The following is a 57671-nucleotide window of genomic DNA, read 5'->3' on the forward strand; positions in this document are numbered from 1 at the left end:
TGTCCACCGCCCTGGGCTCCCCGATGTCGATGCTGCCGTCCCTGCCGATGCTGCTGGGCCACCTGCTCGCGGCCGTCGCCACCGGCTGGCTGCTGCGGCGCGGGGACCTGGCGCTGCTGCGGCTCGTCGAACTGTCGGCCTACTCGGCGCATTCGGTCGCCGAAGGGGCGCTCGTACGGTCCCTGCGCGGGGCGCTCGCGCTGGTGCGCGCCCTGCGTGCCGGCCTGCCGGGCGCGCCCGAAGCCGGTGCGCGCCCGCCGCGCACCGCCCTGCTCGCGTCACCGGCACCCCGTACCACCGCGCTCCAGCACTCGGTGATCCGGCGCGGCCCGCCCGGGCCCGCCACGTTCTCCCTCGCCGCCTGACGCGACACGCCCCACACCACTCCACCGCTGTGGAGAAGGGCCGCGGTCGCGCGGCACGCGCGTGTGCCCACGTCCCCGAATGATCGGTCCCACCGGCGCACGCGTACCCCTTCTCATCACCCAGTACCGAAGTGGAGTGCTGTTCATGAAGGCCTCTCGACTCGCCGCCGCCGGCGCCGTCGCCGCCACCGCCGTCGTCGTCCTGTCCTCTCCCGCGTTCGCGCACGTCACCGTGCAGCCCGAGGGCACCGCCGCCAAGGGCGGTTACGCGGTGATCGACTTCAAGGTCCCCAACGAGCGCGACGACGCCTCGACCACCAAGCTGGAGGTCGCCTTCCCGGCCGACCACCCGCTCGCCTCCGTCATGCCGGAGCCGATGCCCGGCTGGAAGATCGAAGTCACCAAGTCCAAGCTGGCCAAGCCCGTCGAGTCGCACGGCGAGCAACTCACCGAGGCCGTCACCAAGGTCACCTGGACCGCCGACGGCAAGGGCATCGAGCCCGGATACTTCGAGAAGTTCCCGGTCTCCGTCGGCGCGCTGCCCGAGGACACCGACACCCTCGTCTTCAAGGCCCTCCAGACGTACTCCAACAAGGAGGTCGTGCGCTGGATCGAGGAGCAGAAGCAGGGCGACGAGGAGCCGGAGAACCCGGCCCCGGTCCTCGAACTGGCCGCCGCCTCCGAGGACGGCCACCACGGCTCGTCGGCGACCGAGGAGGCCGCCGACTCCGCCTCCGCCGAGAACGCCTCCGCCTCGACCGCCGCCCCCGCCGACTCCAGTGACACCACCGCCCGCGTCCTGGGCGTGGTCGGCATCGTCGTCGGTGTCGTCGGGGTGGCCTACGGCGTGCTCGCCGGCCGTCGGCGCAGTGACGCCTGAGCTCCTTTCCGCTCCATGTGACGTGCACCGGAGCACCTCCGGTGCACGTCGGAACACTGACATCTGGGACATTTCTCTATGCGCAAGAAGACGCTCGCCGCGGCCGCCCTCCTCGCCGCCGCCACCCTGACCCTCTCCGCCTGCGGAAGCAGCGCCGACGACAGCGGCTCACCGGTCTCCGTGGTCTCCGAGGAGCCCGGCTCCGACAAGCCCGCCACCGTCCTCGACCAGCCGTTCGAGAAGCCGGACCTGGTCCTCACCGACGCGCAGGGCAAGAAGTACGACCTCCGCGCGGCGACCAAGGGCAAGCCGACGCTGCTCTACTTCGGCTACACCCACTGCCCCGACATCTGCCCGACGACGATGAGCAACATCGCCGTCGCCAAGAAGCAGCTGCCCAAGGCCGAACAGGACGAACTCCAGGTCGTCTTCGTCACCACCGACCCGGCCCGCGACACCCCGGCCGAACTCGGCAAGTGGCTCAAGGGCATCGACCCGACGTTCGTCGGCCTCACCGGCAGCTTCGCCACCATCCAGTCCAGCGCCCGCACCCTCGGCATCTCCATCGAGCCGACGAGCAAGGACAAGAACGGCAAGCTCGTCTCCATGCACGGCACCCAGGTCGTCGCCTTCTCCCCCAAGACCGACGCCGGGTACCTGCTCTACGGCGAGGACGCCACGGTCGACGACTACATCAAGGACCTGCCCAAGATCGTCAAGGGACAGACCCCGTGAGGCGTACGGCCCTGACCGCTCTCTGCGCCACGGCACTGACCGGGGCCCTGGTCCTCACCGGCTGCTCGGACTCCGACGACGGGGGCATCTCCGTCTCCGGCGCCTACATGCCCCAGCCGGTGTCCGACATGGCCGCGGGCTTCCTGACCATCGTCAACGACAGCGGTACGGCGGACCAGCTGACCTCGGTGACCAGCGACGACGGCGAGATCACCATGCACGAGACGAACAGCGGCGCGATGGCGGAGGTCTCCCGCTTCTCCGTCCCCGCCCACGGTCAACTCGTGTTCAAAAGCGGCGCCAACCACCTGATGTTCGACAAGCTGAAGCACAAGCCGAAGCAGGGTCAGACGGTCACCGTCGAACTCCACTTCGCCGAGTCCGACCCCGTCGTCGTGAAGATGCCCGTGAAGTCGGCGACGTACGTCCCGAAGACCGGACACTGAGGGAGGGACCTCCGTGACCCAGACCATCGCCCCCCGCGTCCGGACCCTGGTGCTGCTGCTCCTGGCCGCCACCGGACTGCTCCTCGCCACGGCCGGCCCGGCCTCCGCGCACGCCGCACTGACCGGCAGCGATCCCCAGCAGGGGGTGGTGGTCGACAAGGCGCCCGCCCAGGTCTCGCTGACCTTCTCCGAACAGGTCAGCATGTCCGCCGACTCGGTGCGCGTGCTCGACCCCAAGGGCAAGCCCGTGCAGAACGGCGCACCGACCAACCTGAGCGGCACGACGTACGCCCTGCGCCTGCACAGCGGCCTGCCCGACGGCACCTACACCGTCACCTACCACGTCGTCTCCGCGGACAGCCATCCCGTCGCCGGCGCCTACACCTTCTCCATCGGCGCGCCGTCCAATACCAGCGTCGCCGTCTCCGACGAGACGGTCGGCGGCGGGGTCGTCGGCTGGCTCTACGGATTCGGGCGGTACATGTCGTACGCCGGTTTCGTGGTGCTGGTCGGCGGGGCCGCCTTCGTGCTGGCCTGCTGGCAGCGCGGGGCCGGCGTGCGGGCCGTGCAACGGCTCGTGGTCTCCGGATGGGTCACGCTCACCTCGGCGACCCTTCTGCTGCTGCTCCTGCGCGGCTCCTACACCGGCAGCGGGAAGGTCGGCGACATCTTCGACCTCGACCTGCTCGGACAGGTGCTCCAGACCAAGACGGGCGCCGCGCTGGTGTCCCGGCTGCTGCTGCTCGCCGCGGCGGCCCTGTTCATCGCGGTGCTGTTCGGGGCGTACGAGAAGCGGGACGACGAGGAGAAGCGGGACCTGACCTTCGGGCTCGCGGTCGGCGGGGCCGTCGTGTCCGCCGGGCTCGCCGCGAGCTGGGCGATGTCCGAGCACGCCTCCGTCGGCCTCCAGGCGGGCATAGCCATGCCGGTCGACGTCGTCCATCTGCTCGCCGTCGCCGCCTGGCTCGGCGGGCTGACCGCCCTGCTCGTCGCCCTGTACAAGGCGCCCGCCGAGACACCCGTCGACTCGGCCGCCGTACGCCGTTTCTCGACCGTCGCCTTCGGCAGCGTCGTGGCGCTGGTGCTGACCGGCACCTACCAGTCGTGGCGGCAGCTCGGCTCCTGGTCGGCCTTCACCGACACGTGGTACGGGCAGCTCCTGCTCATCAAGATCGGGCTGGTGGCGCTGCTGGTGGGCATCGCGTACATCTCTCGGCGGTGGACGGCTCGGCTGGCGGAGACGGTGGTGCAGGGGAGCCCGAGGGCTCGGGAGAAGGAGCGGGTCGCCGCGGGCGGAGCGAAGAAGGGGGCTGTTTCCGCCGGTGGCGGCGGGGGTGCGGGGGGTGCCGGGAGTGCTGGAGGCGCTGGCGGTTCCGGGAGTGCTGGAGGCGCTGGGAGTTCCGGGGGTGACGCCAAGAAGGGTGGCGGCGCGAAGGCGGGCGGTACGAAGGGTGGCGGCACGTCCAAGCGGGACGCGCAGCTCGCCCGGCAGCGGGCCGCGGTGGACGTGGCGCGCCAGAAGCGGGAGCGGGACGCCGATCCGAACCGGTTCGGGCTGCGCCGGTCGGTGCTCGCCGAGGCCGGTGTCGCCGTCGTCCTGCTGGCCGTGACCACCGTGCTGACGCAGACCGAGCCCGGCCGTACGGAGGAGGAGGCCAAGGCGGCCACCTCGTCCTCCTCTTCCTCGTCGTCGGACGCGGCCGGGGCCGTGACCCTGACCATGCCGTTCGACACGGGCGGCGAGGACGGCAAGGGCGTGGTGACCGTCGACCTCGACCCCGCGCGCGTGGGCGCCAACGAGATGCACGTCTACGTCCAGCGGCCCAACGGGCGCGCCTTCGACATCCCCGAGGTGAAGATCGCCTTCACCCTGGAGTCCCAGAAGATCGGGCCGCTGCCTGTCGTGCCCGACCACATCACCACCGGTCACTGGTCGGCGAACGGAGTGCAGATCCCCGTGGCGGGCGACTGGGAAGTCGCGGCGACCGTGCGGACCTCCGACATCGACCAGACGACCGTCTCCAAGAACGCGCAGATCGGCTGAACCGAACCATGGCTGACCAGTCCACTCCCGACGCCCCCGCCGCCGCGGGGGGTGTTTCCGAGGGCACTTCCCAAGGCGTGCCCGAGGCTGTTTCCACGGGCGTTCGTGAGGATGCTTCCGGGGGCGCCTCCTCCGAGGCGACCGTATCCGTGTCCGCCGCGCCCGTGTCCGCCGCGTCCGCGGGAGGCGTCTCGCGCCGCAAGCTGCTCGGCACCGCCGGGGCCACCGGGCTCGTCCTGGGCGCGGCCGGCGGGGTCGTGGGCCACGCCGCCCGGCCCGCCGAGGCCACCCCGCTCGCGTCGGTGGGCACGGACGAGGTGATGTTTCACGGGAAACATCAGCCCGGAATCACCCAGGGCCTCCAGGCCCGCGGCCACCTCGTCGCCTTCGACCTCGCGGCGGGCGCGGGCCGCAAGGAGGCCGGGGCCCTGCTGCGCCGCTGGTCGGAGACGGCCCGGCGGCTGATGGCGGGCGAGGCGATGACCCAGGACGACACGGATGTCGCCCGGGACGCGGGGCCCTCGTCGCTGACGGTCACCTTCGGCTTCGGCCACAGCTTCTTCGCCCGCACCGGGCTGGAGAAGCAGCGCCCGGTCGCCCTCGACCCGCTGCCCGACTTCTCCTCCGACCACCTCGACAAGGCCCGCAGCAACGGCGATCTGTGGGTGCAGATCGGCGCCAACGACGCCCTGGTCGCCTTCCACGCCCTGCGCGCGATCCAGAAGGACGCGGGCGGCGCGGCGCGCGTCCGCTGGCAGATGAACGGCTTCAACCGCTCGCCGGGCGCCACCGCTCATCCGATGACGGCACGGAATCTGATGGGCCAGATCGACGGCACGCGCAATCCGAAGCCGACGGAGTCCGACTTCGACCGGCGGATCTTCGTACCGTCGTCGGGTGACCCGTCGTGGATGGCCAACGGCTCCTACGCCGTCGTACGACGGATCCGGATGCTGTTGGACGACTGGGAGAAGCTCTCGGTCGCCACCCAGGAGAACGTCATCGGGCGCCGGAAGTCCAATGGGGCGGCGCTGACCGGGGGCACCGAGACCACCGCGATGGACCTGGAGAAGACGGACGCCAAGGGGAATCTGGTGGTCCCGCTCAACGCCCACGCGCGGATCACCCGGCCCGACCAGAACGGCGGGGCGGCGATGCTGCGGCGCCCCTTCTCGTACCACGACGGCTTCGACACGGACGGTGTGCCCGACGCGGGCCTGCTCTTCGTCTGCTGGCAGGCCGATCCGCTGCGCGGCTTCGTCCCAGTCCAGCGCAAGCTCGACCGGGGGGACGCGCTGTCGCAGTTCATCCGGCACGAGGCGAGCGGCTTGTTCGCGGTGCCGGGCGGGGCGGCGGAGGGGGAGTACGTGGGGCAGCGGCTGCTGGAGGGGTGAGGGGGCCGGCGGGACCGGGGCCCTGCCGGCAGTGGCGGTGGCGGTGGCCGTACGGGTACGGGTACGGGTACGGGTACGGGTACGGGTGCGCGTGCGGGTGCCTGTGCCGGGCGTCACGCGAACGCTCGGGGCGGGCCGTGGTCACGCCGGTTCACTCAGCGGAGGGGCCGTCCTGGGACAGCTGCGCCCGGTTCGGCAAGGGCCATTAGGGTGAGGTCATGCCAGCGAGCTATGCGTATCTCGGCCCTGAGGGCACCTTCACCGAAGTCGCCCTGCGCACCCTTCCCGAGGCGGCCACGCGTGAGCTGATCCCGTACGTGTCCGTGCAGTCCGCGCTGGACGCGGTGCGGGTCGGCGAGGCCGAGGCCGCCTTCGTGCCGATCGAGAACTCCGTCGAGGGCGGCATCACCACCACCCTGGACGAACTGGTCGCGGGCGCACCGCTGATGATCTACCGCGAGGTGCTGCTGTCGATCACCTTCGCGCTGCTCGTGAGGCCGGGCACGAAGATCTCGGACATCAAGACGGTCTCCGCGCACCCGGCCGCCCAGCCGCAGGTGCGCAACTGGCTGAAGAACAACCTCCCCGACACCCACTGGGAGTCGGCCGCCTCGAACGCGGACGCCGCCCGGCTGGTCCAGGAGGGCCAGTACGACGCCGCCTTCGCGGGCGAGTTCGCGGCCGCCCGCTACGGCCTGGAGGCCCTGGAGACCGGGATCCATGACGCCGAGAACGCGCAGACGCGGTTCGTGCTGGTCGGCCGCCCGGCCCGGCCCGCCGCGCCGTCCGGCGCCGACAAGACGTCCGTGGTGCTGTGGCAGCGCGACGACCACCCCGGTGGGCTGCGCGACCTGCTCGGCGAGTTCGCCACCCGGGGCATCAACCTGATGCTGCTGCAGTCCCGGCCGACCGGCGCGGGCATCGGCAACTACTGCTTCTGCATCGACGCCGAGGGCCACATCTCCGACCGCCGGGTCTCCGAGGCCCTGATGGGGCTCAAGCGGATCTGCCTGGAAGTGCGGTTCCTCGGGTCGTACCCGCGTGCGGACGTGGGCGTCGAGGACGTGAGCACGCCGCGGCCGGGGACGTCCGACGAGGAGTTCGTCTCGGCGGCGGACTGGGTGGCCCGGTGCCAGGACGGCCGGTTCTGAACAGGTTCTGAGCCGGTTCTGAGCCAGTTCCGAGCCCGATCCTACCTGCAGATTTTAGTTATCCACAGGAGTTATCCACAGGCGAGCTTCTCGACCTGGGGACAAGTCGACAGCGAAGCGCCACTCTGTCGACAAATCGGCCTACAGGCCGCCCGGGCGTTCACCGCCACGCACATCACCCTTCGTCCACTCTTTTCCCTTGGGCAATCCTTTGGGGCGACCTCTTTCCACTCGAAAGTGGGGGTAAGCGAGGTTTGCACCGGGAATCAAGGCTGTCACCGACTCGTTTCGGAGTGATCAATTCCGAAGTCCACAGATCTTCCACACAGCCTGTGGATAACTTTTCCCGGGGTGTGGATTCCTGTGGACAGTCGGACCTCAAGTCCCCTTCCACACAAGGGAATCGAGTCAACCAGACGCCCCGCACGTGCCCCGTTCCAGGGAGCGAGACGCGCTTTATTGACACGCTGGAACACTTAGGGCAATTGCCTCATAACAGAACGTAAGGCACGTTCCGCAATAGTGAGTCGAGACGCGTGACCGCGCACCGGTAGCCTTGGCCCCGTGATTGACCTTCGCCTGCTCCGTGAGGACCCCGACCGTGTGCGCGCGTCCCAGCGCGCCCGTGGAGAGGACGTCGCGCTCGTCGACTCCCTCCTGTCCGCCGACGAGCGGCGCAGGTCGTCCGGCGTCCGCTTCGACGAGCTGCGCGCCGAGCAGAAGCAGCTCGGCAAGCTGATCCCCAAGGCCTCCGGGGACGAGAAGGCCGAGCTGCTGAAGAAGGCGGGGCAGCTCGCCGCCGACGTCAAGGCCGCCGACGCCGAGCGCGACGCGGCCGACGCCGAGACCAAGGAGCTCCTGCTCCAGCTGAGCAACCTCGTCCACCCCGACGTGCCCGTCGGCGGCGAGGAGGACTTCACCACGCTGGAGACGCACGGCACGATCCGCGACTTCGGCGCCGAGGGCTTCGAGCCCAAGGACCACCTGGAGCTCGGCACGATCCTCGGCGCGATCGACGTCGAGCGCGGTGCCAAGGTCTCGGGCTCGCGCTTCTACTTCCTGACGGGCGTGGGCGCGCTCCTGGAGCTGGCGCTCGTCAACGCGGCGATCGCGCAGGCCACCGCGGCCGGCTTCACGCCGATGCTGACGCCCGCGCTGGTCCGCCCGCAGTCCATGGCCGGCACCGGCTTCCTCGGCCAGGCGGCCCAGGACGTCTACCACCTCGACAAGGACGACCTCTACCTGGTCGGCACCTCCGAGGTCCCGCTCGCCGCGTACCACATGGACGAGATCATCGACGCCGACCGGCTGCCGCTGCGCTACGCCGGTTTCTCGCCCTGCTTCCGCCGCGAGGCCGGCTCGCACGGCAAGGACACCCGGGGCATCTTCCGCGTGCACCAGTTCGACAAGGTCGAGATGTTCTCCTACGTCGACCCGGCCGACTCGCAGGCCGAGCACCAGCGCCTGCTGGAGTGGGAGAAGCAGTGGCTGACCTCCCTGGAGCTGCCGTTCCGGGTCATCGACGTCGCCTCGGGCGACCTGGGCTCCTCGGCCGCGCGCAAGTTCGACTGCGAGGCGTGGATCCCGACCCAGGGCAAGTACCGCGAGCTGACCTCGACCTCGGACTGCACCGAGTTCCAGTCCCGCCGGCTGTCGATCCGCGTCCGTGACGGCAAGCAGGTCAAGCCGCTGGCGACGCTCAACGGCACGCTGTGCGCCGTACCGCGCACGATCGTGGCGATCCTGGAGAACCACCAGCAGGCCGACGGCTCCGTCCGGGTCCCCGAGGTGCTGCGCCCCTACCTGGGCGGCCGGGAGATCCTGGAGCCCGTCGCCAAGTGAGTACGCCTCTCCGGGGAAGTACGGCCTTCCCCTACCAGCTCGTCGCGACCGACCTCGACGGAACGCTTCTGCGGTCCGACCAGTCGGTCTCGGAACGCACCCGCGAGGCACTCGCCGCGGCCACCGCGGCGGGTGCCGCGCACATCGTGGTCACGGGCCGCTCGGCCCCGTGGACCCGCCCGGTCCTGGAGGACCTGGGCTACCAGGGCCTCGCGGTCTGCGGCCAGGGCGCGCAGGTGTACCACGTCGGCGAGGACCGCCTGCTGACGTCGGTGACCCTGGACCGGCAGCTGGCCGGAGTGGCGCTGGCCAAGATCGAGGCGGAGGTCGGGCCGCTGTTCCTCGCGGCGAGCCGCGACGGGCTGGACGGCGAGGTGCTGGTCGGGGCCGGGTACTCGGTCGTCGGCGCGCTCCCCTCCACCCCCCTCACGGACGTGGCCGATCTCTGGGCCGCCCCGCTGAACAAGATCTACATCCAGCATCCGACCCTCACGGACGACGAGCTCGCCGAGGTGGCCGGCCGGACCGCGGGCGGCTTCGTCTCCGTCACCATGGCCGGCGAGGGCATCGTCGAGCTCCTCCCCCTCGGCCTCTCCAAGGCCACGGGTCTCTCCCTCGCCGCTCGCCGTCTCGGCCTCAAGGCCGCCGACACCATCGCCTTCGGCGATATGCCCAACGACCTCCCGATGTTCGCCTGGTCCTCCTACGGCGTCGCCATGGGCAACGCCCACACCGACCTCAAGGCCGTCGCCGACGAGGTGACCGGGGCCAACGACGAGGACGGGATCGCCGTGGTCCTGGAACGGATGCTGGGCTGAGAGCGGGCTTGATCTGCTGACGGCCGCGGCGGTCGGCACCGCCGCGCAGTGACCGGCGTCCGAACGCCGCCCACACATCGGCGTGCCCGCCGAGCCAGGTGAAGCCGCCGCAGATCGCCTCAATCCGCTCTCGACGTACCCGGCCGGGAAGCCCGGCCAAGTCCCAGTGACGCCAAGTCCCAGTGACAACGTCTCGCGGAGGATGCACGGATCGAACGTGCGCGGGCCTTTCGACCCGACCACGGCTGCTCCTGATCAAACACAGTGCAAACCGGTGCCTTACCACTCGGCCAATCCTCCGGGTGGGCGGCCCACGCGAGTGCGATTCGCGTGCTCGAAGCGGCCGCCCCGGGCAGCTCCCCGTGCGGTGGGCTCCATGGAGGGGTAACTACTCCGGAGCCCGCCGCGGGCTGCCCTGAAGGGAGCTGGACGTACTGCCGTGCATGGGCATCGCCCCGCTCCTCTCCCAGAACCTGGCGCCGGTTCGATCCGGCGTCGTGGACACAACCATCGTGCCTGTACGCCGACTTGGACGCCACCGAATTAATCGGCCGTAGTACCCGCCTCAGCGGTCGCGGTACCCGCCTCAGCGCCGCCGCCACCTGCGACGACGCCCCTTGCTGAAGAACCACCCGGCGGGCGGCTCGTCGGAGCGCCAGGGCTGCGGCTCGGGTTCCTGGCCGCGCCAGCGGGCGGCGAGCATACGGGCCCGGGCGGACGGCTCGGAGGTGTCGGCGGAGCGTATGAAGTCCTCGTCCAGGACGAGGTCGTCCCACCCGTCCTCGGAGCGGCCACGACCGTCGTGCTGTGCTGTCTCGTCCGTCATCCCCGTCCTCCTGGCCGTACCTTCCCGTGCGTCCCCGTTTGTCCAGTGTGCCCGGACGGAGGTGAAGCCCCCGTCAATAAGCGCGGGATCCGCTCCTGACCTGTCGGCCCCTACTCCTCACCCGCCAGGGTCAGCGACCGCAGCTTCTGCCCCGCGTACCAGGTGGCCAGCACGGTCACCACGACGAGCAGGACGGTGGCCGTCGTCAGCCCGACGTCCGAGGTCACCAGGTCCCCGCCCGCGACCTTGTGGGCCACGGCCAGCGACCACTGCTGGACGCTGAGGGTGCGGGCCCCGGCCACCAGGGAGCCGAACAGGGCCTCCCAGACGAGCGCGTAGACCAGCCCGAACACCACCGCGTGCCGCGACACCGTGCCCAGCAGCAGGAAGAGCGCCGCGTACGCGATGGAGGCGACCAGCGCGGCCACCGTGTAGGCGACGGCGATCTGCTGGCCGTTGCCGTTGAGGATGAGGCCCGCGATCAGGGTCGGCACCGCGGAGAACACCATCGTCACGCCGATCGCGACGATCAGCTTGGTGAAGATGATCGTGGGCCGCTTGATCGGCTTGGACAGCAGGTACACCACCGAGCCGTCGTCGATCTCCGGGCCGATCGCGCCCGTGCCGGCGATGACACCGATGATCGGCACCATGGTGGCGAGCGCGAGCCCGCCCAGCAGGTCGGCCGTCGTCTGGTCGTCGGCGCCGACCAGGGCGCGGACGATGACCGCGATCACGATCAGCAGGACGGGCAGCGCGCCCAGGATGAGGGCCCGGCGGCGACCGAGCAGGGCCCGGTAGGTGAGTCGGGCGACTGTGGGGTCGTACATCGTGTGGCCTCCTACGCCGCGACCAGATAAGAGAACACGGATTCAAGGGACTCGTCGGACGGCGAGACCGTGAGCAGCCGGATGCCGTGGTCGCGGGCGACCTTCGGCAACAGGGCGGTGAAGCGGCCGAAGTCGACGGCCTGGATGCGCAACGCGCCCTCGGCGAGGTCCACTTCGATGCCGGCCGTCGACGGGTCGGCGATCAGCGCGGCCGCGAGGGCGCGGTCGTCGCTGGAGCGCACCAGGTAGCGGTGCGGGCGGTCGGTCATCAGGCGGCGGATCCGGCGGAAGTCGCCGCTGGCCGCGTGCCGTCCGGCGACGACCACCTCGATGTGGCGGGCGAGTTGCTCGACCTCTTCGAGGATGTGGGACGAGAACAGCACCGTGCGGCCCTCGTCGCCCATGCGCCGCAGCAGGTCCATGAGCTGCATGCGCTGGCGCGGGTCCATGCCGTTGAAGGGCTCGTCGAGCAGGAGCAGCGACGGCTCGTGGACGAGCGCGCTGGCCATCTTTACGCGCTGGCGCATGCCCTTGGAGTACGTCTGGATCTTGCGGTCCTGGGCGTACTCCATCTCGACCGTGGCCAGCGCCTTCTGGGCGGCCTTGGCACCCAGGCCGTGCAACTCGGCGTTGGCGACGACGAATTCGCGGCCGGTGAGGAAGTCGTACATCGCCTCGCGCTCGGGGACGATGCCGATGTGCTTGTAGATCTCCTCGTTGCGCCACACCGGCTGTCCGTCGAGCGTGACGGTGCCGGTGGAGGGGGCGAGGAAGCCGCCCATCATGTTGATGAGGGTGGACTTTCCGGCGCCGTTGGGGCCGAGGAGGCCGGTGACGCCGGGGCCGATCGTCATGGTGATGTCGTTGACGGCGACCACGTTGCCGAACCAGCGCGAGACGTGGTCGATGGTGAGCGTGGTCACAGTCCGACCTTTCGGTAGCGGCGCATCAGCAGGCCGTAGCAGGCGGCGATCAGGCCGAGGGTGACGAGGACGTAGACCACGCCCTCCCCGTTCGTCGGTCCGACCCCGCCCGGGAACGCCGAGGTGGCGCCGAGGAACGCGGACTGGAGTCCGTCGATGAGCGTGATGGGCGAGAAGAGGCCCATCCAGGCGATGGAGTCGCCGGCGTCCTGCGCGTCGGCGATGGCCTGGAGAGTGGAGACGGCGCCGTAGGTGATGGTCAGGACGGCGATCACGGCCGCGATGCCGAAGCCGCGGCGCGGGGTGACCGAGGCGATGACCAGGCCGAGGCCGGCGAAGAGCAGCGAGAGCAGGGCCACGGACACCAGTCCTTGCGCGAATCCCTTGGTCTGGTCGGCGAAGTCCAGCTTGGCCAGCAGGGCGCCCGCGTAGAGCACGACCAGCGGGGCCGCGGTGAGGATGAACAGCGCCGAGGCCAGGGCCGCGAACTTCGCGCGGACGTAGTCGGCGGTCTCGATCGGCCGCGAGAAGTACAGCGGAACGGTCTTGAAGCGCAGGTCGCGCGAGACGGACTGGGGTGCCTGCGAGGCGACGTAGAGGCTGATGACGGCCTGCATGATGACCGCGTAGCGCGTGTAGTCGACGGGCAGGTCCTTGGCCTTGGTGGCGACCGCGACGGCGACCATGATGGCCGCGGGCACGCACATCACCACGAACAGCAGCATCGGCAGCACCTTGGACTTCACCGAGCGGCCGAGGCCGTAGGCGCCGCGCAGGGACTGCGAGTACAGCGAACGCGTGGCGTACGAGCGGCCCAGCCGGGGGCCGTCGTAGGCGCGGTAGCCGATGTTGTGGATGCGGGTCTGGTCACCCGGGGATGTCGCTGCGGGGTGCTCAACCGCCATGGCCGACCGCCTCCTTCCGCTGTGTGTCCTGCTGGGCGTCGCCGTCCGTGAAGACCTCGGAGATGTGGTGCCGGCGCTGTTCCATGCGCACCAGGCCGATGCCGAGGTCGGCGACCACGTCCCGTACCAGGTCGTAGGTCTCCTCGCCCTGCGCCGTCAGCAGCAGCACATGGCCGGCGCCCGGCAGGCCCGCGCCGCCCTCCAGGAGCTCCACCCCGCGCGCGTGGAGCGCGTCGCGCACCGCGCGGGTGCCGTCGGGGTGCGCGTCGGTGTCGGTGACCTCGATCGCGATGGTCGTCGTGGTCTGGGTGAAGTCGGTGGTGGAGCTGGAGCGCAGGAGCTTGCCTCCGTCGACGACGACCACGTGGTCGCAGGTGCGCTCCAACTCGCCCAGCAGGTGCGAGGTGACCAGGACCGAGATGCCGAAGTCGGTGTAGATACGGCGGATGAGGCCGAGCATCTCGTCGCGGCCGACCGGGTCGAGGCCGTTGGTCGGCTCGTCCAGGAAGACCAGCTGGGGGTCGTGGACGAGGGCCTGCGCGAGCTTGACGCGCTGCTTCATGCCGGTGGAGTAGCCGCCGATGGGCCGGTAGCGCTCCTCGTACAGCCCGACATGGCGCAGGGTGTCCGCGGTGCGTTCGCGGGCGGCGGTGGGCGGCAGGCCGGACATCCGGGCCATGTGCACGACGAACTCGGTGGCCGAGACGTCGGGCGGCAGGCAGTCGTGTTCCGGCATGTAGCCGACGCGCTCGCGGATGTCTCCGCCCTTGGTGGCGACATCGAGGCCGAGCACCTCGGCGCGGCCCTCGGTGGCGGGGGACAGACCCAGAAGGATCTTGATCAGTGTGGACTTGCCGGCTCCATTGGCTCCGACGAGTCCGGTCACACCGGGCCCGACGTCCACGGAGAGCCGGTCAAGCGCGGTCACCCGGGGGAACCGCTTGCTCAGGCTTTCGGTCGCGATCACAGTCACGTCGTCGACGGTAGTGACCTGGGCCACGCCGGTCGTCACCCCACAGAGCCGTCTTGGTATCAGACTCCAGATGTACGGGGCCCTAGGGGATGCCCTGCCTGAGAGTTACGCCCGCCCCGGTTTTCCACAGGCCGGGTTTTCCACAGCCCGAACCCCCCTATTGACGTCGCCTCTAACTACTGTCACATTCGCCAGTGTCAAGTTACGGGCACGTACCGCAGTCGATGGGGACGGGGCGGCATGGCGACGGCAGTGAACAGCGAACTCTCCGTGGAACTGAGCGGGTTCAGGCGGGTCCAACAGCTCGCGTACGCCTGCGCGGAGGCCGTCGCGGCACGGCTGGAGCCGGGCGTCACCGAGCGCGAGGCGGCGCGGATGCAGCGCGTGTGGCTGCGCGAGCGCGGGGTGAAGGACTGGTTCCACCTCCCCTTCGCCTGGTTCGGCGACCGCACGGCGTTCGTGAACTTCCGCGTACCGCTCCAGTTCTTCCCCACCGACCGCCGCCTTGAGCCGGGCATGCCGTTCATCCTGGACATGGCCCCGGTGTACGAGGGCTTCACGGCCGACATCGGCTACTCGGGCTCCCTCGGCATCAACCCCGTGCAGGACCGGCTGATGGCCGACCTTGAGGCGCACCGCGAGCTCATCCTCCGCGAGGTGCGCGAGCGACGCCCGCTGCGGGAGATCTACGAGGACGTGGACCGCCTCATGGTCCGCCAGGGATACGCCAACCGGCACCGCGCCTACCCCTTCGGCGTGATCGCGCACAAGGTCGACCGGGTCCGGGAGCGCCGCTGGTCACCGCATCTCTTCGGATTCGGGACCCAGTCCCTGAAGGGCCTGGCCGCCGACGCCCTGCACGGCCACCGCGAGGGCTGGTCGCCGCTGTGGTCGCGGTACCGCTTCTCCGACCACCCGCCCCGGCCGGGCCTGTGGGCGGTCGAACCCCATCTGGGGTTCCGCGGTACGGGCGCGAAGTTCGAGGAGATCCTGGTCGTCACCGACTCCCGGGACCCCGAGCAGAGCGCCTTCTGGCTGGACGACGATCTGCCGCACGTGCGGCGCTGGGCGGAGGAGAAGTGACAGTGCTGCGAGATGCGCGCGAGCGCCGGGTGCGGACCGGCGGGATCGAGCTGTGCGTCGCCGAACTCGGCGACCCGTCGGCCCCGACGGTCGTCCTGATCCACGGCTACCCGGACAGCAAGGAGGTGTGGTCCGAGGTCGCGCCCCGCCTCGCCGAGCGCTTCCACGTCGTCCTCTACGACGTCCGCGGCCACGGCCGCTCCACCGCACCGCGGCCGCTGCGCGGCGGCTTCACCCTGGAGAAGCTGACGGACGACTTCCTCGCCGTCATCGACGCGGTCAGCCCCGACCGGCCGGTGCACCTGGTCGGGCACGACTGGGGCTCGGTGCAGGCCTGGGAGTTCGTCACCGTCCGGCGCACCGAAGGCCGCGTCGCCTCCTTCACCTCGATGTCCGGACCCTCTCTCGACCACCTCGGCCTCTGGATCGACAAGCGCCTGCGGCGGCCCACCCCCCGCCGGGTCGCCCAGCTCGTGGGCCAGGGCGCCAAGTCCTGGTACGTGTACGCCCTGCACACCCCCAGACTGCCCGAACTCGCCTGGCGCGGCCCCCTCGGCACACACTGGCCCCGCCTGCTGGAACGCGCTGAGAAGATCCCCCGCGGCACCTACCCGACCGCCTCCCTGCCCAGGGACGCGGCCCACGGAGCCTGGCTGTACCGCGACAACATCCGCCCCCGGCTGCGCCGCCCCCGCCGGGACGCGTACGCGCACGCGCCCGTGCAGCTCATCACGCCCCTGGACGACGCGTTCCTGTCCGAGACGCTCTACGACGACCTCGACCGGTGGGTCCCCCAGTTGACCCGGCGCACGCTCCCGGCCAAGCACTGGATCCCCCGCACCCGGCCCGACCGACTGGCCGCCTGGATCACGGAGTTCGTGACGTCCGTCGAGGGCGGACGGCCGGACGCGTCACCGGCCACCGGGAAGTACGCCGACCGGTTCGGCGGGCAGCTCGTCCTGGTCACCGGCGCCGGCAGCGGCATCGGCCGGGCCACCGCGTTCGCCTTCGCCGAGGCCGGGGCACGCGTGGTGGCCGTCGACCGGGACGCCGAGGCCGCCGCCCGCACCGCCGAACTGTCCCGCCTGCTCGGCGCCCCGCGCAGCTGGGCCGAGACGGTCGACGTCTCCGACGAGCAGGCCATGGAGAAGCTCGCGGCCAAGGTCGCCGCCGAGTACGGCGTGGTCGACGTCCTGGTGAACAACGCCGGTATCGGCCTGGGCGGTTCCTTCTTCGACACCACCCCCGAGGACTGGAAGAAGGTCCTCGACGTCAACCTGTGGGGCGTGATCCACGGCTGCCGGCTCTTCGGCAGGCAGATGACCGAGCGCGGACAGGGCGGCCACATCGTCAACACCGCGTCGGCGGCGGCGTACCAGCCCTCCAAGGCACTGTCCGCCTACGGCACCTCCAAGGCCGCCGTGCTGATGCTGAGCGAGTGCCTGCGCGCGGAGCTGGCCGGCCAGGGCATCGGCGTGAGCGCGATATGCCCCGGCTTCGTGAACACCAACATCACCTCCACCGCGCGCTTCGCCGGGGTCGACGCCGAGGAGGAGAAGCGACGCCAGAAGCGGACCGCCCGGCTGTACGGGCTGCGGAACTACCCGCCGGAGAAGGTCGCCGACGCGATCCTGCGGGCGGTCGTGCGCAACGAGGCCGTGGTCCCGGTGACACCCGAAGCCCGCGGCGCCCGTCTGCTGTCCCGTCTCGCGCCCGGCGCGCTGCGGGCGATCGCACGGCTGGAGCCACCGCTGTGAGCCACCGGATCGCACCCCGCAGAGTGGCCTTCGACTGGTCGCGCACCCCGCTGCACTGGATCCCCGGCGAACCGACCGCGACCCACGTCATCAACGTGCTGCATCTGCTGCTCCCTGCGGGGGAGCGGTGGTTCGTGAAGGTCTTCAAGGAAGCCCTCCCCCTGGTCCGCGACCCCGAACTGCTCGCCGAGGTCAAGGGGTTCATGGGCCAGGAGGCCACCCACAGCGTCCAGCACACCCACGTCCTGGACCATCTGACCGCCCAGCGGCTCGACACCGCGGACTTCACCCGATACGTCGACCTCCTCTTCGAACGGCTCCTCGGGGAACGTCCGCCGCTCGGGGCGCCGATATCGCCGCGCGAGTGGCTGCGCTTCCGGCTCGCGGTCGTCGCGGCGATCGAGCAGTTCACGGCGGTGCTCGGCGACTGGGTCCTGTCCGCCGAGGGCCTGGACCGGGCCGGGGCCGACGAGGTCATGCTCGACCTGCTGCGCTGGCACGGGGCGGAGGAGGTCGAACACCGCGCGGTCGCCTTCGACATGTACCAGCACTGCGGTGGCACCGGCGCACCCCGGTACGCCCGCCGCGTCACCGGCATGGCCGTCACCGCGCCGGTGATGCTCGGCCTGTGGGTGTGGGGGACGGCCTACCTGATACGCCACGACCCCCAGCTCGCGGGACGCGTGCGCTATTCGCTCGCCGAGCACGACAGGGCGATACGCAAGGGCCTCCTGCCCGCCTGGCGGGAGCTGGGGGCGGCGGTGCCGCGGTACCTGCGCAGGTCGTACCACCCCTCCCGGGAAGGGTCGTTGAGCCGGGCCGTGGAGTATCTGAAGCGGTCACCGGCGGCGAGGGGGGCGGCGTGAGCGAGTCGGCGGAAGGCCCCGGCCCCACCCACCGGGCCGAGACCTCCGCGGGACACGCTCCGGCCGCCACTCCCTCGTACCGGATAGAGGACCTGGCCCACCTCAGCGGCGCCACCGTCCGCACCATCCGCGCCTACCAGGACCGCGGCCTGCTCCCCCGCCCCGAACGCCGTGGCCGCGCCAACCTCTACTCCGGCGCCCATCTCGCGCGCCTGCGTCAGATCGCCGGCCTACTCGACCGGGGGTACACCCTGGCGTCCATCAAGGAGCTGCTGGAGGCCTGGGACGCGGGCCGCGGGCTCGGCGGGGTGCTCGGGCTGGTCGCCGAGGTCGACGGTCCGTGGACCGACGAGGAGGCGGTACGGATCTCGCGTGCCGAGCTGGAGGAGCGGTTCGGCGGCACCTCCGACGACGCGGCGGTCGCCGAGGCCGTGGAGCTGGGCGTGCTGGAGCCCGTGCCCGGCGACGACGACTCCTTCCTCGTGCCGAGCCCCCAAGAGCTCGCCGTGGCCGTCGAGTTGCACGCGGCGGGTGTGCCCCTGACCGCGATCTCGGGACACCTGCGGGAGTTGAGGGGGCAGGTCGAGCACATCGCCGCGCGTTTCCTGGAGTTCACCACCGAGCACGTCTTCGCCCGCTACCTCGAAGGACCGCACCGGCCCAGCGACGCGGAAGCAGCGGCGGCGGCCTCGCTGGTACGACGGCTGCGGCCCCTCGCGCAGCAGACCGTGGACGCCGAACTCGCCCGGGCGATGCGTTTGTTGGCGGTACGGCAGCTGCGGCGGCACCTCGGGAGCGAGGAGCCCGCGCCGACCCGTCCGATGTCACGTTCCGTGCCCGTCTCCGAGGAGACAATGCGGGAGGTGGAGCGGCTGGTTGGGGCGGAGCGGGCGGCCGAGTTCGTCGGGCTGGCGGCTGAACGGGAGGTGAGGGCAAGGGCGTTGGATGCGCTCACGTCAAATGCGGTGCCCCCTGACGATCTTGACGAAGAGGGCTGACATGTCGGGGAGTTGTCCACAGAACCGCCAAGTAGCCTGTGGATAACTACAGTTGGTTGTGGATCAAACCTCGACGGCAAAACAAAATGCGTGACGCGCGTCTCCCCCGTCATCCTGATCGGATGGATGAAAGACGCACCGTGAAGGTGTCGAAGTACCTGTCCAAGCATCTGCGCCACCAGCCCGCGCGGATCGGGCTCAGTCTCGACGAGGCCGGCTGGGTCGAGATCGACACGCTGATCGCCGCGGCCGCCGCACACGGGTTCCGGTTCACCCGTGAGGAACTGGACCACGTCGTCGCCGCCAACGACAAGCGGCGCTTCGCGATCGACGGCACCCGGATCCGCGCCAGCCAGGGCCACAGCATCGAGGTGGACCTCGGACTGGCCCCGGCCGCCCCACCGCCGTACCTCTACCACGGGACCGTGGCCCGCCACCTGGACGCGATCCGCGCCGAGGGCCTGCGGGCCATGAACCGGCACGACGTGCACCTCTCGGCCGACCGGGAGACGGCCACCCGCGTCGGCGCCCGCCGGGGCCGCCCGGTGGTGCTGTCCGTCGACACCGGCGCCATGCACCGCGACGGCCATGTCTTCCACGTCAGCGCCAACGGCGTGTGGCTCACCAAAGCCGTGCCACCCGAGTACCTGCGATTTCCCGAGCAGCACTGACCGTCCGTCCGCCATCATCAGTGGTATGGACCATTCCCCTTCCACGGAGTCCGCCGTCACCGCCCTGCATGCCCTCGCCGGCGAATACGGGCGCGCGATCGAGGTCACGCACGACATCGGCGCCGACCGGACCTCCCGCCGCACCGCCGCGGGCGTCGGCGTCACCACCGACCCGGACGGCTCCCTGCCGCACGAGGCGTTCGTCGAGTTCGGTGGAGTTCCCCGGGTGAGCGTGCGGCTCTACCCGGACGACGACGCGCTGATCGAGGTCGAGGGCGTGGAGTGCCCCGACGTGGCACGCGACGACGTACCCGCCTTCCTCCGCTCCGTCTTCGGCGACCGGGCCTACGTCAAGGGCCGCCGCTTCCCGCCGGGCTACTTCCTGATCGTGCCGCTGCCGGGCGACCGTACGCACCGGGAGTGGATGCCGGTGATCAACCTCAGCCCGTGGCTGAGCGGGCGGGTGCGATGACCGTCCGTGACGGTTTCACGTCAAACACCTCCGGACGCATACGCTCAGTGCCATGAGTCTGCGTCTGAGCACCGTGATCCTCCCGTACCGCCGCTGGCACGAGGGGAGCCGCGAGGCATGGCAACGCGCGGAGCAGCTCGGCTTCCACACCGCCTACACCTACGACCACCTGTCCTGGCGCACCTTCCGGGACGGCCCCTGGTTCGGTGCCGTCCCCACGCTGACCGCCGCCGCCGGGGTCACCGACCGGCTGCGTCTGGGCACCCTGGTCACCTCAGTCAAGGCTTTTTCGCCTATCGCAGCCTGACCTGCGAAGATTTCCTTCGGTCAGCTGTCACAGCTGCCCCGCTCAGATGCCGATGAGCCGGACCCGGTCGCCGCACAACCGGGCCATGTCGTCGACGTCGGAGGTCAGCATGACCACCGGCCCCGGCTGACGCAGGGCCACCTCGGCCACGGTCGCGTCGATCGCGTACTTGTGGCCGTGCAGACCGGCGGCTTTGAGCAGTTCCGCGGATGCCTTCGCCGCATCCTCGGTCACCGGCTCGACCTTGACTCGGGAGAGCGCCCACCGCAGCCGAGGCATGTTCACCCGCGCATGGCTGACTTCCACGATGGTGTGGGCGCCGATGACGAAATCGGCACCCACGGCATGGAACACCTGGAACATCGCGAGGATCTTGCGGTCCTGGGCGATCCAGGCGGAAAGCCCCTGGGAGTCCAGTACGACCGTCTCGACATGCTCTTTCACGCCGCGCTGGCCGATCCGCCCGTACCCGTCGTCCCAAAGATCCTGGAGCGCGCCTCCACCAACTCCTCCTCGGTGAAGGCCCCGTGCTCCTCCTGGTGACGCTGCAGGTCGGCACCGAGCAGTTGGTGCCGCAGTTGCCGTGCCACCGCCTCGGCGACATAGCCGGAGACGTTGTCGGTGAGCTTCCTGAGCTCGGCGACCTGCTCGCTCGGCAGCGTCACAGTGATACGCGTGGTGTCCGCCATGACCCGAGCATACTGCGATATGCGCCCCGGGTCGTGTCGCTCGCCACACGTCCGCACGCGAGCGCACCATACCCACTGCCAGCCACACCGGGGCCATGCTTGCCGAAAGGGAACAGCCTTCGACATCCGGGTTTGAGCAAGGCTGCGCCGAGCCGCCATGCTGGGCCTGCCCGGTGAGCGGGACGCGGTGAGGGCCGCCTGGAACACGATGGGGCGAATGGGCGTGGCACGGGTCGTCGTACGAGAACCACGCACCAGCACGAGGATCACGCCACCGCTCGCCACACCGGAGGCAACCGCCTTCGCGGTCGCCCTGCTCGACGGCGGCTGGGCGGCGGTGTTCCTGCCCGGCGAACCCGCCCGCCTCGGACGGCTGCTGCTCTGGAAGCCCACCGGGGCAGCGGCGGCAGATGGCACAGTGCTCGAGGGCATCGAATCCGAGTCGGTGGAACTGGTGCTGCCGCACGGCCGGTCGGTCCGGCGCCGCAGAGTCGAGGGCTATGGGCTGCCCGCCGCCGTCGCTGTCGCCGCCCTGGCCGACGCCCGGCCGGCGCATCCGTCCGCCGCGGCCTGGCAAGCCGCCTCCCGCTTCGCGCTGCGGCTGCTCGCCGACGGCCGTCTCCATCCGGCCCTCACCGACGCCGGCTACGACACGTGGCAGGCGGGTCCCCTCACCGCCGTACAGCGGCAGACGCTGGACGCCCTCGGCACCGCCTTCCCACCCCACGCCCACTGCCTGCCCGAACCCGGCCCGGCTCCACTGCGCATCGCGGAACCGGTCGCGCTGGTACGCCAGTTCTGCGACGCGGTCGCGGACGACCTGGTCCGTACTCCGGCCGCGCCGCTCGCGATGGGGGCGCTGCCGTACGCCTGGCGCGAGGCGCGTGCCGTGCCCGTCCTGCGCGAGTGGGCCGAGGAGACCGCCGCCGCGTTCACCGCCGACGTCGGCGTCTCGCTGCGTGTCGACCTGCCCGAGGGGCGGCGCCGGCAGTTCCGGGCCGTTCTGCAGTTGCACACCGCGGCGGATCCGGCGGTCGTCGTAGAGGCCGCACGGCTGTGGAACGAGCCGTCCGAGACCGAGCGCCTCCTAGGCCCTCGCGCCGAGACCGAGACGCTGCTCGCACTGCGCCGAGGCGCCCGCGTCTGGCGTCCGCTCGACCGGCTGCTGAAGGACGCCGCTCCGGACCAGCTGCGGCTGACCGACGAGGAGGCGTTCGACCTGCTGGGCGACGCCACCGACACGCTGCGCGCCGCCGGTATCGACGTGCACTGGCCGCGCGAGCTGGTCAAGGCGCTCAGCGCGACTGCCGAGATCGGGCAGCGCACCGCGCCCGGCTCCCGTGCCGGTGGTCTGCTCGACGCCGACGCCCTCCTCGACTTCCGTTGGCAGCTCTCGCTCGGCGGTGAGCCGCTCACCGAGGCCGAGATGGATGTCCTCGCCGAGGCACGCCGTCCCCTCGTCAGGCTGCGCGACCAGTGGGTGGTCGCCGACCCGAAGCTGGTGGCCCGCGCCCGACGCCGCCGGATGGAATCGCTCACTCCCATGGAGGCCCTGGGTGCCGCGCTGACCGGCGAGGTGGAGCGGGACGGGGAGACGATCACCTGTGCTGCGGTCGGGGTGCTCGGCGACCTCGTCGCCCGTATCCGTGAACCCGAGTCCCGTACTCCCGCCACCCAGCCCGCCGCTCTGAAGGCCACGCTGCGCGACTACCAGAAGCGGGGTCTGGCCTGGCTGGCGGAGATGTGCGAGCTCGGCCTCGGCGGCTGTCTCGCCGACGACATGGGCCTGGGCAAGACCATCACCCTGCTCGCCCTGCATCTGCACCGGCAGGCCGACCCCGCCACCGCAGGCCCCACCCTCGTCGTCTGCCCCACCTCCCTGCTCGGCAACTGGCAGCGCGAGGCCGCCCGGTTCGCGCCCACCACCGCCGTGCGCCGCTACCACGGCGGCGGCCGCCACCTGAAGGACCTGGCCGGGGACGAGATCGTCCTGGTCACCTACGGTGTCCTGCGCCGCGACCGCGATGCCCTCGCCGAGAGCGCCTGGTCGCTGATCGCCGCCGACGAGGCCCAGCACGTCAAGAACCCTTACGCCGTCACCGCCCGCGAACTGCGCTCCCTGCCCGCCCGCGCCCGCGTCGCCCTCACCGGTACCCCTGTGGAGAACAACCTCTCCGAACTGTGGGCGCTCCTCGACTGGACCACCCCCGGACTCCTCGGCCCCCTCGCCGCCTTCCGCGACCGCCACGCCCGCGCGATCGAGTCGGGCGAGGACCCGCAGGCCGCCGAACGGCTGTCCCTCCTCGTCCGCCCGTTCCTGCTGCGCCGTCGGAAGTCCGACCCGGGCATCGCACCCGAACTGCCCGCCAAGACCGAGACCGACCGCGTCGTCCCGCTCACCGCCGAGCAGGCGAGCCTGTACGAGGCGGTGGTCCGCGAGACCATGGCGAAGATCGCCGAAGCCGACGGCATCGCCCGCCGCGGACTGATCCTCAAACTCCTCACCGCGCTGAAGCAGATCTGCAACCACCCCGCCCAGTACTTGCGCCAGTCCACACCCCTGCACGGCCGCTCGGGCAAACTCGACCTGCTCGACGAACTCGTCGACACCATCACCGCCGAGGGCGAGTCGGTACTGGTCTTCACCCAGTACAAGCAGATGGCGGCTCTGCTGGAGAGACATCTCGCGGAACGAGCCATCCCCACCCTCTTCCTGCACGGCGGCACGCCCGTCACCGCACGCGAGGAGATGGTGGAACGCTTCCAGCGAGGCGAAGTGCCGGTGTTCCTGCTGTCGTTGAAGGCGGCCGGCACCGGCCTCGGCCTCACCCGCGCCACCCATGTCGTGCACTACGACCGCTGGTGGAACCCCGCTGTCGAGGACCAGGCCACCGACCGCGCCTACCGCATCGGCCAGGACAAGCCCGTCCAGGTCCACAAGCTCATCGCCGAGGGCACCGTGGAGGACAGGGTGGCGAAGCTGCTGGAATCCAAGCGGGCGCTCGCCGACGCCGTCGTCGGATCAGGCGAGGCCACTCTGACCGAACTGTCCGACGCCGACCTCGCCGAACTCGTCGCACTGGGGAGGCAGTCATGAGCCCGTCCGTCCCCGGGCCTCGCCGTGCACCCGGCCGCGGCAGGCGTGCCTTCGCGGCGACGTGGTGGGGCCAGGCGTGGGTGACGGCCCTGGAGGACTCCACCCTGGACTCGGGGCGGCTGTCACGCGGACGCACCTACGCCCGCAAGGACATGGTCGGCGCGGTCACCATCGCCCCCGGCCAGGTCAAGGCCGCTGTCCAGGGCAGCCGTCCGCGCCCGTACCGCTCCGCCGTCCACCTGCCCGTCCTCACCGACGCCCAGTGGCACACCCTTCTCGACGCCATCGCGGCTCGAGCCGGGCATCTCGCGGCACTCCTCGACGGTGAGATGCCCGCAGAGCTCATCGACGACGCCCGCCACGCCGGCGTCCCCCTCCTCCCGCAACCCACCGAGCTCGACCCCGAATGCTCCTGCCCCGACTGGGGCCATCCCTGCAAACATGCTGCCGCGCTCTGCTACGCCATCGCCGCCACCATCGACGACGACCCGTTCGTGCTGTTCGCGCTGCGGGGCCGTGGACGGGACGACGTCCTCGCAGAACTGCGCGCACGCCGGACGGCGGGCCGGACCACGGACGCCCCGCCCGCTCCACCCGGTGTCCACGCGGCCGGCGCCTACGCCGCGTGGACCGCCCTGGCCGAGCACGCCCCGGGGTGGCCCGACCTGCCCGAACCGTCCGCCCACGACGCCGCGCTGCCGGTCCCCCCACCGACCGGCAGCGGCCTCGCCGGCGCCGACCTGGAGCGCCTGATGACCGATGTCTCAGCACGCGCGGCACGGCTGCTGTCGGGCGACGCCACCACCCTGCACCTGACCCAGCACCAGGACACCGTACGCATCGCCGCGAGCGGCCCCGGCCCTGAGTGGTTCCACAGCCTGGTCCAGAACACCGGCGCCAACCCCACCGCTTTTGCCCGTCTCACCCGCGCATGGCGCCACGGCGGCCCCACCGGCATCACCGTCGTCGAACAGCCCCACAGCCCGGAACCGTCAGCGATGACCGCAGCCCGTATCGCCCTGACCACGGCCCTCGCCGAGATGACCGACACCCCCGTCCGCCTCAGGGCCTGGCGCAACCGCCTCACCCTCCCCGACCACGGCATCCAGCTGCGCCTGGGGCCCGACGCCCGCTGGTACCCCTACCTCCAGGACGACGACGGCCAATGGTGGCCGGCGGCACCGCCCGACACCGACCCCGTTTCCGCGCTCACCGCGATCTGGCAACGCACCGGGATGTAGTACAAATCCCTCAGCATTGCTCGCAGTCACCAGAACATAGGGTCGTAGGCATGCGACTGAGCACCGTAATACTTCCCATCCATAGGTGGGGCGAGGGACAGAAGGTCTGGCAGCACGCCGAAGGCCTCGGGTTTCACACCGCCTACACCTACGACCACCTCTCCTGGCGCACCTTCCGGGACGGGCCGTGGTTCGGGGCGGTGCCCACGCTGACCGCAGCGGCGACGGCTACGCAGAGTATGCGGCTGGGTACCCTCGTAACCTCGCCGAACTTCCGGCACCCGGTGACCCTCGCCAAGGAACTGATCTCGCTCGACGACATCTCCGGCGGCCGGGTCACCCTGGGCATCGGCGCGGGCGGCACCGGCTTCGACGCCACCGCGCTCGGGCAGGAGCCGTGGACCCCGCGGGAGCGGGCCGACCGGTTCGGAGAGTTCGTCCCCCTGCTCGACCGGCTGCTGACCGAGGACTCCGTGTCGTACGAGGGCGACTTCTACTCGGCGCACGAGGCCCGCAACATCCCCGGGTGTGTGCAGCGGCCCCGGCTGCCCTTCGCCGTCGCGGCGACCGGTCCGCGCGGACTGAAGCTCGCCGCGCGCTACGGACAGGCGTGGGTGACCACCGGCGACCCGCGGCTGTACGAGAACGGCACTCCTGAACAGTCGGTTCAAGCCATTCGCGGACAGCACGACAAGCTGGCCGACGCGTGCGCCGCGCTGGGGCGGGACGTGAGCGGCATGGACCGCGTCCTGCTCACCGGTTTCACGCCCGACCGCGGCCGTCCGCTCCGCTCCCTCGACGCCTTCGTGGACTTCGCGGGCCGGCACCGGGAGATCGGCTTCACGGAGATCGTGATCCACTGGCCCGTCCCGGACTCGGACTTCGCCGCCGACGAGAAGATCTTCGAGCAGATCGCCATGGAGGCCCCGGCCCAGCTGAGCTGACAGCACGGGAGAACGCGCAGGTGGGGACGGTATCTCCTCAGATGTGCGGGCTCCCGCACGGTCGTGCGGGCCGTCTGAAGGACAATGGGCGGGTGACCTCAGCGACTAGACAGCCCGAAACCCCGGCCGCCACCGTCCCGCCGCGCCTGATAGCCACCGACCTCGACGGCACCCTCCTGCGTGACGACAAGTCGGTCTCCCCGCGCACGGTCGCGGCCCTCGCCGCCGCCGAGGAAGCGGGCATCGAGGTCTTCTTCGTCACCGGGCGTCCGGCCCGCTGGATGGACGTCGTCAGCGAGCACGTCCACGGCCACGGCCTGGCGATCTGCGGCAACGGCGCCGCCGTCGTCGACCTGCACGGCGGCCCCGGTGCCCACCGCTTCGTGAAGGTGCGCGAGCTGGAGCGGGAGAACGCCCTGGACGCCGTACGGCTGCTGCGCGAGGCCGCGTCGGGCACGGTCTACGCCGTCGAGCAGACCTTCGGCTTCCACCAGGAGCCCGACTACCCGAAGCTGCACATGGAGATCCCCGACGAGCTCCAGCCCGCCGAGCAGCTGCTGGCGCCGGACGGACCCGGGGCCGACGAGCCGGTGCTCAAGATCCTCGCCTATCACCCCACGCTCGACCCGGACGCCTTCCTCACTCTCGCCCGGCTGGCCGTCGGCGAGCGTGCCAGCGTGACCCGCTCCAGCCCCAGCGCCCTGCTGGAGATCAGCGGGCCCGGCGTCTCCAAGGCCAGCACGCTCGCGCTGTGCTGCGCCGAGCGCGGCATCTCGCACGAGGAGGTCGTCGCCTTCGGGGACATGCCGAACGACGTGGAGATGCTCACCTGGGCCGGCCGGTCGTACGCGATGGGCAACGCGCACCCGGACGTGATCGCCGCCGCGTCGGGCCGGACGGTCGCCAACAACGAGGACGGGGTCGCGGTCGTGATCGAGCGGCTCGTGGCCGAGCGCGGATAGCGGCGCGGGGGCTCACCCCAGCGCCACTCCCCGGGCCGACAGCCACGGCACCGGGTCGACCCCCGAGCCCGGCTCCGGGGTGACCCGCACCTCGAAGTGCAGGTGCGGGCCGGTGGAGTTGCCGGTCGTGCCCGACTGTCCGATCCACTGCCCGGGCGCGACCTGGTCGCCCTGGTCGACGGTGACGGCGGCGAGATGGGCGTACTGCGTGTAGTAGCCGCCCGCGTGCTCGACGACGATCTCGATGCCGAAGGCGCCCCCGCACGACACCTTCACCACGCGGCCCGTGCCGACCGCCCGCACCGGCGTGCCGATCGGCACCGCGAAGTCCTGCCCGGTGTGCCGGGTCGCCCACCGGGCGCCGCCGCTGCCGAACCCGGAGGACAGCTGGTACATCTCCACCGGGGCGACCCACGCGCTCGTCACGGCCGGCGGTGGCTGGTCCAAGCGGACGGCACCACGGCAGGCACCGGCCGCGACCGAGGCGTCGGCCTGCCCCTGCAACTGCCATCGCGCCTGGTCGAGCTTGGCCTCGATGTCTCTCTTCAGATCCACCAGTTCGGTGTTGCGCTTCTCCAACTCCCGCCAGGCGGCCGCCGCCTTCGCCTCGTCCGCGGCCAGGCGGGCCTCGGCGCGGCGGCTCTTGTCGATCGAGTTGTTGACGGCGAGCTGCGTCTGGGAGAACACATGCTGACCCCGCATCAGCTCGTCCGGGCTGCCCGCGAGGATGATCTGCGCGGTCAGCGGAAGCCCGCCGCCGGTGCGGTACTGGGCCCGCGCGACCCGGCCCAGGTCCTCGTGCAGGACGGCGATCTCCCGCCGCTCGCGGTCGAGCAGCGCCTCCGCCTTCAAGGCCTGTGCCCGCTGCGCCTCGGCCTCGGTCCGCCCCTGCTCGTACTGCCGCGTCGCGACGGCCGCGTCCTCGTACAGCCGGGCCACCTGCGCGCTGACCCCGGCTCCGGCGGCTCCATGAACACCTCCACCGTCGCTGCCGACGGCATCGGTGGAGTCGGCGGAGTCGGTCGGCCGGGCCGCGAGCACGGCGAACGCGCACAGCAGCGCCGGAACGAGCAGCGGATGACGGCGAGGTGAGCGCATGTCAGCGATCGTGACCCGGGCGAGGGGCCGCGGTCCTGTTCAAGTCGTACGGGTGGGGGACCGGTTGCGGCAGATGGGTCAGTGCGGCCGTGCCGCGAGGGCCGGTACGGCTCAGCGCGCTCGTGCCGGCGAAGAGGGCCGGAACGGGTCAGTGCGGTGCCTGCCACACCACCGTCGTACCGCCGCCGTCCTTCCCGATGCCGGGGCCGTGCCGACTGTCGCCGCCGAGGGACTCCGCGCGCCGCCGGAGGTTCCGCAGCCCGCTGCGCCGGCCGCCCTCGGGGATGCCGACGCCGTCGTCCGCGACGCTCAGCCGCACCCCGGGCCGGCCGTCCGGCAGCGTCACGGTCGCGTCGACGACGACCTCGATCCGGGAGGCCCCGGCGTGCCGGAAGGCGTTGGAGAGCGCCTCGCGCAGGGCCGCGACGAGGTTCTTGCCGGTGGCGTCGCCGACGACGGCGTCGACCGGGCCGACGAAGCGGTACGCGGGCGTGAAGCCGAGCGGCACGGCGGCCGTGGTGATCTCGCGCAGGACGCGCGTGCGCAGTCCCGCCGGGGTCTCGGAGGGCCCCTGCTGGAGCGCGAAGATCGCCGTGCGGATCTCCTGGATGGTGACGTCGAGTTCGTCGACGGCCTTGCCCACACCGTCGCGCACCTCGGGCACGCTCGACCGGCGCTGGGCGCTCTCCAGCATCATCCCGGTGCTGAACAGCCGTTGGATGACGAGGTCGTGCAGGTCGCGGGCGATACGGTCGCGGTCCTCGAACACCGCCAGCCGCTCGCGGTCGCGCTGTGCCTCGGCCATCTTCAACGCGAGCGCCGCCTGCGAGGCGAACTGGACCGCGAGGGCCCGCTCCACCCGTGTGAACGGTCGCTCCCCTCGCGCGCGGGGCGTGACGAGACTGCCCAGGACCCGGCCGTCGCTCTGGAGGGGCAGCATCATGATCGGGCCGTACTGTCCCGCGGGGCCGGTGGCCAGGCGCGGGTCGGCGGCCGCGTCCTCCACGAACACGGCCTGACCGTCGAGGAGTTCGGCGACGATCGCGTTCTCGGGCCCGATCACCCTGCCGAGCGAGTTCGAGGGCCGGTCCGCGCACACGGCGACGATCTCCAGGCCGCCCTCGTCGGCGGGCAGCAGCACGATCCCGGCGGCCGAACCGGACAGCCGGCGCGCCTGCTCGGCCACCACCTGGAGGGCGTCGTCGGCGTCGCCGCCGGACAGCAGGGCGGTGGTGACGGCCACCGACCCGTCGATCCAGCGTTCGCGCTGCTGGGCCGCTTCGTAGAGCCGGGCGTTGCCGATGGCGATACCGGCCTCCGTGGCCAGCACCCGCACCATGTCGAGGTCCTCGTCGTCGAAGGGGGCGCCGCCGCGCTTCTCCGTCAGATAGAGGTTCCCGAAGATCTCGCCCTGGACGCGGACGGGAACGCCGAGGAAGCCGCGCATCGGCGGATGGTGGTCGGGGAAACCGCACGAGCGCGGATCCTCGGTGAGGTCCGTGAGCCGGACCGGTTCCGGGTCGCGGATCAGCGCTCCCAGCAGGCCCTTGCGTCCGTCGGGCAGCCGTCCGATCCGCCGCGCGGTGGCGGTGCCGACCCCGCGGAAGACGAAGTCGGCGAGACCGTCCCCGTCCTCGACGACCACACCGAGGGCCGCGTAGCGGGCACCGGTCAGGGCCGCGGCCGTCTCACAGATGCGTTCCAGCGTGGAGTGCAGCTCCAGACCGCTGCCGACGGACCGCATCGCCTCCAGCAGCCGCGACACCCGCGCCGCCGGTGGGGGTGGTGGGGCCGGCGGGCCCGGTGCATGGGCGGGGGAGGGCGACGGGACGCCGGACACCGGTGCGGGAGACATGCACCGAGCCTAATTAGTCCCCTTTGGTACGGAAAGTCGAGCCGGACCGGCGGCACATCACGCACCGGGACGCGTGCTCATCGGCGCGTTTTCACCGGGATGCGTGCCCATCGGCGCGTGTTCACCGGGATGCGTGCCCACTGGCGCGTGTGCACCGGAATGCGCGCTCACCGCACCCCGACCAGCAGGTCCGCCGCCTCCTCCCGCTCCGCCATCCCCCGCAACGGCCCCTCCACGGCCGCCAGCTCCGCATACGTCCCCCGCTGCACCACCCGCCCCTGGTCCAGCACGATCACCTCGTCCACCGCCGCCAGGCCGGCCAGCCGGTGGGTGATGAGCAGGGTCGTACGGCCCTCGGTGGCGGCGAGCAGATCGGCGGTCAGCGCGTCGGCCGTCGGCAGGTCCAGGTGCTCGGCGGGCTCGTCGAGCACGAGGACGGGGAAGTCGGCCAGCAACGCCCGGGCCAAGGCCAGCCGCTGCCGCTGTCCGCCGGACAGGCGCGCCCCGTGCTCACCGACGAGCGTGTCCAGTCCCTCGGGCAGACCCTCGGCCCAGTCCAGCAGCCGGGCCCGTGCGAGCGCGTCCCGCAGCTCGTCCTCGGCCGCGTCCTTCCGGGCCAGGAGCAGGTTCTCGCGCACCGAGCTGTCGAAGAGGTGCGCGTCCTGCGCACACAGCCCGACCAGCCGTCGTACGTCGTCCCCGTCCAGCGCGTACGCGTCCACGCCGCCCAGCGTGTACGAGCCGGAGTCCGCGTCCAGGAAGCGCAGCAGCGTCTGGGCGAGCGTCGTCTTGCCGGATCCGGACGACCCGACCACGGCGACCCTGCGGCCCTTCTCCAGCGTCAGATCGAGCCCGGCGAGCGCGTCCCGGTCCTGCCCGGCGTGGCGGGCGGCCAGGCCCCTGACCACGACCGGGAAGGGCGAGGCGGGCGCCTGACGGGGCTCGTCCGGCTCCCGCACGGGCTCGGGCGCGTCCAGGACCTCGTAGACCCGCTCCGCGCTCCGGCGCACCCGCTGCCGGTACTGAACGGCGAGCGGCAGAGCGAGAACGGCCTCGAAGGCGGCCAGTGGGGTGAGGACGACCACGGCCATGGCGATGCCGCCCAGCCGTCCGGCGGCCACCGCCTGGGCCCCGACGAGGGCGGTCGCGGCGACGGTCAGACCGGAGAACAGCGCGGTGAGTCCGTCACCGAGCGCGGTGGCGGTGGCGGCGCGCGAGGCGATCCGGGTGAGCGTCCCGTCGGCCCGCCGCGCCTCGGCGGTACGTCCGGACAGGGCGCCCGCGACGGTCAACTCGGCGGTTCCGCTGAGCAGGTCGGTCACGCGCGTCGCCAGCAGGCCCCGGGCCGGGGCCAGCCTGCGCTCGGAGCGCCGGGCCACCGCACCGGTGACCAGCGGAACACCGGCGCCGGCCGCGAGGAGCCCGACGGCGAGGACCGCGCCGGCCTCCGGAAGCAGCCAGGCCGTGAAGCCCACCGACGCGGCGGACACGACCGCGGCGGCACCGGCGGGCAGCAGCCAGCGCAGCCAGTAGTCCTGGAGGGCGTCCACGTCCGTGACGAGCCGGGAGAGCAGGTCGCCCCGGCGGGCCCGCCGCAGTCCGGCGGGCGCCAGCCGCTCCAGGCGCCGGTAGACGGCCACCCGGGTGTCGGCCAGCATCCGCAGCACCGCGTCGTGCGACACGAGCCGCTCGGCGTACCGGAAGACGGCCCGTCCGATGCCGAAGGCGCGCGTCGCCGTCACGGCCACCATCAGATACAGCACGGGCGGCTGCTGCGAGGCCCGCGAGATGAGCCACCCGGAGGTGGCCATGAGACCGACGGCACTGCCGAGCGCGAGGCTGCCGAGCAGCAGGGCGAGGGCGAGTTGTCCGCTCCGGGGCCCGGACATGGCACGGACGCGCGCGAGAACGCCTCGGGTTCCGGCCGTGGGCGTCGCCGCCTCGGGCTCGCCCGGCGCCGGGGCGGGACCCGGTCCCGCTTCGATCGGCCGCGCCTCGGCCGTTCCGCCACCGGTCACCGGGTGCGTGGGGGAGAGCAGCGGCTCCTCCAGCCGCACCACCCGGTCCGCCACCTCCAGCAGCGCCGGCCGGTGCACCACCAGCAGCACGGTCCGTCCCACCGCCAGCCGCCGTACCGCCGCCACGATCTCGGCCTCGGTCGCCCCGTCGAGGGCCGCCGTGGGCTCGTCGAGCAACAGCACCGGCCGGTCGGCGAGGAACGCCCGGGCCAGCGCGAGCCGTTGCCGCTGCCCCGCCGACAACCCGGCCCCCTCCTCGCCGAGCACCGTGTCGACGCCCTCGGGCAGCGCGTCCACGAACTCCAGCGCACCCGCGTCGCCCAACGCCCGCCGTACATTCAGGTCATCGGCGTCGGGCCGGGCGAGCCGTACGTTCTCGGCGATCGTGCCGGCGAGCAGGTGCGGCCGTTGCGGCACCCAGGCGATCCGTGACCTCCACTGCTCCAGGTCCGCGTCGGCGAGATCGACTCCCCCGACCAGAACCCGGCCCTTGGCAGGCCGCACGAACCCCAGCAGGGCGTTCAGCAGCGTCGACTTGCCGGCGCCGCTCGGCCCGACGAGCGCGACCGTCTCCCCCGGCTCGACGACGAAGGACACATCCGCGAGAGCGTCCCCGGACCGGCCGGGGTAGCGGACGGTGACCCCGTCGAAGGCCACGGCGCCCTTGGGTACGGCAGCGGTGCCCGAGGCCGGCACCGGCGTCTCCAGCACCTCGAAGATCTCCTCGGCGGCGGCCAGGCCCTCCGCCGCCGCGTGGTACTGCGCCCCGACCTGGCGCAGCGGCAGATACGCCTCGGGCGCCAGCACCAGGATGACCAGACCGATGTACAGGTCCATCTCGCCGTGGACGAGCCGCATGCCGATCGTGACGGCGACCAACGCCACCGACAGCGTCGACAGCAGCTCCAGCGCGAACGAGGAGATGAAGGCGATCCGCAGCGTCCGCATGGTCGCTCGCCGGTACTCACCGGTGATACGCCGGATCGACTCGGCCTGCGCCTTGGCCCGGCCGAACACCTTCAGGGTCGGCAGACCCGCGACCACGTCCAGGAAGTGCCCCGACAGCCGGGACAGCAGCTGCCACTGACGGTCCATCCGGGACTGTGTGGCCCAGCCGATCAGCACCATGAAGATCGGGATGAGCGGCAGGGTCCCCACGATGATGGCCGCCGAGACCCAGTCCTCGGTCACGATCCGCGCCAGCACCGCCACCGGTACGACCACCGCGAGCCCCAACTGCGGCAGATAGCGCGAGAAGTAGTCGTCGAGGGCGTCGACTCCCCGTGTCGCCAGGGCGACCAGCGAGCCGGTCCGCTGCCCGCTCAGCCACCCCGGGCCCAGCGCGACGGCACGCTCCAGCAGCCGCCCCCGCAGCTCCGACTTCACCGAGGCGCTCGCCCGGTGGGCGGCGAGTTCGGTGAACCAGGAGACGAGCGCCCGGCCGACGGCCACAGCCACCAACAGCAGCAGGGGAGTGCGGAGTTCCGTGACGGACATGCCGTGCTGGAAGGCGCCCACCACGATCTCGGCGATGAGCATCGCCTGCGCGATGACCAGCACCGCGCCGACGGCACCCAGACCGACGACGGCCCCCATGAAGAGACGGGTCGCGCGGGCGTATCGAAGGAGACGCGGATCGATTGGTTTCACGTGAAACATGCCCTTCGGCCCAGTGGGGTGTGTTTCACGTGAAACACACCCCTGTCGGACTCAGTGCGCGGCGTCGGCGGCGATGTGCTGTGTACCGATCCGCTTGCGGAAGACCCAGTAGGTCCAGCCCTGGTAGAGCATGACGACCGGTGTGGCGATCACCGCACACCAGGTCATGATCTTCAGGGTGTAGGGGCTCGACGAGGCGTTGTCGACCGTGAGGCTCCAGTCCGGGTTGAGCGAGGACGGCATGACGTTCGGGAAGAGCGTCAGGAAGAGCATCGCCACGGCGGCCACGATGGTCAGGCCGGACAGCGCGAACGACCAGCCCTCACGCCCGGCCTGGTTGGCGAAAAGCGCCGCGACCAGAGCGGCGACCGCCACGACGAGCGCGACCAGGCTCTTGCCGTCACCGCTGTCCACCTGGGTCCACAGCAGGAAGAGCGACGCCACCGCGGCCGCGACGAGACCGACGCCCAGCGCCAGCTTCCGCGCCCGCTCGCGGATCTCCCCCACGGTCTTGAGTGCCGTGAACACCGTGCCGTGGAAGGTGAACAGCGTCAGCGTCACCAGTCCACCGAGGAGCGCGTACGGGTTGAGCAGGTCCCAGACCGTACCGACATAGTTGAAGTCCTGGTCGATCTTCACGCCCCGAACGATGTTGCCGAAGGCCACACCCCACATGAAGGCCGGGATCAGCGAGGTCCAGAAGATCGCGTTCTCCCAGTTGCGCTGCCACTTGTCCTCGGGCCGCTTCACCCGGTACTCGAAGGCGACGCCCCGGACGATCAGGCAGACCAGGATGAGCAGCAGCGGCAGATAGAAGCCCGAGAAGAGGGTGGCGTACCACTCGGGGAAGGCGGCGAAGGTCGCGCCGCCGGCCGAGAGCAGCCAGACCTCGTTGCCGTCCCAGACGGGGCCGATGGTGTTGATCAGCACCCGCTTCTCGGGCCGGTCGCGGGCCAGCAGCTTGGTCAGGACGCCGACGCCGAAGTCGAAGCCCTCCAGGAAGAAGTAGCCGGTCCACAGGACGGCGATGAGCACGAACCAGACGTCGTGAAGTTCCATGACTCGATCTCCCTCGGCCTAGTACGAGAAGGCCATCGGCTTGTCGGCGTCACGGAGGTCGCCGCCGATCTTCGTGGGCGGGTTGAGGTCGGCCTCGGTGAGCTCGGGCGGGCCGGCCTTGATGTACTTCGCCAGCAGCTTGACCTCGACGACGGCGAGGATGGCGTACAGGCTGGTGAAGACGATCATCGAGGTGAGGATCTCGCCCTGGGAGACACCGGGGGAGACCGCGTCGCGGGTCTGCAGGACGCCGTAGACGACCCATGGCTGGCGGCCCATCTCGGTGAAGATCCAGCCCCAGGAGTTGGCGATCAGCGGGAAGCCCATGGTCAGGACGGCGATGCGCCAGTACCACCGGGTGAGCTTCGGGCCGAGGGGCTTCTTGCCCCGGGGAAGCAGCACCAGATGTGGCACCTCGTCGTCGCCGACCCGCAGATGCTGCGGCAGCAGGAACTTCTTGCGGGTCAGCCAGAGTCCGAGCATGCCGATCGCGAAGGACGACATGCCGAAGCCGATCATCCAGCGGAAGCCCCAGTAGGCGACGGGGATGTTGGGCCGGTAGTCGCCGGGTCCGAACTTCTCCTGCTCGGCCTTGTTGACGTCGTTGATGCCGGGGACGTACGAGGTGAAGTCGTCCTTGGCGAGGAAGGACAGCAGGCCGGGGATCTCTATGGCGACCTTGTTGTGTCCCTTGTCGACGTCACCGACGGCGAAGATCGAGAAGGGGGCCGGCTTCTCGCCGTCCCACAGCGCCTCGGCGGCGGCCATCTTCATCGGCTGCTGCTCGTACATGATCTTGCCGAGGGTGTCGCCGCTGATCGCGGTGAGCATGCCGCCGATGACGACGGTGACCAGGCCGAGCCGCAGCGAGGTCTTCATGTCACCGATGTGCTTCTTGCGCAGCAGGTGGAACGCGGAGACACCGACCATGAAGGCGCCACCGGTGAGGAACGCGGCGGAGAGGGTGTGGAAGGCCTGGGCCAGCGCGGTGTTCTGGGTCAGCACCAGCCAGAAGTCCGTGAGTTCGGCCCGCCCCTTCGCCTCGTTGATCCGGTAGCCCACGGGGTGCTGCATCCACGAGTTGGCCGCGAGGATGAAGTACGCCGACAGGATCGTGCCGATCGAGACCATCCAGATGCAGGCCAGATGGATCTTCTTGGGCAGCTTGTCCCAGCCGAAGATCCACAGCCCGATGAAGGTGGACTCGAAGAAGAAGGCGATCAGTGCCTCGAACGCGAGCGGGGCGCCGAACACGTCACCGACGAAGCGCGAGTAGTCGGACCAGTTCATGCCGAACTGGAACTCCTGCACGATGCCGGTGACCACACCCATCGCGATGTTGATCAGGAAGAGCTTCCCCCAGAACTTGGTGGCCCTGAGGTACTTCTCCTTCTCCGTGCGCACCCAGGCGGTCTGGAGGCCGGCCGTGAGAGCCGCCAGCGAGATCGTCAGGGGGACGAAGAGGAAGTGGTAGACGGTGGTGATGCCGAACTGCCAGCGCGCCAGCGTCTCCGGCGCCAGAGCCAGGTCCACGTCGTCAGTCTCCTTACGCCGCCTTGGTACAGCGAAATTTTGCCCCTCTTTGTCACACACATAGAGGAGCAACCGGGACGCGCTTGTGAACGCGTTCACATTCACAAGCAAGTATGACGCATGCCCGTTCGACCTTCGATGGGCGGGGGGTCCTTCTCGCGGCCCGATGGGCCCATGTGGTCATGGACCTGTTGGCCCCTGTACACGCGGAACCGCCTGCACAGGGGCACCTGGGGGCGGCCTGTCAGGCCACCCCGTCACACCACACCGATCTCGTGGCGTGACGAACGCCACGCCAAACCCTCCAGGTCGACGGCCGTCTACAGCTCCCTCCGGAAGCCTTCCGCCGCCTACAGCTCCTTGCGGAAGCCTTCCGCCGTCTTCAGGAAGATGTCGTTGGCCTCGCACTCGCCGACCGTGACCCGCACGCCCTCACCCGGGAACGGGCGGATCACCACGCCCGCCTGCTCGCACGCCGCCGCGAAGTCCACCGTGCGCTCCCCCAGCCGCAGCCACACGAAGTTGGCCTGGGTCTCCGGCACCGTCCAGCCCTGGGCGCGCAGCCCGTCGACCACCCGGTTGCGCTCACAGACCAGCGAGCCGACGCGGCCGAGCAGTTCGTCCTCGGCGCGCAGGGAGGCGATCGCCGCCTCCTGTGCGAGCTGGCTCACACCGAAGGGCACGGCCGTCTTGCGCAGCGCCGCCGCCACCGGCTCGTGGGCGATCGCGAAGCCGACCCGCAGTCCGGCCAGGCCGTACGCCTTGGAGAAGGTGCGCAGCACGCAGACGTTCGGCCGGTCCCGGTACAGCGTCACGCCGTCCGGCACCTCGGCGTCGCGGATGAACTCGCGGTAGGCCTCGTCCAGCACCACCAGCACATCGCCGGGCACCCGGTCGAGGAACCGTTCCAGCTCGGCCCGCCGCACCACCGTGCCCGTCGGGTTGTTGGGGTTGCAGACGAAGATCAGCCGGGTCCGGTCGGTGATCGCGTCGACCATGGCGTCGAGGTCGTGCACATCGCCCTCGGTCAGCGGCACCTGCACCGCCGTGGCACCGCTGATCCGCGTGATGATCGGGTACGCCTCGAAGGAGCGCCAGGCGTAGACCACCTCGTCGCCGGGGCCTGACGTCGCCTGCACCAGCTGCTGGGCGACACCGACCGAGCCGGTGCCGGTGGCCAGGTGGGCGAGCGGCACACCGAAGCGCTCGGACAGCTCGTTCATCAGGCCTGTGCACGCCATGTCCGGGTAGCGGTTGAACGACGAGACCGCCGCCGTCACCGTCTCCATCACGCCGGGCAGCGGCGGATACGGGTTCTCGTTGGAGGACAGCTTGTAGGCCACGGGGCCACCTGCCGCGGCGGGCCTGCCCGGCTTGTAGGTGGGGATACCCTCCAGCTCGGCGCGCAGCTTGGGGCTCGTCTCGCTCACCGCAGTCCTCCTCGTGACCACCACCGGATTCCAATACTCCTCACCTTATGAGGATTCGCCCCCGGTGCGTACCGGTGGGAACGCACGGGAACGCGTCCACGGCGCACCACTTCCGTCACACCCGCATCAGGGGCATCACCGCACGAAGTCCGACGAATCGGGGGGCGCGGTCACATATATCTATGCGCCGGTGGCTCACGCCCTGGCGCGCATCCCTCGTGAAGGTGAGTTGAGACCTCTTCGAGACATCCGCGACTTGGCAGGCCGGTGCGCACCGACAAGTCACGTCCTGGTGTCCGATCATCCAACTGCCTAACTTTCCAAGGAAATTGACGCCATGTGACCTTGCAGAAACGTGCCTGTCAACGCGTGCATATGCGTCCGCCCTACCCCACCGCATGAGCCCTACTATCGGCTCGCCATGACAGCAGCAGGGAAGCACCAGGTGAGCCGCGCGGAAACCTCACGTCGAGGCAGCAGGCCGGGGCGGGCAGGCATCAGAGACGTGGCCGCCGCCGCCGGAGTCTCCATCACGACCGTCTCCGACGCCCTCAACGGCAAGGGCCGGCTCCCGGACGCCACCCGACGCCACGTCCGCGAGGTCGCCGACCGACTCGGCTACCGACCGTCCGCCGCCGCCCGAACCCTCCGTACCGGCAAGTCCGGACTGATCGGTCTGACCGTGACGACATACGGGGATGAACCTTTCACCTTCACCGAGTTCGCGTACTTCGCCGAGATGGCGCGGGCCGCCACCTCGGCCGCGCTCGCCCGCGGCTACGCCCTCGTCATCCTCCCCGCGACCTCGCGCCACGACGTGTGGTCGAACGTCGCCCTGGACGGCACGGTCGTCATCGACCCCTCCGACCAGGACCCGGTCGTCAGCGAACTGGTCCGGCAGGGTTTACCGGTCGTCTCCGACGGCCGCCCGGCCGGCACGCTGCCGGTCACCGCCTGGGTCGACAACGACCACGAGGCCGCCGTCCTCGGCATCCTCGACCACCTGGCCGACGCCGGCGCCCGCCGCATCGGCCTGCTCACCGGGACCACGACGGACACCTACACCCACCTGTCGACCACCGCATACCTGCGCTGGTGCGAGCGCGTGGGCCAGGATCCGGTCTACGAGGCCTATCCGGCGCACGATCCGTGCGCGGGCGCCGTCGCCGCCGACCGCCTGCTCGCCCGCCCCGACCGGCCGGACGCGGTCTACGGCCTGTTCGACCCGAACGGCACCGACCTGCTCGCCGCCGCCCGCCGCTACGGCCTGCGCGTACCGGACGACCTGCTTCTGGTCTGCTGCAGCGAATCCACCGTGTACGCCAACACCGAGCCGCCCATCACCACCCTCTCCCTGAAACCGCGCCGCATCGGCACCGCGGTGGTCCAGCTCCTCATCGACGCCATCGAGGGGGTCGCGTCGGACCGGCCGGTCGAGCAGGTGATACCGACCGAGTTGATCGTGCGTACCTCGTCCCAGCGACGCTCACCGCGCACGACGGTCAGTCCGCCTCGGTCGCCCGAGGAGAAGTAGAGTCGGGCGGTCGGCGGAACGGAAAGCGCGTTCAGCGGGGGCGGGGCAGGGGTGGTCGCGCGACGGACGAAGCCCTGCCCAATCGGGGCGAATGCCGCGATGAACAGGAGTCTTGCTCCGATTCACCACCCCTGGGTCATCACATGGCGCGATCCGCATTCCTATGATGGGCCCACGACACCGCGGGCCGCTGCGACCAGGCAGTCCGACGCGGTGCAGATGCGGCGTGATGGTGGAGGGGTCTGATGACTCAGGGGGCCGGTCAGGGACCCGAGACGGAGCGTACGGCGACGTTGCGCGACTTCCGGGTTCCCGCGTACGTCCACGAGACCGGTCCGTACGACCACAGCACGCACCCCGGTGACGTCGTCCCGCCGCACGAGCACGCCTATCCGGAGGGGTACACCCCCACCGAGCGGGACCTTCCGGTCATCCACCGCGGGGACACCCTCGACACGGCGGCCGTCGACCCCGCGCTCGTCCCGGCTCCCCAGCCGGACACCCTTCCCGGCCCCCTGTACGTCGTCGGCGACGTACACGGCTATCTCGACGAACTGACGGCCGCGCTCCAGGAGAAGGGCCTGATCGACGCCGACGGCAACTGGTCCGCGGGCACCGCCCGGCTGTGGTTCCTCGGCGACTTCACCGACCGCGGCCCGGACGGCATCGGCGTCATCGACCTCGTGATGCGGCTGTCCGCCGAGGCCGCCGCGGCCGGCGGCTACTGCAAGGCCCTCATGGGCAACCACGAACTGCTGCTGCTCGGCGCCAAGCGGTTCGGCGACACCCCCGTCAACTCCGGCGCGGGCACCGCCACCTTCCAGGCCGCCTGGCTGCTCAATGGCGGCCAGAAGACCGACATGGACCGCCTCCAGGACCACCACCTCCAGTGGATGGCCCGCCTCGACGCCATGGAGTCCGTCGACGGACATCTGCTCGTCCACTCCGACACCACCGCCTACCTCGACTACGGCGACTCGATCGAGGCGGTCAACGACACCGTCCGCGAGACGATCACGCGCAACGACGCGGACGAGGTGTGGGACCTGTTCCGCAAGTTCACCAAGCGCTTCTCCTTCCGCGACGAGGGCGGCGCCGACGCCGTGCGCTCCCTGCTCGACATGTACGGCGGCACCCGCATCGTCCATGGTCACAGCCCCATTCCGTATCTCCTGGGCGAGGTCGGCTCCGAGGACGGCGAGGACCCGGCCGGCCCCCTGGTCGAGGGACCGCACCTCTACGCCGACGGACTCGCCATCGCGATGGACGGCGGAGTGACCATGGCCGGAAAACTGCTGGTCCAGCAACTTCCCCTGGATATCTGAACGTTCACGGGGCAGGCGTTCCCCCGTGGCGGAACGTTCGACGACGGCGCTGGCCAAAGGGCATTTTCGGTAAACCCCCTGTCACGGCGTGCCGTCGTCGCTCTACCATCGGCTTATCCGTAGCAGGCTCCCCTCCGTTTCTGCCCGACGGCTCGTCAGCGTGCGAGCCCCAAGCCCTACGGAGCATCGGGGGATGCACATGAACAGCGTTCCGCAGCACCTGCTGAGCGAGGACCGCCAGGAATACGAGCGGATCCTCGATGAGGCGCTGCGCTCCGCACCACACCGCCCGGAACTGGCCGCTGTCGGCCAGCGGCTCAACCCGGAACAGCTGCGCACCATGGCGCTCAACGCCACCGCACTCATCACGGCGGCCGCGGCGACCGAGTACCAGCACTACGTGAAGGTCCGCGAGGAACTGCGCCATCCGGCGCCGTCCACCCCGTCGTCCTCGCGCGAGTCCGGCTCCGAGGAGCCGGCCACCGGCGCGATGGGGCTCGCCACCACCATGGGAGAGGTCGCCGAGACCGCCGGCGCGGGCGCCGTCGCCGTCGTCGCGGTGCTGGCTCCCGTCCTGGCCGGAACCGCAGCGGCGATCTTCCTGCTCGTGGGGTACATCCTGAAGATGCTCAACCCCGAGCCGGCCTTCGCCCAGACCATGCTCACCACCGGATGGGTGTTCGGCGCCATGACCGCGGCCGCGATCCTCGTCGCCGCCGTCGGTCTGCTCCTCACCGCCCTGCGCAACAGCCCCTCGCTCGAAGCCGGTCCCTACGGCGAGATGAGCGCGGAGGTGACCCGGGCCAGGGACGCCTGGCGCGAGGCCCTGCTGGAGCGCGGCATCCTGCCGTTCCTGCGCGAGGCCCTGGCCGACCCCGGCACGGCCGCACTGCGCCGTACGGCACCGCCGACGCCGACCAGCCGTATGCCGCACCTCGGCTACGGCCGCCCCGGCTTCAGCAGCCCGGACGACGGAGCGCCGGGCTCACGCCCCCGCTTCTCGAGCCCGGACTACACCAGCCCGGACTTCGGGGGGCCGGACCACAAGCCGGAGTAGCCGGCCAGTCGGAGGAGCCGACTGGCCGGAGCACACCGGAGCACGCGCCCGGGCAGCCCCTCGGCTTGCGTCCCCACGGTGGGGAGCGCAAGCCGAAGACCGGGCCGGACACCGGCCGTTGTCGTGCCGGTGCCTTGAGGACGTCCCGGCCGCGGCCGGGACTTCGTCATGCCGTCCTCAGTCCGCGATCGGCAGGTACACGCGGTTGCCCGCCGCCGCGAACTCCTTCGACTTCTGGGCCATGCCCTCCTCGATCTCGTCCTGACCTCCGCCGTGCCGGCGACGGATGTCCTGGGAGATCTTCATCGAGCAGAACTTCGGCCCGCACATGGAGCAGAAGTGTGCCGTCTTGGCGGGCTCGGCGGGGAGGGTCTCGTCGTGGAACTCGCGGGCCGTGTCCGGGTCCAGGGCGAGGTTGAACTGGTCCTCCCACCGGAACTCGAAGCGGGCGTCGGACAGTGCGTCGTCCCACTCCTGCGCGCCGGGATGCCCCTTGGCGAGGTCGGCCGCGTGAGCGGCGATCTTGTAGGTGATGACGCCGGTCTTGACGTCGTCCCGGTTGGGCAGGCCCAAGTGCTCCTTGGGCGTGACGTAACAGAGCATCGCCGTACCCCACCAGGCGATCATCGCGGCACCGATGCCGGAGGTGATGTGGTCGTACGCCGGAGCGATGTCCGTCGTCAGCGGGCCGAGCGTATAGAACGGAGCTTCATCGCAGATCTCCTGCTGAAGGTCGATGTTCTCCTTGATCTTGTGCATCGGGACATGTCCCGGGCCCTCGATCATGGTCTGTACGTTGAAACGCTTGGCGATCCGGTTGAGTTCCCCGAGTGTGCGCAGCTCCGCGAACTGCGCCTCGTCGTTGGCGTCCGCGATCGAGCCCGGGCGGAGGCCGTCGCCCAGTGAGTACGTGACGTCGTAGGCGGCGAGGATCTCGCACAGTTCCTCGAAGTTCTCGTAGAGGAACGACTCCTTGTGGTGCGCCAGGCACCAGGCCGCCATGATCGAGCCGCCGCGCGAGACGATCCCCGTCTTGCGGTTCGCCGTCAGGGGTACGTACGGCAGGCGCACGCCCGCGTGGACCGTCATGTAGTCCACGCCCTGCTCGGCCTGTTCGATGACCGTGTCCTTGTAGATCTCCCAGGTCAGCTCCTCGGCCTTGCCGTCGACCTTCTCCAGGGCCTGGTAGAGCGGCACCGTGCCGATGGGGACGGGGGAGTTGCGCAGCACCCACTCGCGAGTGGTGTGGATGTTGCGGCCGGTGGACAGGTCCATGACCGTGTCGGCGCCCCAGCGGGTCGCCCAGGTCATCTTCTCGACCTCCTCCTCGATGGAGGACGTCACCGCGGAGTTGCCGATGTTGGCGTTGACCTTCACCAGGAACCGCTTGCCGATGATCATCGGCTCGATCTCGGGGTGGTTGACGTTGGCCGGCAGCACGGCACGGCCGGCGGCGATCTCCTCGCGGACCACCTCGGGCGCCACGTTCTCCCGGATGGCCACGTACTCCATCTCCGGCGTGATCTCGCCCCGGCGCGCGTACGCGAGTTGCGTGACCGCCTCGCCGTCACGGCTCCGGCGCGGCTGGCGCGGCCGTCCGGGGAAGACCGCGTCGAGATTGCGCAGGCCACCGCGGGGCGAGGTGTGCTTGACGCCGTCGTCCTCGGGGCGGACAGGACGGCCCGCGTACTCCTCGGTGTCGCCGCGGGCGATGATCCAGTTCTCCCGCAGTGGGGCCAGGCCCCGGCGGACATCGGTTTCGCTGAACGGGTCGGTGTACGGGCCCGAGGTGTCGTAGAGCGTCACCGACTGCCCGTTGGTGAGGTGCACCTGACGAACCGGCACCCGCAGATCGGGGCGTGAGCCCTCGACGTACGCCTTGTGCCAGCCGATGGACTTCCCGGCCTCCGGGGACGATTCGCCCTGAGCGGGCTGTTCGTCCTGGTCGGAGGCAGGCGTGCGCGCGTCCTTGATGGTCATGAGACCTACTCCCTACGCCGGCATTACCCGGTAACAGGTTCGGCGGTCGACGCAGCGGCTTCCGTCTGCCGACGTTTCGTGGGGAACGTCACTCTCTTCGGAGGACGTTCCACGTGAAACATCGCTGGAACGGAGGTCAGCGCCCTCTCAGCCCGGTGCTCCGAGCTCCCGCGTGTACAAAGGTGCCTCCACGCTAGCGGCAATTCGGGCGCGGTGAACAGAGGGCCCCTGTCGTTCTTGCGATGATCGGTCGGTGACCACGACGCAGCAGTTCCCCTTCCCGCCCCCCGAGCCGCCCCACGGGTCCGGCTCCGGAAACGGCCGCGGTCCCGGCGGCGGCCACGGCCACGGGCCGGGGGGCGGCAGCGGGCACGGGCACGACTCCGGTGGCGATGGTGGGCAAGGCCACGGGCCCGGTGACGGGCACGGGCAGGGAGGGCCAGGCGGAGGGCACGGCCACTCGCACAGTCACAGTCATGGCCCGGCGGCGCCCGTCTCCAAGCATCTGCGGAAGGTCATCGGGGCCGTCCTCATCCCCTTCGCCGCAGCGGTGCTGGTCGGGCTGGTGGTGCTCTGGCCGGGTGGCGCCCCGGCGCACGAGCGCACGGGTGTCGGCTTCGACCGGCAGACCCAGCAGGCCACGGTCACCAAGATCGAGGAACTCAGCTGCAAGTCGGTGAACGCCTCCGGCGAGACGCCGACCGGTGACACCTCCACCGCCGAGGGCTCGTCCGCGCAGCAGCAGGCGAACGGCACCTGCAAGCGCGCCACGATCCGGGTCGACACCGGCGACGACAAGGGCCGTACGTTCACAGAGATCGTCCAGCCGGACCAGTCGCGGCAGTTGCACGAGGGCGAGAAGGTCGTGGTCGCCTACGAGCCCTCCGCGCCGAAGGACCTCCAGTACTCGGTCACCGACGTCAACCGCCGCTTCCCGATGGCGCTGCTCGCCGGCATCTTCGCGCTCGCCGTCGTGGTGGTGGGCCGACTGCGCGGTGTGATGGCGCTGGTCGCACTGGCCATCAGCTTCATGGTGCTCAACTTCTTCGTGCTGCCCGCGATCCTCCAGGGCTCGAACCCGCTGGTCGTGGCGGTGGTCGGGTCGAGCGCCATCATGCTGATCGCCCTCTACCTGTGCCACGGCCTCTCGGCCCGGACATCCGTGGCGGTACTGGGCACACTGATCTCACTGCTCCTGATCGGCGTCCTCGGCTCGATGTTCATCGGCTGGGCGGCGCTCACCGGCAACACCGACGACAACACCGGGCTGATCCACGGGCTGTATCCGTCGATCGACATGAGCGGTCTGCTGCTCGCCGGCGTCATCATCGGTTCGCTCGGTGTCCTGGACGACGTGACGGTCACGCAGACGTCCGCGGTCTGGGAGCTGCACGAGGCCAACCCGTCGATGGGCTGGCGCGGGCTGTACCGGGCGGGCATCCGGATCGGCCGCGACCACATCGCCTCCGTCGTCAACACGCTGGTCCTCGCCTACGCGGGCGCCGCGCTGCCGTTGCTGCTGCTCTTCTCGATCGCCCAGAGCAGCGTGGGGACGGTCGCCAACAGCGAGCTGGTCGCGGAGGAGATCGTGCGCACCCTGGTGGGCTCGATCGGCCTGGTCGCCTCGGTGCCGGTCACGACGGCCCTGGCGGCCCTGGTGGTCTCCGCCGACCGGCCGGGGTCGCAGGCCGGTGCCCCGAGCGCGGGGGCGGCGGGACCGACGGGAGCGGGAGCGACGGCTGTCGGTGCTCGCGCCGGTTCGGCACCGGCCCCCGCTCCGGCCCGTGGCGGCAAGGGACGTAGGCGCAAGCACTGAGCGTGAGGAGGTCCGCTCACCGGATGCCCCCGTGCTGAAGCGTTCCTCCAAGGTCGTCGACGTACGGCTTCAGCCCGCGCTCTGCTCCTCCGCCAGGATGCGGTCCAGCGCCTCGTCGAGGTGGGCGTCGAAGTCCCCGAGGGCGCCCTCCTGGCCGAGCGGCACCAGCTTGTCCGTCCGGTCGAGGAAGGCGATCAGCGGGGCCGCCGAGGAACGGAACAGGGCCTGGTCGGTGCCGACCTGGAGCCGGATCAGGACGTCGCCCAGGATGTCGGCGTCGGCGGGCGAGACCCGCACATCGCCCTCCCCGCACGGCCGCCCCACTCCGTCGATCAGCAGCTCACGGCCGAAGGCCCAGGTCACCGGAGCATCGCCCGGCAAGTGGAAGGTCAGCCGGACGGCGTAGGGATCGCCGGTCTCGTAGCGCAGCTCCACCGGGATCCGGAAGGAGAGCTCCTCGGAGACGAGAAAGCTCATCATGACCTCTGCCTGAACGGACTCGCGCATCGCTTACCCCGTCGTGTGACGTCGACTGGCCGGGAGTGATCCCTTGGACACTGATGAAATATTGCTGAACGTGCACGACAGATCACAAGGAGTGAGTTTTCAGATACTGATAGAGATCGCGAGCGAGCCCAGAAGTCGCCCCATCGCGGCCTGGAGCTGCTGCGTCGCGGCGGGCAGACGGTCGGCCTGGTGTGCGGGCAGCGAGATGGCCATCGTCGCGGCCGTGTTACCCACCGTGATCGGAATCGCCGCGCACACCGTGCCCAGCGCGTACTCCTGCCGCTCCGTCACAGGCTCCATGCGCTGCACGCGGTCGAGCCGCCGGAGCAGGCTGTGGCTGTCGCGGACCGTGTACGGGGTGATGGACCGCACGGGGTAGCGGTCGAGGTGGTCCCGGCGGGCGGATTCATCCAGTTGGGCCAGCAGGCACTGGCCGATGGCGTGTGCGTGGCCGGTCTCACGGAAGTCGGCCCACTCCTCGACGGCCGGATTGCCCGGGGTGTCGGAGACACAGACGACCTCGATCTCGCCGTCGCGGTACATGGCGTAGTACACGGGGACGCCGATGGCGTCGCGCCAGAGGGCCAGTGTCTCGGCGACCGCGCTGCGACGTTTCTGCTGGGCTCCGCTGCTGCCCAGCCGCTCGGCGGCCTCGCCGAGGAAGAACAGGCCCTTGTCGCGCCGCAGATAGCCCTCGTACACCAGAGTGCGCAGCAGGTGGTAGGCCGTGGGGAGCGCCAGGCCCGTCTCGCGGGCCAGCTGTTTGGCGGGCGCTCCGTGTTCGTGCTCGGCGACGGCCTCCAGCAGGCGCATGGCGCGCTGCACGGACCCGATGAGGGTGGTGGAGTGCGGTGTTGCGGAAGGTTCCGTACCCGGTCGCTCCGCCGACGTCGCCTGCCGCTGCACGGGAGGGGTCGGGACGGCGGCGCGGCCCGTCGCGAAGGGTGGGGAGGAATCCGCGGATGCGGTGTCGGCCGTGGCCAAGGGGCACTCCCGAAGCGCGAGGGGGGCAGCCCGTGCGGGGGAACACGGGAGAGAGGGTGTACGCCGCTCACGGGGGTCGTCGTCCCCGCGTCGAATTCCGGACTCTAACCGTCTGTCACCGCTCGCAGACGGCCTGCCGGGGAAACTTCCCTCGCGCGAGGGAACCGGTGATTCCTGTTACCGATCGCCGGTTGCCCCACGCCGACCGGTCATCCGGTCGCCCCGCTCTCCCCGGGCACTCACCAGTCGCCGCGCGACGAGGAGCTCGTCGTGAACTTCCGAACGACGTAGACCAGTCCGCCGACGAGGGCCACGAAGACGAGCACCTTGAACAGCAGTCCGATGACGAAGCCGACGACGCTGGCTATCAGCCCGCCGAACACGACCAGGGCGATGACAGGCACCGCGACCCACTTAATCCACCACGGCAGTCCTGCGAAGATCTCTCGCATCGCCCCAACCTCTCCGATACCTGTGCGCTGTCCGGCACTTCGTGTGCCGGATCTTCTGATGTCCTGCACTCGATGCTAGAGCGGGAAGGGTGTCCGGCGGGGGCCTCGCAGCCCTTGTCGGCCCCTGACTGATCCCCTAGGGAACCCTGAGACCGCAGGTCAGCTCTCGGGCGGAGAGAAGACCACCATCACCCTGAGGTCCTCGCTGATGTGGTGGAACTTGTGGGCGACCCCGGCCGGCACATACACGACGCTGCCGCGTGCGACCTGGGTGGTCTCCATGCCCACGGTGATCGCGGCGCGGCCGCTCACAACGAAGTAGACCTCGTCCTGGTTGTGCGGTTTCTGTGGATCATGCTCGCCGGCGTCGAGCGCGTACAGGCCGACGGACATGTGCCGCTCCCGTAGAAACTGCAGGTAGGCGCCCTCGTTGGCGGCGCGCTCCGCCTCCAGTTCGTCCAGCCGGAATGCCTTCATCGTCCTCGTCCGCTCTTGTCGCACTGCTCGTAGCCGATCTCGTCTGCCACGATCAGACACATGAAGAATTTCGTAGTCAAGACGATCGCCAACGCGGGCGCCCTGGCGGTCGCCGTATGGCTGCTGGACAAGATCACTCTGACCGGTGACAGCACCGGCAAGAAGGTCTGGACGCTGCTCCTGGTCGCCCTGGTCTTCGGACTGGTGAACTTCCTGGTCAAGCCCGTCGTGAAGCTGCTGACCTTCCCGCTGTTCATCCTGACGCTCGGCCTGTTCACCCTGGTGGTGAACGCGCTCATGCTGCTGCTGACCTCGTGGCTCGCCGACAAGCTCGACCTGAGCTTCCACGTCGAGGGCTTCTGGACCGCCGTCCTGGGCGGCCTGATCGTCTCGATCGTGGCCTGGGCGCTGCACGTCGTCCTTCCCGACGAGGACTGACCCTGTCATGACGTACCGCGTCTGCTTCGTGTGCACCGGGAACATCTGCCGGTCGCCGATGGCCGAGTCGGTCCTGCGGGCCCGTGTGGCGGAGGCGGGGCTGGACGGCCGGGTCGAGGTCGACAGCGCCGGCACGGGCGGCTGGCACGAGGGCGACGGTGCCGACCCGCGCACCGTCGCGGTCCTCGTGGACAACGGCTACGGCGGCGAGCACACCGCCCGGCAGTTCCGACCGTCCTGGTTCTCCCGCCTCGACCTCGTCATCGCCCTCGACGCGGGCCACCTCACGGCGCTGCGCCGCCTGGCCCCCACCGCGCGGGACGCGGAGAAGGTGCGGCTGCTGCGTTCCTACGACCCCGCCGCGGGCGACGACCTCGACGTTCCGGACCCGTACTACGGGGGCATGGACGGCTTCGAGGAGTGTCTTGAGATGGTGGAGGCGGCGAGCGAGGGCCTCCTCGCCGCGATACGCGAGGACCTGGAGGGACGGGCGGCATGAGTGATACGGGCGGGCATACGGCGCCTTTCGGCAGCGGTGACGGTACGCGCGCGGTGCGGGCCGGGCTGCCCGATCCGGTCAAGCACGAGCCGACGCTGCCAGGGCCGGTGTTCGCCGCCCACTACCACCTGCCGGGCGAGGTGACGGGGCCGTACGGCTACGGCCGCGACGACAACCCCACCTGGACCCTGCTGGAGCGCGCCATCGGCGAGCTGGAGGCGCCCGGGCGGGACGACGTCGAGACGCTCGTCTTCGCCTCCGGCATGGCCGCCATCTCGTCGGTGCTCTTCTCCCAGCTGCGCGCCGGCGACACCGTGGTCCTGCCCGACGACTGCTACCAGGCGATGCCCCTGGTACGCGCCCAGCTGGAGGCATACGGCATCGAGGTGCGCACCGCGCCGACCGCGGGCGACGCCCAGCTCGACGTCCTCGACGGCGCGAAGCTGCTGTGGATCGAGACCCCGTCCAACCCCGGGCTCGACGTGTGCGACGTCCGCCGGCTCGCCGAGGCGGCCCACGCGCGGGGCGCCCTGGTCGCCGTGGACAACACCCTCGCGACGCCGCTCGGGCAGCGGCCGCTGGAGCTCGGCGCCGACTTCTCGGTGGCCAGCGGCACCAAACAGCTCACCGGGCACGGCGACGTCCTCCTGGGCTACGTCACCGGACGCGACACCGAGGCCATGGCCGCCGTACGGCGGTGGCGGAAGATCGCCGGAGGGATCGCCGGGCCCATGGAGGCCTGGCTCGCACACCGTTCGATCGCCACGCTCCAGCTGCGGGTCGAGCGGCAGAACGCGACGGCACTGGTACTCGCCGAGGCACTGCGAAAGCGGTCCGAGGTGAGCGGGCTGCGGTACCCGGGCCTGCCCGACGACCCCTCGCACAAGGTGGCCTCGCAGCAGATGCGGGGCTACGGCTGCGTGGTCTCCTTCACGCTGCCCACGCGCGCGTGTGCCGAGCGTTTCCTCGACGCGCTGCGGCTCGTCGACGACGCGACCAGCTTCGGCGGAGTGCGCTCCACGGCCGAGCGGCGCGGACGCTGGGGCGGGGACGACGTACCCGAGGGCTTCATCCGTTTCTCGGTCGGTGCCGAGGATCCCGAGGATCTGGTGGCGGACGTGCTCCGGGCGCTGGACGAGTCGGCCGACTGACTGCTCCCGGGCCGTTCCGGACGGCCCGGCTACGTACAACGGACGGTCCGAGCCTCCCCCCTCGTGGCTCGGACCGTCCCGGTTCCGCGCGCTAAGAACCGCGCAAACAAGGCTAGTTGACTCTGTGTCAGTGTCCAATCACAGTAGCGACAGAGACCTATCGACATATTTATAGTTGGGCCCTGCCTCGGGGCCGGGAGAAGGGCAGGGAAGAGGAGGACTACGCCATGGATCTGGCCTTGCTGCGCACCTTCGTGACGGTGCACCGGGCCGGTTCCTTCACCCGGGCCGCCGCCCTGCTCGGCCTGTCGCAACCGGCCGTGACCTCGCAGATCCGCACCCTGGAACGGCAGCTGGGACGCCCTCTCTTCCTACGGCAGGCCCGCGGAGTGACGCCGACGACCATCGGCGACGAGCTCGCCCACAAGGCGGCACCACATCTCGACGCCCTGGTGGAGATCGCCGAGACCGGGCTGGACGACGAGTCCTTGCTGCGCACCCTGCACCTGGTCGGTCCGCCCGAGTTCACCTCCGAACGGGCGTTACCCGCGCTCACCGAGCTGACCGGCGAGGACGGCCAGGGCTTCGCACTGCGCGCCTCCTACGGCAACGCCGAGGAAGCGCTGGAGGGACTGTCCGCCGGGCATCACGATCTGGCCATCACCACGGCCCGTCCACGCGGCGCCCTGCTCACGGCGACTCCGCTCTGCGACGAGGAGCACGTCCTGGTCGCCGCCCCGCGCTGGGCCGAGCTGCTCGGTGCCGGGAAGACGCGCCGCAAGGGGGTGCGGGCGCTGGAGAGCGTCCTGGCGGCCAAGGGCGCACACGCCCTGGAGGGCGTCCCCCTGATCGAGGTGCACGAGTCGCTGCCCTTCGTCTCCCGCTACTGGGCCTCCGTGTTCGACTCCCGTCCGGGCGCCCCGGGCACCGTCATCGTGCCCGACCTGCGCGCGGTCCTCGCCTGCGCCGCCGCGGGCGCCGGGCTCGCCGTACTGCCCCGCTATCTGTGCGCCTCCGCACTGCGGCGCGGTGACGTCGTCGCGCTGCACGATCCCGCGGTGCCGCCCCTGCGGACGTACTTCCTGGCGGTGCGCACCGGCACCCTCGCGATGCCGCACATCGCCCGTGCCCACGAGTGGCTGCTGCGGGCCGCCGACGACTGGAGCTGAGCCCGGTCAGGGCCGTTCGGCAGCCGGGTTCATTCGATGACTCCCGCGATGTTTCACGTGGAACCAGCGGGGCCACATTTCTCCCATGACCGTCCGACCCGTGGTCAAGCGCACCGCCCGCGCCGTTCTGCTGGACGGTGCCGACCTGATCCTGATCAAGCGCACCAAGCCCGGTATGGACCCGTACTGGCTCACCCCCGGCGGCGGCGTCGAGCCGACCGACCCGACCGTCGTCGACGCCCTGCACCGCGAGGTCTACGAGGAGCTGGGCGCCAAGATCACCGATGTGGTGCCGTGCTTCGTCGACACCGTCGAGCACATCGGCGCGGACGGCGGCGCGACCGGCGTGAAGGTGCAGCACTTCTTCGTCTGCCGTCTGGGGTCCATGGACCCGGCCCTCAGACACGGCCCCGAGGTGGACGAGCCCATCGGCGAGTACGAGATCGTGCGGGTGCCCTTCACCCGGGTGGGGATCGCCTCCGTCCACCTCGTGCCGCTCTCGCTGCGCCACTACCTCGACGGCAACATCGAGGGCGTCCTCGCCCTGCACGCGTCCGACCTGGGCTGATGCCCGCCGCGGTCACCCCGCGGAGACCAGCTCCTCCACCGAGTCGTGCCGTATCCGCTCGGAGGGGATCCCGACGTCCCTCAGCGTGTGCACACCGCTGCGGATCATGCCGGGCGGGCCCGAGAGATAGGCGTCGAACTCGTTCCACGGCCCGTAGTCGCGTATGGCGTCCGGGAGCTGGACATGCGCCTGCTGGTCGATGACCGCACGGACCGAGAGCCAGGGGTGGGACTGCTGGAGCCGGAGCATCGTGTCGATGTCATAGAGGTCGAGGTCGGTGCGGGCGCCGTAGAACACCTCCACGCGTCGCCGCTCGCCGTGCTCGGCGACGTCCTCGACGAGTGCCTTGATGGGCGCGATCCCCGTGCCGCCGCCCAGGCAGAGCAGTCCGCTGTCGGTCGTGTGGTCCACGGTCATCGAACCGGCCGGCGGACCGAGCCGGAGGATGTCGCCCGGCCGGGCGCGGTGCACCAGGGAGTTGGAGAGCCAGCCCGTCGGCACCGCCTTCACATGGAACGACAGCAGGCCGTCCGAGCGGGGCGCGGAGGCGAAGGAGTAGTGCCGCCACACCCGCGGCCACCAGGGCGTCTCCAGGCTCGTGTACTGCCCGGCCAGGAACGGATAGGGCTGGTCCGGTCGGACGGTGACGACCGCGACGTCCCGCGTTCTCAGATCGTGGGAGACGACCTCCGCGTACCACCAGGCCGGGGCGCGCAGTTCGTCGGCGGCCGCCGCGTCGATCATGACCTGCGAGATCGTCGTGTACGCCCGGACCCAGGCGGCCTCGGTCTCCGCGGTCCAGATCCCCGAGGCGTACTTGCTCAGCGCGCCGATGAGGCACTCGCCGACGGCCGGGTAGTGCTCGGCCCGGGTGCCGTACTTGCGGTGGCCGCGGCCGAGGTTCTGGAGGTACGCGACCAGGACCTCGGTGTTGTCGATGTGCTCGGCCGCGGTGAGCAGGGCCTTGAGCAGCCGGTCCCGCTGTGCGTCCATCGCGGCGGGGAACAGCGAGCGCAGGTCGGGGTGGCGCACGAAGAGCAGCGCGTAGAAGTACGACGTGACCTTGTCGGCGACGGGGGCGACCTCGGCCATGGTCCGGCGGATGAGGACGGCGTCCGGGGACGCGTCCTGGAAGGTGCTCTGCGAGAGGGGTGGCGAGGGGGCCTGGAGCGCGGTGGCCTCGGGCGCGGCGGCCTGGGACGAGGCGGAGCGCTGGGCGGGGACGCGCGGGTCGGCGGGCGAGGGTGGGGCCTGGAGGTGGGGAGCGCTGCCGGGGGCGGGGCCGGGGCCGGGGGCGGCTGCTGACATCGGTGCCGGTATCGCCGCGGTGAGGGCAGGCGTCGTGGCGGTGGGTGCCGGGTGCGGTATCGCTGCGACGGGCGGTGGGGGCGGTATCTCGGAGGGCGGTGTGGCCTGCCGTGCGGCGTCTGCCGTGGGAGGCGCTGTGGGGGACTCCGTCGGCGGGCCGGTCTCGGGGGCCGCGTGGGGCGTCGCGGGCCTGCCCACCGGGCGTATCGCGGCCGGACGACGTCCTTCGGGGCGGCCTTCGGGACGCCCTTCAGGACGGCCCTCCGGTGCCTCCTGCTCGCCGTCGGGAGCCGTCGCCGGCTGCTTGCGCGGGGTGAACCAGCCGCCCCCGCCGCCTGAAGTGCCGTTGTCGGCCGACGTAGTGGTCGGAGCGTCCATGGTGTGCCTCGCCTCGAACATCTTTCGGTCGGTCTACGCACTTCCTCGGTCGGAAGGTGCCTGCTTTCCCCCGTAGACGGTGTGTCTTTTCGTTCGGTGCCACAGCCAATGCGGCGACATTCAACCCGTGTTCCGGCTCCGTACGGACAAGTAAGGCGAGAGTGTGACATTGGCCGCAGTACTCTCACGCAGAGTCCCACCCGACCGGGACACCTCGGTCGCATAACCGGAAATGCGGGTCTTCGATCTCTCCGTCCCGTTAGGCTGCGTGGCCCGTGCTGCGGCCCACACCAGGGACACAGCATGTGCACCTCGCCCCGACGCGAACCGGAGTCGACCCTACCGGTCGGCGCTTCGCGCACAAGTCCCCCCTCTGCCCTCACGAATAGAGTGCGGGATGAACCATGAATTCCCTCAATTACCGGGCGTGGCGCACCAATTCATAGGCTTCCCACAGGTTCATGCCCATGTAGGAATGGGTCGACAGACCGGACAGATGATGGTCCGCATTGACCGCGACGGACAGGGGCACCGCCTCGAACAGGTCCTTGTCCGACAGCGAATCGCCGTACGCGACACAGTCGGCCCGTGTGACGCCGAACTCCGCGCACAGCCGGTCGGCGATCCCCACCTTGGCCGCCGCGCTGAGCACACCGGCAGGATCCACGGGCTCGGTGAACGGTACGGACGGAAAGCGTGACCCGTACGCCGCGTGCGCGCCCCAGCCGAGGAGCCGCTCCACGAAGAACGACGGGGAGAGCGACACGACGGCGCAATAGTCGCCGGTCCGCCTGATCTCCTCCCAGACCTCGCGGATCCGGGTCAGCCACGGAGCGCCGTCGAATGCCGCCGCCACATGGGCCTCGGTCAGCTCGGCCCAGAGCCGGTACACCTCCGCCGCGTACTCCGGTGGCCCGATCAGCCCCGCGCCGACGGCCTGGTCGAGCGCCACCGTCTCGGCCTCCAGACCGAGTTGCCGGGATATCTCCACAGGCGCACTGGATCCGTGGAGCAATGTGCCGTCGAGGTCGAAGAGATGCAGTCTCGCCATGCCGTCGAGGCTAGGGCTCGTCCTGTCGGGGCCACACACCCGGCTCCTCGCCGACCTCGGTCGGACAGGCAGCGTTTTCCGATGTTTCACGTGAAACACCCGGCAACGCCCAGCATCTGTCCGCGAGGTGAGGGGTTGACCATGGCTGGCCAAAAGCTTGCCTCTCCCCGACGAAACCGGTGGACGCCGAGGGCCCCCGTCGGACAGCCTGACCTGCGTGCCGACACCTTCCCCCATCGCTCTGCCCATCCGCCGTCTGACGCTTCGCGATCTCACCGCCTGCGCCGACCTGTCCGAGGACCGGGGGTGGCCACGCGAAGAGCACAAGTGGGGCTTCCTGCTCACAGCCGGGAAGGGCTACGGCATCGACGCCCCCGACGGCGGGCTGGCCGCGGCCTGTGTCGTCACCGAGTACGGACCGCAGGGCCGCCCCGACCTCGGCGCCATCGGCATGGTGCTGGTCGCCGAACGCCACAGCCGCCAGGGCGTGGGACGCCGTCTGATGCGCCATGTGGTCTCGATGATGGGCCCCACTCCGCTGACCCTCCACGCGACGCCGAACGGCCGCCCGCTCTACGAGGACCTCGGTTTCAAGGTCATCGGCCGGGCCGAGATGCTGCGCGGTCGCTTCACACCGGACGGGACGGAACCCGAGGTGGCGACGCGCGCGGCCACCGCGGAGGATCTCGCCGCCCTCGTCCGGCTCGACGAGGAGGTGTTCGGTGCCGATCGCACCCCCATCATCACCAGGCTGCCCGCCTTCGCCGACCAGCTGCGCGTCGCCGAGCGGAACGGCCGGATCACCGGCTACGCGGCCGCCTGGCCCAACATGGACACCCACGTCGTGGGCCCGCTGATCGCCCTCGACACCCGTACGGCGAAAGCCCTGCTCGCCTCCCTCGCCGCCCGCACCGACCGCCCTCTGCGCACCGACATCGACGTACGGCACGAAGAGCTGCTGACGTGGGCCAAGGAGCACGGTCTCGTGTCCGTCGCGTTCAACGCGGTCATGACGTACGGCATCCCGGAGCTGCCCGGGGACTGGAGCCGACGGTTCGCCCCGCTGACGGTGGCGGCGGGCTGAGGCAGCCCCGAGACGGCGACGCCGGTCCCCGGGGCTTCCGGGGACCGGCGATTCCTGGAACCGGCGCTTGGTGTCGTACGACCAGCGCGTTCCTGTTGCCGACTCAGTGCCGGACGGTCGCGGTCCGCTGCTCGGCCGCGGTCGGCACCGACTGGGCGACCACCGCGCCGGAGACGCGGTCCCGGCGCTCCAGGGCAGCCGAGAGGACGGCGAGGAGCAGGGCGGCGCCGGCGAGGGCGGCACCGACCCAGTTGGGGGCCGTGTAGCCGAGTCCGGCCGAGATGACGAGGCCGCCGAGCCAGGCGGAGAGCGCGTTGCCGAGGTTGAAGGCGCCGATGTTCACGGCCGAGGCCAGCGTCGGGGCGCCGTGCGCCTGGTCCAGGACCCGCTTCTGGAGCGGCGGGACCGTGGCGAACCCCAGGGCACCGATCAGCGTGATCGTGACGGCCGCCAGGACCTTGTGGTGGGCGGTGAGCGTGAAGAGGGCGAGCACGACGGCCAGGGCGCCCAGGGAGGCGTAGAGCAGGGGCATGAGGGCGCGGTCGGCGTACCGTCCACCGACGAGGTTGCCTCCGACCATGCCGAGGCCGAAGAGCACCAGCAGCCAGGTGACCGTCCCGTCGGCGAAGCCCGCGACGTGGGTCATCATCGGCGCGATGTAGGTGATGGCCGCGAAGACACCGCCGAAGCCGAGGACGGTCATCGCCATCGCCAGCAGCACCTGCGCGTTCTTGAAGGCGGCCAGTTCGTGACGCAGGCGGACGCCTTCGGCCCGGGGCACCTCGGGGACGAGCCTGGCGATGCCCAGCAGCCCGACGACGCCCAGGGCCGCGACGATCCCGAAGGTGACGCGCCAGCCGACGGACTGCCCGACGTGGGTGCCCAGTGGTACGCCGACGACGTTGGCGACGGTCAGACCGGTGAACATCATCGCGATGGCGCCGGCCTTCTTGTCGGGGGCGACGAGCTCGGCCGCGACGACTGATCCGATGCCGAAGAAGGCGCCATGGGCGAGCGAGGCGACGACCCGGCCGATCAGCATGACGGCGAAGGTCGGCGCGAGCGCCGACAGCAGATTGCCGGCGACGAACAGGCCCATGAGCAGCATGAGCATCCGCTTGCGGGGGATCTTGGTGCCGAGCACGGTCATCAGCGGAGCGCCGAGGACGACCCCGAGTGCGTAGCCGGTCACGAGGAAGCCCGCGGTGGGAATGGACACCCCGAAGTCGCCCGCGACCTCGGGCAGCAGGCCCATGATCACGAACTCGGTCGTTCCGATTCCGAAGGCCCCGATCGCCAGGGCCAGAAGCGCGAGCGGCATGGGGGTGGACACCTTCCAGACGATTGCAGGAGCGCTTTGAACACTCACACAATAATTGCAGACGCTCTATATATGCAAACGCCGACTATCGGCCTGCGTCACACCGGCTACCCCATAGAGTTCGACCATGGGAGATCTCGACATACGCCCCGCCACGACGGACGACGTCTCCGCGATCGTCGCGCTGCTCGCCGACGACCCCCTGGGCGCCCAGCGGGAGTCGCCGGACAACCTGACCCCGTACCTGGCCGCCCTGGAGCGGCTGACGTCCGATCCGAACCAGCACCTGGTCGTCGCCGTGCGCGAGGGCCGGATCGTCGGCACGCTCCAGCTCACGGTCATCCCGGGACTGTCCCGGCGCGGGGCCACCCGGTCGGTCGTCGAAGGCGTCCGCGTCCATGCCGACGAGCGCGGCAGCGGCCTGGGAACCCGGCTCATGGAGTGGGCGATCGACGAGTCCCGCCGCCAGGACTGCCGGCTGGTGCAACTCACCTCGGACAACACCCGCACCGACGCCCACCGCTTCTACGAGCGGCTCGGCTTCACGGCCTCCCATGTGGGCTTCAAGCTCCAGCTGTGACACGTCGGAACTGCAGGACGCCGCGCAGGACGAGGGGCCGCTGTTTCACGTGAAACAGCGGCCCCTCCCACGCGAGCACGGCTAGCCGATGCCACGCCACCCCTCGGGATCCACCCCACCC

General features: G+C 70.7%; 52 protein-coding genes, 1 tRNA gene and 1 pseudogene (2 of these 54 cut by a window edge). 31 read left to right on the forward strand and 23 right to left on the reverse strand.

The features are described 5' to 3' along the window. The 9 genes from K4B79_RS18165 to K4B79_RS18205 all read left to right on the forward strand — a co-directional run. Positions 1-365: the 3' portion of a hypothetical protein gene (locus K4B79_RS18165; RefSeq protein ID WP_232027765.1), read on the forward strand. It extends 505 nt beyond the left edge of the window; the window shows 365 of its 870 coding nt (coding positions 506-870); its start codon lies off the left edge, out of view; the stop codon is at positions 363-365. 145 nt (positions 366-510) lie between these two features. Then, on the forward strand, positions 511-1245 hold the full coding sequence (locus tag K4B79_RS18170; RefSeq protein ID WP_232027766.1) for a YcnI family copper-binding membrane protein: 735 nt from the start codon (positions 511-513) through the stop codon (positions 1243-1245). Positions 1246-1323: 78 nt separating this feature from the next. Beyond that, positions 1324-1980 (forward strand): SCO family protein, encoded by a 657-nt coding sequence (locus K4B79_RS18175; protein WP_232027768.1) that lies wholly within the window; start codon positions 1324-1326, stop codon positions 1978-1980. Next, positions 1977-2426, forward strand: a complete 450-nt coding sequence (locus K4B79_RS18180; protein ID WP_232027769.1) for a copper chaperone PCu(A)C — start codon at positions 1977-1979, stop codon at positions 2424-2426. The genes K4B79_RS18175 and K4B79_RS18180 overlap by 4 nt, the downstream gene beginning before the upstream one ends. Positions 2427-2439: 13 nt before the next feature. Continuing rightward, on the forward strand, positions 2440-4470 hold the full coding sequence (locus K4B79_RS18185) for a copper resistance CopC/CopD family protein (protein WP_232027770.1): 2031 nt from the start codon (positions 2440-2442) through the stop codon (positions 4468-4470). Between the two features lie 8 nt (positions 4471-4478). Beyond that, a complete protein-coding gene (efeB, locus tag K4B79_RS18190) occupies positions 4479-5864 on the forward strand; it encodes an iron uptake transporter deferrochelatase/peroxidase subunit (protein WP_374208489.1) in 1386 nt (461 codons plus the stop codon). Positions 5865-6082: 218 nt separating this feature from the next. After that, positions 6083-7015: a prephenate dehydratase gene (pheA, locus tag K4B79_RS18195; RefSeq protein ID WP_232027772.1), complete on the forward strand. Its 933-nt coding sequence runs from the start codon at positions 6083-6085 to the stop codon at positions 7013-7015. A 564-nt stretch (positions 7016-7579) separates the two neighbouring features. After that, a complete protein-coding gene (gene serS / locus K4B79_RS18200) occupies positions 7580-8857 on the forward strand; it encodes a serine--tRNA ligase (protein ID WP_232027773.1) in 1278 nt (425 codons plus the stop codon). Beyond that, on the forward strand, positions 8854-9675 hold the full coding sequence (locus tag K4B79_RS18205) for an HAD family hydrolase (protein ID WP_232027774.1): 822 nt from the start codon (positions 8854-8856) through the stop codon (positions 9673-9675). Before serS ends, K4B79_RS18205 begins: the two co-directional genes overlap by 4 nt. A 196-nt stretch (positions 9676-9871) precedes the next feature. Here K4B79_RS18205 and K4B79_RS18210 read toward each other — a convergent pair. The 6 genes from K4B79_RS18210 to K4B79_RS18235 form a co-directional block, all read right to left on the reverse strand. After that, a tRNA-OTHER gene (locus tag K4B79_RS18210) sits at positions 9872-9975 on the reverse strand. 286 nt (positions 9976-10261) lie between these two features. Further along, complete coding sequence (locus K4B79_RS18215) at positions 10262-10501, reverse strand: SGM_3592 family protein (protein ID WP_232027775.1); 240 nt, start codon at positions 10499-10501, stop codon at positions 10262-10264. Between the two features lie 110 nt (positions 10502-10611). Continuing rightward, positions 10612-11331: an ABC transporter permease gene (locus K4B79_RS18220; protein ID WP_232027776.1), complete on the reverse strand. Its 720-nt coding sequence runs from the start codon at positions 11329-11331 to the stop codon at positions 10612-10614. 11 nt (positions 11332-11342) lie between these two features. Then, a complete protein-coding gene (locus K4B79_RS18225) occupies positions 11343-12254 on the reverse strand; it encodes an ABC transporter ATP-binding protein (protein WP_232027777.1) in 912 nt (303 codons plus the stop codon). Further along, positions 12251-13159: an ABC transporter permease gene (locus K4B79_RS18230; protein ID WP_232027778.1), complete on the reverse strand. Its 909-nt coding sequence runs from the start codon at positions 13157-13159 to the stop codon at positions 12251-12253. The genes K4B79_RS18225 and K4B79_RS18230 overlap by 4 nt, the downstream gene beginning before the upstream one ends. Further along, positions 13149-14126 (reverse strand): ABC transporter ATP-binding protein, encoded by a 978-nt coding sequence (locus K4B79_RS18235; protein WP_232028332.1) that lies wholly within the window; start codon positions 14124-14126, stop codon positions 13149-13151. The genes K4B79_RS18230 and K4B79_RS18235 overlap by 11 nt, the downstream gene beginning before the upstream one ends. Before the next feature lie 246 nt (positions 14127-14372). Here K4B79_RS18235 and K4B79_RS18240 point away from each other — a divergent pair, with 246 nt between their 5' ends. The 7 genes and pseudogenes from K4B79_RS18240 to K4B79_RS18270 form a co-directional block, all read left to right on the forward strand. Beyond that, complete coding sequence (locus K4B79_RS18240; RefSeq protein WP_232027779.1) at positions 14373-15215, forward strand: M24 family metallopeptidase; 843 nt, start codon at positions 14373-14375, stop codon at positions 15213-15215. Next, on the forward strand, positions 15212-16972 hold the full coding sequence (locus K4B79_RS18245) for an SDR family oxidoreductase (RefSeq protein ID WP_232027780.1): 1761 nt from the start codon (positions 15212-15214) through the stop codon (positions 16970-16972). Before K4B79_RS18240 ends, K4B79_RS18245 begins: the two co-directional genes overlap by 4 nt. Then, a complete protein-coding gene (locus K4B79_RS18250) occupies positions 16969-17838 on the forward strand; it encodes a metal-dependent hydrolase (RefSeq protein WP_232027781.1) in 870 nt (289 codons plus the stop codon). Before K4B79_RS18245 ends, K4B79_RS18250 begins: the two co-directional genes overlap by 4 nt. 83 nt (positions 17839-17921) lie before the next feature. Then, the gene (locus tag K4B79_RS18255) at positions 17922-18836 is read left to right on the forward strand and encodes a MerR family transcriptional regulator (RefSeq protein ID WP_232028333.1); all 915 of its coding nucleotides are present in this window, start codon (positions 17922-17924) and stop codon (positions 18834-18836) included. Positions 18837-18958: 122 nt separating this feature from the next. Next, positions 18959-19507, forward strand: a complete 549-nt coding sequence (locus K4B79_RS18260; RefSeq protein WP_232027782.1) for an RNA 2'-phosphotransferase — start codon at positions 18959-18961, stop codon at positions 19505-19507. 25 nt (positions 19508-19532) lie between these two features. Then, positions 19533-19979, forward strand: coding sequence for a hypothetical protein (locus K4B79_RS18265; protein WP_232027784.1), 447 nt, complete (start codon positions 19533-19535; stop codon positions 19977-19979). Between the two features lie 52 nt (positions 19980-20031). After that, positions 20032-20277 (forward strand): annotated as a pseudogene (locus tag K4B79_RS18270) (LLM class flavin-dependent oxidoreductase); the annotation flags it as partial. Between the two features lie 51 nt (positions 20278-20328). Here K4B79_RS18270 and K4B79_RS18275 read toward each other — a convergent pair. Together K4B79_RS18275 and K4B79_RS18280 are read right to left on the reverse strand one after the other, a co-directional pair. Next, positions 20329-20730, reverse strand: coding sequence for a DNA-binding protein (locus tag K4B79_RS18275; RefSeq protein WP_232027786.1), 402 nt, complete (start codon positions 20728-20730; stop codon positions 20329-20331). Continuing rightward, positions 20727-20975 carry a type II toxin-antitoxin system CcdA family antitoxin gene (locus K4B79_RS18280; RefSeq protein ID WP_232027788.1) on the reverse strand — a complete coding sequence of 83 codons (249 nt, stop codon included), beginning with the start codon at positions 20973-20975 and terminating at the stop codon, positions 20727-20729. The genes K4B79_RS18275 and K4B79_RS18280 overlap by 4 nt, the downstream gene beginning before the upstream one ends. Positions 20976-21192: 217 nt before the next feature. Between K4B79_RS18280 and K4B79_RS18285 the strand changes: the two genes are divergently transcribed. The 4 genes from K4B79_RS18285 (at position 21193) to K4B79_RS18300 (ending at position 27219) form a co-directional block, all read left to right on the forward strand. Further along, positions 21193-24072, forward strand: a complete 2880-nt coding sequence (locus K4B79_RS18285) for a DEAD/DEAH box helicase (protein WP_232027790.1) — start codon at positions 21193-21195, stop codon at positions 24070-24072. After that, positions 24069-25313 (forward strand): SWIM zinc finger family protein, encoded by a 1245-nt coding sequence (locus K4B79_RS18290; RefSeq protein ID WP_232027792.1) that lies wholly within the window; start codon positions 24069-24071, stop codon positions 25311-25313. The genes K4B79_RS18285 and K4B79_RS18290 overlap by 4 nt, the downstream gene beginning before the upstream one ends. 50 nt (positions 25314-25363) lie before the next feature. After that, positions 25364-26257 carry an LLM class flavin-dependent oxidoreductase gene (locus K4B79_RS18295; protein WP_232027794.1) on the forward strand — a complete coding sequence of 298 codons (894 nt, stop codon included), beginning with the start codon at positions 25364-25366 and terminating at the stop codon, positions 26255-26257. Positions 26258-26349: 92 nt separating this feature from the next. Beyond that, complete coding sequence (locus K4B79_RS18300) at positions 26350-27219, forward strand: Cof-type HAD-IIB family hydrolase (protein ID WP_232027795.1); 870 nt, start codon at positions 26350-26352, stop codon at positions 27217-27219. A gap of 12 nt (positions 27220-27231) precedes the next feature. Here the strand turns inward: K4B79_RS18300 and K4B79_RS18305 are convergent, their stop codons facing one another. From K4B79_RS18305 to hisC, 6 genes are all read right to left on the reverse strand, one after another. Continuing rightward, on the reverse strand, positions 27232-28317 hold the full coding sequence (locus K4B79_RS18305; RefSeq protein ID WP_232027797.1) for a peptidoglycan DD-metalloendopeptidase family protein: 1086 nt from the start codon (positions 28315-28317) through the stop codon (positions 27232-27234). 148 nt (positions 28318-28465) lie between these two features. Then, positions 28466-30172, reverse strand: coding sequence for a sensor histidine kinase (locus tag K4B79_RS18310; protein ID WP_374208490.1), 1707 nt, complete (start codon positions 30170-30172; stop codon positions 28466-28468). Positions 30173-30339: 167 nt separating this feature from the next. Next, on the reverse strand, positions 30340-33849 hold the full coding sequence (gene cydD, locus K4B79_RS18315) for a thiol reductant ABC exporter subunit CydD (RefSeq protein WP_232027799.1): 3510 nt from the start codon (positions 33847-33849) through the stop codon (positions 30340-30342). Between the two features lie 51 nt (positions 33850-33900). Further along, a complete protein-coding gene (gene cydB / locus K4B79_RS18320) occupies positions 33901-34908 on the reverse strand; it encodes a cytochrome d ubiquinol oxidase subunit II (RefSeq protein ID WP_232027801.1) in 1008 nt (335 codons plus the stop codon). A gap of 18 nt (positions 34909-34926) precedes the next feature. Then, positions 34927-36441, reverse strand: coding sequence for a cytochrome ubiquinol oxidase subunit I (locus tag K4B79_RS18325; protein WP_232027802.1), 1515 nt, complete (start codon positions 36439-36441; stop codon positions 34927-34929). 350 nt (positions 36442-36791) lie between these two features. Then, positions 36792-37871, reverse strand: a complete 1080-nt coding sequence (gene hisC, locus K4B79_RS18330) for a histidinol-phosphate transaminase (RefSeq protein ID WP_232027803.1) — start codon at positions 37869-37871, stop codon at positions 36792-36794. 421 nt (positions 37872-38292) lie between these two features. Between hisC and K4B79_RS18335 the strand changes: the two genes are divergently transcribed. The 3 genes from K4B79_RS18335 (at position 38293) to K4B79_RS18345 (ending at position 41787) form a co-directional block, all read left to right on the forward strand. Next, on the forward strand, positions 38293-39405 hold the full coding sequence (locus K4B79_RS18335) for a LacI family DNA-binding transcriptional regulator (protein WP_232027804.1): 1113 nt from the start codon (positions 38293-38295) through the stop codon (positions 39403-39405). 245 nt (positions 39406-39650) lie between these two features. Further along, entirely contained in the window at positions 39651-40730 is a 1080-nt protein-coding gene (locus tag K4B79_RS18340) for a metallophosphoesterase (RefSeq protein WP_232027805.1), read from the forward strand. Positions 40731-40923: 193 nt separating this feature from the next. Next, positions 40924-41787 (forward strand): hypothetical protein, encoded by an 864-nt coding sequence (locus K4B79_RS18345; protein ID WP_232027806.1) that lies wholly within the window; start codon positions 40924-40926, stop codon positions 41785-41787. Between the two features lie 177 nt (positions 41788-41964). On the opposite strand, the gene thiC is transcribed toward K4B79_RS18345, so the two are convergent. After that, complete coding sequence (gene thiC, locus K4B79_RS18350; protein ID WP_232027807.1) at positions 41965-43767, reverse strand: phosphomethylpyrimidine synthase ThiC; 1803 nt, start codon at positions 43765-43767, stop codon at positions 41965-41967. A 253-nt stretch (positions 43768-44020) separates the two neighbouring features. Between thiC and K4B79_RS18355 the strand changes: the two genes are divergently transcribed. Next, positions 44021-45583 (forward strand): YibE/F family protein, encoded by a 1563-nt coding sequence (locus K4B79_RS18355; protein WP_232027808.1) that lies wholly within the window; start codon positions 44021-44023, stop codon positions 45581-45583. A 69-nt stretch (positions 45584-45652) separates the two neighbouring features. Here K4B79_RS18355 and K4B79_RS18360 read toward each other — a convergent pair whose 3' ends face one another. The 4 genes from K4B79_RS18360 to K4B79_RS18375 all read right to left on the reverse strand — a co-directional run bounded on the left by K4B79_RS18360 (position 45653) and on the right by K4B79_RS18375 (position 48003). Then, entirely contained in the window at positions 45653-46090 is a 438-nt protein-coding gene (locus K4B79_RS18360) for an SsgA family sporulation/cell division regulator (RefSeq protein WP_232027809.1), read from the reverse strand. A 99-nt stretch (positions 46091-46189) separates the two neighbouring features. Continuing rightward, positions 46190-47074 carry an IclR family transcriptional regulator gene (locus tag K4B79_RS18365; protein ID WP_269463639.1) on the reverse strand — a complete coding sequence of 295 codons (885 nt, stop codon included), beginning with the start codon at positions 47072-47074 and terminating at the stop codon, positions 46190-46192. A gap of 239 nt (positions 47075-47313) precedes the next feature. Beyond that, positions 47314-47526: a DUF5326 family protein gene (locus K4B79_RS18370; protein WP_232027811.1), complete on the reverse strand. Its 213-nt coding sequence runs from the start codon at positions 47524-47526 to the stop codon at positions 47314-47316. Between the two features lie 159 nt (positions 47527-47685). Continuing rightward, the gene (locus K4B79_RS18375) at positions 47686-48003 is read right to left on the reverse strand and encodes a cupin domain-containing protein (protein ID WP_067436029.1); all 318 of its coding nucleotides are present in this window, start codon (positions 48001-48003) and stop codon (positions 47686-47688) included. 60 nt (positions 48004-48063) lie between these two features. Here K4B79_RS18375 and K4B79_RS18380 point away from each other — a divergent pair, with 60 nt between their 5' ends. From K4B79_RS18380 to K4B79_RS18400, 5 genes are all read left to right on the forward strand, one after another. Then, positions 48064-48441, forward strand: coding sequence for a phage holin family protein (locus K4B79_RS18380; protein WP_232027813.1), 378 nt, complete (start codon positions 48064-48066; stop codon positions 48439-48441). Between the two features lie 7 nt (positions 48442-48448). After that, positions 48449-48940 (forward strand): low molecular weight protein-tyrosine-phosphatase, encoded by a 492-nt coding sequence (locus K4B79_RS18385; RefSeq protein ID WP_232027815.1) that lies wholly within the window; start codon positions 48449-48451, stop codon positions 48938-48940. Beyond that, complete coding sequence (locus K4B79_RS18390; protein WP_232027816.1) at positions 48937-50091, forward strand: cystathionine gamma-lyase; 1155 nt, start codon at positions 48937-48939, stop codon at positions 50089-50091. Before K4B79_RS18385 ends, K4B79_RS18390 begins: the two co-directional genes overlap by 4 nt. 227 nt (positions 50092-50318) lie before the next feature. Beyond that, on the forward strand, positions 50319-51260 hold the full coding sequence (locus K4B79_RS18395; RefSeq protein WP_232027817.1) for a LysR family transcriptional regulator: 942 nt from the start codon (positions 50319-50321) through the stop codon (positions 51258-51260). Positions 51261-51345: 85 nt separating this feature from the next. Beyond that, a complete protein-coding gene (locus K4B79_RS18400; protein WP_232027818.1) occupies positions 51346-51828 on the forward strand; it encodes an NUDIX domain-containing protein in 483 nt (160 codons plus the stop codon). Between the two features lie 12 nt (positions 51829-51840). Here K4B79_RS18400 and K4B79_RS18405 read toward each other — a convergent pair whose 3' ends face one another. Next, positions 51841-53514, reverse strand: coding sequence for a globin domain-containing protein (locus K4B79_RS18405; protein ID WP_232027819.1), 1674 nt, complete (start codon positions 53512-53514; stop codon positions 51841-51843). 418 nt (positions 53515-53932) lie between these two features. Then, positions 53933-54565, reverse strand: coding sequence for an HAD family hydrolase (locus tag K4B79_RS18410; protein WP_232027820.1), 633 nt, complete (start codon positions 54563-54565; stop codon positions 53933-53935). 217 nt (positions 54566-54782) lie between these two features. On the opposite strand from K4B79_RS18410, the gene K4B79_RS18415 reads away from it, so the two are divergent. Then, a complete protein-coding gene (locus K4B79_RS18415; protein WP_232027821.1) occupies positions 54783-55649 on the forward strand; it encodes a GNAT family N-acetyltransferase in 867 nt (288 codons plus the stop codon). 103 nt (positions 55650-55752) lie between these two features. Here the strand turns inward: K4B79_RS18415 and K4B79_RS18420 are convergent, their stop codons facing one another. Further along, positions 55753-56970 carry an MFS transporter gene (locus K4B79_RS18420; RefSeq protein ID WP_232027822.1) on the reverse strand — a complete coding sequence of 406 codons (1218 nt, stop codon included), beginning with the start codon at positions 56968-56970 and terminating at the stop codon, positions 55753-55755. Between the two features lie 127 nt (positions 56971-57097). Between K4B79_RS18420 and K4B79_RS18425 the strand changes: the two genes are divergently transcribed. Then, positions 57098-57550 (forward strand): GNAT family N-acetyltransferase, encoded by a 453-nt coding sequence (locus tag K4B79_RS18425; RefSeq protein WP_232027823.1) that lies wholly within the window; start codon positions 57098-57100, stop codon positions 57548-57550. A gap of 81 nt (positions 57551-57631) precedes the next feature. Here the strand turns inward: K4B79_RS18425 and K4B79_RS18430 are convergent, their stop codons facing one another. Then, positions 57632-57671 carry the 3' portion of a serine hydrolase domain-containing protein gene (locus tag K4B79_RS18430; RefSeq protein ID WP_232027825.1) on the reverse strand. The gene runs 1346 nt beyond the window's last position, so only the last 40 of its 1386 coding nucleotides appear in the window; its start codon lies beyond the right edge, outside the window — the gene reads right to left on this strand; the stop codon is at positions 57632-57634.

Origin of the sequence: Streptomyces lincolnensis (genome assembly GCF_021173675.1) — a bacterium.
GTDB classification, from domain to species: Bacteria; Actinomycetota; Actinomycetes; order Streptomycetales; family Streptomycetaceae; genus Streptomyces; species Streptomyces lincolnensis_B.

Coding starts and splice junctions, on each gene's coding strand:
- K4B79_RS18170 (WP_232027766.1), top strand. CDS start 511: ATGAAGGCCTCTCGACTCGCCGCCGCCGGCGCCGTCGCCGCCACCGCC.
- K4B79_RS18175 (WP_232027768.1), top strand. CDS start 1,324: ATGCGCAAGAAGACGCTCGCCGCGGCCGCCCTCCTCGCCGCCGCCACC.
- efeB (WP_374208489.1), top strand. CDS start 4,479: ATGGCTGACCAGTCCACTCCCGACGCCCCCGCCGCCGCGGGGGGTGTT.
- pheA (WP_232027772.1), top strand. CDS start 6,083: ATGCCAGCGAGCTATGCGTATCTCGGCCCTGAGGGCACCTTCACCGAA.
- K4B79_RS18215 (WP_232027775.1), bottom strand. CDS start 10,501: ATGACGGACGAGACAGCACAGCACGACGGTCGTGGCCGCTCCGAGGAC.
- K4B79_RS18220 (WP_232027776.1), bottom strand. CDS start 11,331: ATGTACGACCCCACAGTCGCCCGACTCACCTACCGGGCCCTGCTCGGT.
- K4B79_RS18230 (WP_232027778.1), bottom strand. CDS start 13,159: ATGGCGGTTGAGCACCCCGCAGCGACATCCCCGGGTGACCAGACCCGC.
- K4B79_RS18240 (WP_232027779.1), top strand. CDS start 14,373: ATGGCGACGGCAGTGAACAGCGAACTCTCCGTGGAACTGAGCGGGTTC.
- K4B79_RS18260 (WP_232027782.1), top strand. CDS start 18,959: ATGGATGAAAGACGCACCGTGAAGGTGTCGAAGTACCTGTCCAAGCAT.
- K4B79_RS18265 (WP_232027784.1), top strand. CDS start 19,533: ATGGACCATTCCCCTTCCACGGAGTCCGCCGTCACCGCCCTGCATGCC.
- K4B79_RS18280 (WP_232027788.1), bottom strand. CDS start 20,975: ATGGCGGACACCACGCGTATCACTGTGACGCTGCCGAGCGAGCAGGTC.
- K4B79_RS18285 (WP_232027790.1), top strand. CDS start 21,193: ATGGGCGTGGCACGGGTCGTCGTACGAGAACCACGCACCAGCACGAGG.
- K4B79_RS18290 (WP_232027792.1), top strand. CDS start 24,069: ATGAGCCCGTCCGTCCCCGGGCCTCGCCGTGCACCCGGCCGCGGCAGG.
- K4B79_RS18295 (WP_232027794.1), top strand. CDS start 25,364: ATGCGACTGAGCACCGTAATACTTCCCATCCATAGGTGGGGCGAGGGA.
- K4B79_RS18305 (WP_232027797.1), bottom strand. CDS start 28,317: ATGCGCTCACCTCGCCGTCATCCGCTGCTCGTTCCGGCGCTGCTGTGC.
- K4B79_RS18310 (WP_374208490.1), bottom strand. CDS start 30,172: ATGTCTCCCGCACCGGTGTCCGGCGTCCCGTCGCCCTCCCCCGCCCAT.
- cydD (WP_232027799.1), bottom strand. CDS start 33,849: ATGTTTCACGTGAAACCAATCGATCCGCGTCTCCTTCGATACGCCCGC.
- cydB (WP_232027801.1), bottom strand. CDS start 34,908: ATGGAACTTCACGACGTCTGGTTCGTGCTCATCGCCGTCCTGTGGACC.
- K4B79_RS18335 (WP_232027804.1), top strand. CDS start 38,293: ATGACAGCAGCAGGGAAGCACCAGGTGAGCCGCGCGGAAACCTCACGT.
- K4B79_RS18340 (WP_232027805.1), top strand. CDS start 39,651: ATGACTCAGGGGGCCGGTCAGGGACCCGAGACGGAGCGTACGGCGACG.
- K4B79_RS18345 (WP_232027806.1), top strand. CDS start 40,924: ATGCACATGAACAGCGTTCCGCAGCACCTGCTGAGCGAGGACCGCCAG.
- thiC (WP_232027807.1), bottom strand. CDS start 43,767: ATGACCATCAAGGACGCGCGCACGCCTGCCTCCGACCAGGACGAACAG.
- K4B79_RS18360 (WP_232027809.1), bottom strand. CDS start 46,090: ATGCGCGAGTCCGTTCAGGCAGAGGTCATGATGAGCTTTCTCGTCTCC.
- K4B79_RS18370 (WP_232027811.1), bottom strand. CDS start 47,526: ATGCGAGAGATCTTCGCAGGACTGCCGTGGTGGATTAAGTGGGTCGCG.
- K4B79_RS18375 (WP_067436029.1), bottom strand. CDS start 48,003: ATGAAGGCATTCCGGCTGGACGAACTGGAGGCGGAGCGCGCCGCCAAC.
- K4B79_RS18380 (WP_232027813.1), top strand. CDS start 48,064: ATGAAGAATTTCGTAGTCAAGACGATCGCCAACGCGGGCGCCCTGGCG.
- K4B79_RS18385 (WP_232027815.1), top strand. CDS start 48,449: ATGACGTACCGCGTCTGCTTCGTGTGCACCGGGAACATCTGCCGGTCG.
- K4B79_RS18390 (WP_232027816.1), top strand. CDS start 48,937: ATGAGTGATACGGGCGGGCATACGGCGCCTTTCGGCAGCGGTGACGGT.
- K4B79_RS18395 (WP_232027817.1), top strand. CDS start 50,319: ATGGATCTGGCCTTGCTGCGCACCTTCGTGACGGTGCACCGGGCCGGT.
- K4B79_RS18400 (WP_232027818.1), top strand. CDS start 51,346: ATGACCGTCCGACCCGTGGTCAAGCGCACCGCCCGCGCCGTTCTGCTG.
- K4B79_RS18405 (WP_232027819.1), bottom strand. CDS start 53,514: ATGGACGCTCCGACCACTACGTCGGCCGACAACGGCACTTCAGGCGGC.
- K4B79_RS18410 (WP_232027820.1), bottom strand. CDS start 54,565: ATGGCGAGACTGCATCTCTTCGACCTCGACGGCACATTGCTCCACGGA.
- K4B79_RS18420 (WP_232027822.1), bottom strand. CDS start 56,970: ATGCCGCTCGCGCTTCTGGCCCTGGCGATCGGGGCCTTCGGAATCGGA.
- K4B79_RS18425 (WP_232027823.1), top strand. CDS start 57,098: ATGGGAGATCTCGACATACGCCCCGCCACGACGGACGACGTCTCCGCG.